Origin of the sequence: Empedobacter sp. UBA7620, from assembly GCF_002484185.1 — a bacterium.
Lineage (GTDB): Bacteria > Bacteroidota > Bacteroidia > Flavobacteriales > Weeksellaceae > Empedobacter > Empedobacter falsenii_C.
This window is the reverse complement of the sequence record NZ_DLJI01000064.1, coordinates 9,079-63,899: the sequence shown is the minus strand read 5'-3', so window position 1 is coordinate 63,899 and position 54,821 is coordinate 9,079. Positions and strand designations below refer to the sequence as shown.

Annotated in this window: 58 protein-coding genes; 26 read left to right on the top strand and 32 right to left on the bottom strand. The window is 31.4% G+C overall.

What is annotated here, in order from left to right; all coding sequences use genetic code 11:
- Positions 1–291 (bottom strand): rRNA adenine N-6-methyltransferase family protein (locus tag B2217_RS16455; RefSeq protein WP_291123260.1); only part of this gene is annotated, 291 nt, incomplete at its 3' end.
- Positions 292–397: 106 nt separating this feature from the next.
- On the opposite strand from B2217_RS16455, the gene B2217_RS16450 reads away from it, so the two are divergent.
- Genes B2217_RS16450 through truB form a run of 4 tightly spaced genes read left to right on the top strand, consistent with a single transcriptional unit; the run spans position 398 to position 3,189 of the window.
- Positions 398–1,291 carry a cell division protein FtsX gene (locus B2217_RS16450; RefSeq protein ID WP_291123257.1) on the top strand — a complete coding sequence of 298 codons (894 nt, stop codon included), beginning with the start codon at positions 398–400 and terminating at the stop codon, positions 1,289–1,291.
- Positions 1,291–1,593, top strand: a complete 303-nt coding sequence (locus B2217_RS16445) for a DUF3098 domain-containing protein (protein WP_052217597.1) — start codon at positions 1,291–1,293, stop codon at positions 1,591–1,593. Before B2217_RS16450 ends, B2217_RS16445 begins: the two co-directional genes overlap by 1 nt.
- Positions 1,593–2,477, top strand: a complete 885-nt coding sequence (locus B2217_RS16440; protein WP_291067808.1) for an undecaprenyl-diphosphate phosphatase — start codon at positions 1,593–1,595, stop codon at positions 2,475–2,477. Before B2217_RS16445 ends, B2217_RS16440 begins: the two co-directional genes overlap by 1 nt.
- A gap of 1 nt (position 2,478) precedes the next feature.
- On the top strand, positions 2,479–3,189 hold the full coding sequence (truB, locus tag B2217_RS16435; RefSeq protein ID WP_180906176.1) for a tRNA pseudouridine(55) synthase TruB: 711 nt from the start codon (positions 2,479–2,481) through the stop codon (positions 3,187–3,189).
- 39 nt (positions 3,190–3,228) lie between these two features.
- Here the strand turns inward: truB and B2217_RS16430 are convergent, their stop codons facing one another.
- Both B2217_RS16430 and B2217_RS16425 read right to left on the bottom strand, forming a co-directional pair.
- On the bottom strand, positions 3,229–3,891 hold the full coding sequence (locus B2217_RS16430; RefSeq protein ID WP_114999497.1) for an alpha/beta fold hydrolase: 663 nt from the start codon (positions 3,889–3,891) through the stop codon (positions 3,229–3,231).
- 8 nt (positions 3,892–3,899) lie between these two features.
- Entirely contained in the window at positions 3,900–4,721 is an 822-nt protein-coding gene (locus B2217_RS16425) for an AraC family transcriptional regulator (protein ID WP_180906175.1), read from the bottom strand.
- A 195-nt stretch (positions 4,722–4,916) separates the two neighbouring features.
- Between B2217_RS16425 and B2217_RS16420 the strand changes: the two genes are divergently transcribed.
- The 6 genes from B2217_RS16420 (at position 4,917) to B2217_RS16395 (ending at position 9,679) form a co-directional block, all read left to right on the top strand.
- Positions 4,917–6,428 carry a succinate CoA transferase gene (locus B2217_RS16420; RefSeq protein WP_180906174.1) on the top strand — a complete coding sequence of 504 codons (1,512 nt, stop codon included), beginning with the start codon at positions 4,917–4,919 and terminating at the stop codon, positions 6,426–6,428.
- A gap of 103 nt (positions 6,429–6,531) precedes the next feature.
- Complete coding sequence (locus B2217_RS16415) at positions 6,532–6,810, top strand: hypothetical protein (protein WP_038337307.1); 279 nt, start codon at positions 6,532–6,534, stop codon at positions 6,808–6,810.
- Between the two features lie 6 nt (positions 6,811–6,816).
- Positions 6,817–7,206: a hypothetical protein gene (locus B2217_RS16410; protein WP_180906173.1), complete on the top strand. Its 390-nt coding sequence runs from the start codon at positions 6,817–6,819 to the stop codon at positions 7,204–7,206.
- A gap of 9 nt (positions 7,207–7,215) precedes the next feature.
- Positions 7,216–8,352 (top strand): glutathionylspermidine synthase family protein, encoded by a 1,137-nt coding sequence (locus B2217_RS16405; protein WP_180906172.1) that lies wholly within the window; start codon positions 7,216–7,218, stop codon positions 8,350–8,352.
- A complete protein-coding gene (locus tag B2217_RS16400; RefSeq protein WP_180906171.1) occupies positions 8,352–8,786 on the top strand; it encodes a T6SS immunity protein Tdi1 domain-containing protein in 435 nt (144 codons plus the stop codon). Before B2217_RS16405 ends, B2217_RS16400 begins: the two co-directional genes overlap by 1 nt.
- 233 nt (positions 8,787–9,019) lie before the next feature.
- A complete protein-coding gene (locus B2217_RS16395) occupies positions 9,020–9,679 on the top strand; it encodes a DUF4240 domain-containing protein (protein ID WP_180906170.1) in 660 nt (219 codons plus the stop codon).
- Positions 9,680–9,802: 123 nt separating this feature from the next.
- Here the strand turns inward: B2217_RS16395 and B2217_RS16390 are convergent, their stop codons facing one another.
- The 8 genes from B2217_RS16390 to B2217_RS16355 all read right to left on the bottom strand — a co-directional run bounded on the left by B2217_RS16390 (position 9,803) and on the right by B2217_RS16355 (position 17,062).
- Positions 9,803–10,675, bottom strand: a complete 873-nt coding sequence (locus tag B2217_RS16390) for a tetratricopeptide repeat protein (protein WP_280046031.1) — start codon at positions 10,673–10,675, stop codon at positions 9,803–9,805.
- 60 nt (positions 10,676–10,735) lie between these two features.
- Positions 10,736–11,434, bottom strand: coding sequence for a LytR/AlgR family response regulator transcription factor (locus B2217_RS16385; protein WP_280046032.1), 699 nt, complete (start codon positions 11,432–11,434; stop codon positions 10,736–10,738).
- A gap of 2 nt (positions 11,435–11,436) precedes the next feature.
- On the bottom strand, positions 11,437–12,600 hold the full coding sequence (locus tag B2217_RS16380) for a sensor histidine kinase (protein ID WP_280046033.1): 1,164 nt from the start codon (positions 12,598–12,600) through the stop codon (positions 11,437–11,439).
- Positions 12,601–12,613: 13 nt separating this feature from the next.
- Positions 12,614–13,747, bottom strand: coding sequence for a DUF4932 domain-containing protein (locus B2217_RS16375; protein ID WP_280046034.1), 1,134 nt, complete (start codon positions 13,745–13,747; stop codon positions 12,614–12,616).
- Positions 13,748–13,888: 141 nt separating this feature from the next.
- Positions 13,889–14,911 carry an AMP-binding protein gene (locus B2217_RS16370; RefSeq protein ID WP_280046036.1) on the bottom strand — a complete coding sequence of 341 codons (1,023 nt, stop codon included), beginning with the start codon at positions 14,909–14,911 and terminating at the stop codon, positions 13,889–13,891.
- Between the two features lies 1 nt (position 14,912).
- On the bottom strand, positions 14,913–15,524 hold the full coding sequence (locus B2217_RS16365; RefSeq protein ID WP_280046037.1) for a DUF1684 domain-containing protein: 612 nt from the start codon (positions 15,522–15,524) through the stop codon (positions 14,913–14,915).
- Positions 15,521–16,561 carry an o-succinylbenzoate synthase gene (locus B2217_RS16360; RefSeq protein ID WP_180906167.1) on the bottom strand — a complete coding sequence of 347 codons (1,041 nt, stop codon included), beginning with the start codon at positions 16,559–16,561 and terminating at the stop codon, positions 15,521–15,523. Before B2217_RS16360 ends, B2217_RS16365 begins: the two co-directional genes overlap by 4 nt.
- A gap of 75 nt (positions 16,562–16,636) precedes the next feature.
- A complete protein-coding gene (locus tag B2217_RS16355) occupies positions 16,637–17,062 on the bottom strand; it encodes a VOC family protein (protein ID WP_180906166.1) in 426 nt (141 codons plus the stop codon).
- A 101-nt stretch (positions 17,063–17,163) separates the two neighbouring features.
- Here B2217_RS16355 and B2217_RS16350 point away from each other — a divergent pair, with 101 nt between their 5' ends.
- The 3 genes from B2217_RS16350 (at position 17,164) to B2217_RS16340 (ending at position 21,359) form a co-directional block, all read left to right on the top strand.
- The gene (locus B2217_RS16350) at positions 17,164–18,405 is read left to right on the top strand and encodes a MutS-related protein (RefSeq protein WP_291123252.1); all 1,242 of its coding nucleotides are present in this window, start codon (positions 17,164–17,166) and stop codon (positions 18,403–18,405) included.
- 54 nt (positions 18,406–18,459) lie between these two features.
- Entirely contained in the window at positions 18,460–18,822 is a 363-nt protein-coding gene (locus B2217_RS16345; RefSeq protein WP_180906164.1) for a hypothetical protein, read from the top strand.
- A 134-nt stretch (positions 18,823–18,956) separates the two neighbouring features.
- The gene (locus B2217_RS16340) at positions 18,957–21,359 is read left to right on the top strand and encodes an outer membrane beta-barrel family protein (RefSeq protein WP_180906163.1); all 2,403 of its coding nucleotides are present in this window, start codon (positions 18,957–18,959) and stop codon (positions 21,357–21,359) included.
- A 58-nt stretch (positions 21,360–21,417) separates the two neighbouring features.
- Here the strand turns inward: B2217_RS16340 and B2217_RS16335 are convergent, their stop codons facing one another.
- Positions 21,418–21,915, bottom strand: a complete 498-nt coding sequence (locus B2217_RS16335; RefSeq protein ID WP_180906162.1) for a MarR family winged helix-turn-helix transcriptional regulator — start codon at positions 21,913–21,915, stop codon at positions 21,418–21,420.
- Positions 21,916–22,020: 105 nt separating this feature from the next.
- Here B2217_RS16335 and B2217_RS16330 point away from each other — a divergent pair, with 105 nt between their 5' ends.
- Positions 22,021–22,398 carry a RidA family protein gene (locus B2217_RS16330; RefSeq protein WP_180906161.1) on the top strand — a complete coding sequence of 126 codons (378 nt, stop codon included), beginning with the start codon at positions 22,021–22,023 and terminating at the stop codon, positions 22,396–22,398.
- A gap of 2 nt (positions 22,399–22,400) precedes the next feature.
- Positions 22,401–23,336 (top strand): pyridoxal-phosphate dependent enzyme, encoded by a 936-nt coding sequence (locus B2217_RS16325; RefSeq protein ID WP_291123250.1) that lies wholly within the window; start codon positions 22,401–22,403, stop codon positions 23,334–23,336.
- Between the two features lie 77 nt (positions 23,337–23,413).
- Here B2217_RS16325 and B2217_RS16320 read toward each other — a convergent pair whose 3' ends face one another.
- From B2217_RS16320 to B2217_RS16290, 7 genes are all read right to left on the bottom strand, one after another.
- Positions 23,414–24,073 carry a YggS family pyridoxal phosphate-dependent enzyme gene (locus B2217_RS16320; protein ID WP_291123247.1) on the bottom strand — a complete coding sequence of 220 codons (660 nt, stop codon included), beginning with the start codon at positions 24,071–24,073 and terminating at the stop codon, positions 23,414–23,416.
- Positions 24,074–24,076: 3 nt separating this feature from the next.
- Positions 24,077–25,324, bottom strand: coding sequence for a DUF1015 domain-containing protein (locus B2217_RS16315; RefSeq protein ID WP_114999388.1), 1,248 nt, complete (start codon positions 25,322–25,324; stop codon positions 24,077–24,079).
- A gap of 33 nt (positions 25,325–25,357) precedes the next feature.
- Entirely contained in the window at positions 25,358–26,308 is a 951-nt protein-coding gene (locus B2217_RS16310; protein WP_291123244.1) for a D-2-hydroxyacid dehydrogenase, read from the bottom strand.
- Between the two features lie 87 nt (positions 26,309–26,395).
- A complete protein-coding gene (gene serC, locus B2217_RS16305; RefSeq protein ID WP_180906156.1) occupies positions 26,396–27,466 on the bottom strand; it encodes a 3-phosphoserine/phosphohydroxythreonine transaminase in 1,071 nt (356 codons plus the stop codon).
- Positions 27,467–27,628: 162 nt separating this feature from the next.
- Entirely contained in the window at positions 27,629–28,888 is a 1,260-nt protein-coding gene (locus B2217_RS16300) for an aminotransferase class I/II-fold pyridoxal phosphate-dependent enzyme (RefSeq protein ID WP_221855281.1), read from the bottom strand.
- A 93-nt stretch (positions 28,889–28,981) separates the two neighbouring features.
- Positions 28,982–30,019 carry a PLP-dependent cysteine synthase family protein gene (locus B2217_RS16295; RefSeq protein WP_038336998.1) on the bottom strand — a complete coding sequence of 346 codons (1,038 nt, stop codon included), beginning with the start codon at positions 30,017–30,019 and terminating at the stop codon, positions 28,982–28,984.
- Positions 30,020–30,148: 129 nt separating this feature from the next.
- Entirely contained in the window at positions 30,149–31,303 is a 1,155-nt protein-coding gene (locus B2217_RS16290; RefSeq protein ID WP_291123241.1) for a GlmU family protein, read from the bottom strand.
- 161 nt (positions 31,304–31,464) lie between these two features.
- On the opposite strand from B2217_RS16290, the gene aroB reads away from it, so the two are divergent.
- From aroB to B2217_RS16270, 4 genes are read left to right on the top strand one after another with little or no spacing between them, the layout of a single operon-like run.
- Entirely contained in the window at positions 31,465–32,517 is a 1,053-nt protein-coding gene (gene aroB / locus B2217_RS16285; RefSeq protein ID WP_084106957.1) for a 3-dehydroquinate synthase, read from the top strand.
- Entirely contained in the window at positions 32,505–33,041 is a 537-nt protein-coding gene (gene msrB / locus B2217_RS16280) for a peptide-methionine (R)-S-oxide reductase MsrB (protein ID WP_180906153.1), read from the top strand. The genes aroB and msrB overlap by 13 nt, the downstream gene beginning before the upstream one ends.
- A 46-nt stretch (positions 33,042–33,087) precedes the next feature.
- Positions 33,088–33,474 carry a hypothetical protein gene (locus tag B2217_RS16275; RefSeq protein WP_147279964.1) on the top strand — a complete coding sequence of 129 codons (387 nt, stop codon included), beginning with the start codon at positions 33,088–33,090 and terminating at the stop codon, positions 33,472–33,474.
- 9 nt (positions 33,475–33,483) lie between these two features.
- Entirely contained in the window at positions 33,484–34,815 is a 1,332-nt protein-coding gene (locus B2217_RS16270; RefSeq protein ID WP_291123238.1) for an MATE family efflux transporter, read from the top strand.
- A gap of 162 nt (positions 34,816–34,977) precedes the next feature.
- Here the strand turns inward: B2217_RS16270 and B2217_RS16265 are convergent, their stop codons facing one another.
- The 9 genes from B2217_RS16265 to B2217_RS16225 all read right to left on the bottom strand — a co-directional run bounded on the left by B2217_RS16265 (position 34,978) and on the right by B2217_RS16225 (position 46,099).
- Positions 34,978–36,252 carry a TolC family protein gene (locus tag B2217_RS16265; protein ID WP_291123235.1) on the bottom strand — a complete coding sequence of 425 codons (1,275 nt, stop codon included), beginning with the start codon at positions 36,250–36,252 and terminating at the stop codon, positions 34,978–34,980.
- A gap of 1 nt (position 36,253) precedes the next feature.
- Positions 36,254–39,361 (bottom strand): efflux RND transporter permease subunit, encoded by a 3,108-nt coding sequence (locus B2217_RS16260; protein ID WP_291123232.1) that lies wholly within the window; start codon positions 39,359–39,361, stop codon positions 36,254–36,256.
- 13 nt (positions 39,362–39,374) lie between these two features.
- Positions 39,375–40,166, bottom strand: a complete 792-nt coding sequence (locus B2217_RS16255; protein WP_291123274.1) for an efflux RND transporter periplasmic adaptor subunit — start codon at positions 40,164–40,166, stop codon at positions 39,375–39,377.
- A gap of 175 nt (positions 40,167–40,341) precedes the next feature.
- A complete protein-coding gene (locus tag B2217_RS16250) occupies positions 40,342–41,040 on the bottom strand; it encodes an MgtC/SapB family protein (protein ID WP_219034440.1) in 699 nt (232 codons plus the stop codon).
- 249 nt (positions 41,041–41,289) lie between these two features.
- Positions 41,290–42,657 (bottom strand): HAMP domain-containing sensor histidine kinase, encoded by a 1,368-nt coding sequence (locus B2217_RS16245; RefSeq protein ID WP_291123230.1) that lies wholly within the window; start codon positions 42,655–42,657, stop codon positions 41,290–41,292.
- Positions 42,641–43,330, bottom strand: coding sequence for a response regulator transcription factor (locus B2217_RS16240; protein WP_114999365.1), 690 nt, complete (start codon positions 43,328–43,330; stop codon positions 42,641–42,643). Before B2217_RS16240 ends, B2217_RS16245 begins: the two co-directional genes overlap by 17 nt.
- A 120-nt stretch (positions 43,331–43,450) precedes the next feature.
- Positions 43,451–44,140: an SDR family NAD(P)-dependent oxidoreductase gene (locus B2217_RS16235; protein ID WP_114999363.1), complete on the bottom strand. Its 690-nt coding sequence runs from the start codon at positions 44,138–44,140 to the stop codon at positions 43,451–43,453.
- Positions 44,109–45,098: an ABC transporter ATP-binding protein gene (locus tag B2217_RS16230; protein ID WP_291123227.1), complete on the bottom strand. Its 990-nt coding sequence runs from the start codon at positions 45,096–45,098 to the stop codon at positions 44,109–44,111. The genes B2217_RS16235 and B2217_RS16230 overlap by 32 nt, the downstream gene beginning before the upstream one ends.
- On the bottom strand, positions 45,095–46,099 hold the full coding sequence (locus B2217_RS16225) for a FecCD family ABC transporter permease (protein WP_291067968.1): 1,005 nt from the start codon (positions 46,097–46,099) through the stop codon (positions 45,095–45,097). The genes B2217_RS16230 and B2217_RS16225 overlap by 4 nt, the downstream gene beginning before the upstream one ends.
- A gap of 85 nt (positions 46,100–46,184) precedes the next feature.
- Here B2217_RS16225 and B2217_RS16220 point away from each other — a divergent pair, with 85 nt between their 5' ends.
- Genes B2217_RS16220 through B2217_RS16210 form a run of 3 tightly spaced genes read left to right on the top strand, consistent with a single transcriptional unit; the run spans position 46,185 to position 48,154 of the window.
- Positions 46,185–46,547, top strand: a complete 363-nt coding sequence (locus B2217_RS16220) for a hypothetical protein (protein ID WP_291067967.1) — start codon at positions 46,185–46,187, stop codon at positions 46,545–46,547.
- Between the two features lie 51 nt (positions 46,548–46,598).
- Positions 46,599–47,573 carry a TQO small subunit DoxD gene (locus B2217_RS16215; RefSeq protein WP_291123224.1) on the top strand — a complete coding sequence of 325 codons (975 nt, stop codon included), beginning with the start codon at positions 46,599–46,601 and terminating at the stop codon, positions 47,571–47,573.
- A 2-nt stretch (positions 47,574–47,575) separates the two neighbouring features.
- Complete coding sequence (locus tag B2217_RS16210; RefSeq protein WP_291123221.1) at positions 47,576–48,154, top strand: TlpA family protein disulfide reductase; 579 nt, start codon at positions 47,576–47,578, stop codon at positions 48,152–48,154.
- A gap of 76 nt (positions 48,155–48,230) precedes the next feature.
- On the opposite strand, the gene B2217_RS16205 is transcribed toward B2217_RS16210, so the two are convergent.
- From B2217_RS16205 to B2217_RS16190, 4 genes are read right to left on the bottom strand one after another with little or no spacing between them, the layout of a single operon-like run.
- Positions 48,231–50,495: a multicopper oxidase domain-containing protein gene (locus tag B2217_RS16205; protein WP_291123218.1), complete on the bottom strand. Its 2,265-nt coding sequence runs from the start codon at positions 50,493–50,495 to the stop codon at positions 48,231–48,233.
- Between the two features lie 12 nt (positions 50,496–50,507).
- A complete protein-coding gene (locus B2217_RS16200) occupies positions 50,508–50,936 on the bottom strand; it encodes a hypothetical protein (protein WP_291123215.1) in 429 nt (142 codons plus the stop codon).
- A 21-nt stretch (positions 50,937–50,957) separates the two neighbouring features.
- Positions 50,958–51,782, bottom strand: a complete 825-nt coding sequence (locus B2217_RS16195; protein ID WP_291123213.1) for a DUF3347 domain-containing protein — start codon at positions 51,780–51,782, stop codon at positions 50,958–50,960.
- Between the two features lie 10 nt (positions 51,783–51,792).
- Positions 51,793–52,365 carry a helix-turn-helix domain-containing protein gene (locus B2217_RS16190; RefSeq protein WP_280062728.1) on the bottom strand — a complete coding sequence of 191 codons (573 nt, stop codon included), beginning with the start codon at positions 52,363–52,365 and terminating at the stop codon, positions 51,793–51,795.
- Between the two features lie 227 nt (positions 52,366–52,592).
- Between B2217_RS16190 and B2217_RS16185 the strand changes: the two genes are divergently transcribed.
- From B2217_RS16185 to B2217_RS16170, 4 genes are all read left to right on the top strand, one after another.
- Complete coding sequence (locus B2217_RS16185) at positions 52,593–53,153, top strand: DUF4256 domain-containing protein (protein ID WP_291123210.1); 561 nt, start codon at positions 52,593–52,595, stop codon at positions 53,151–53,153.
- A 5-nt stretch (positions 53,154–53,158) separates the two neighbouring features.
- Positions 53,159–53,356 carry a hypothetical protein gene (locus B2217_RS16180; protein ID WP_180906137.1) on the top strand — a complete coding sequence of 66 codons (198 nt, stop codon included), beginning with the start codon at positions 53,159–53,161 and terminating at the stop codon, positions 53,354–53,356.
- Positions 53,357–53,522: 166 nt separating this feature from the next.
- Complete coding sequence (locus B2217_RS16175) at positions 53,523–54,392, top strand: heme/hemin ABC transporter substrate-binding protein (protein ID WP_180906136.1); 870 nt, start codon at positions 53,523–53,525, stop codon at positions 54,390–54,392.
- Between the two features lie 16 nt (positions 54,393–54,408).
- Positions 54,409–54,821: iron chelate uptake ABC transporter family permease subunit (locus B2217_RS16170; protein ID WP_291123206.1), on the top strand; the 413-nt coding region annotated here is incomplete at its 3' end.

Here is a 54,821-nt window from a genome sequence, read left to right as displayed (position 1 = left end):
ATCAAACTTTGATGAAAAGTCCATTTTTAAGAAATCTTCGGAATGAATTTTAAATCCTGGGTAAAATGGTTGATAATATTCTTTTAAATATTCGACTGATTCTGTATCAATCTCCACAACCTCTATATTTTTCTTTGCTTGTAAAATATATTTTGTCAACACGCCCATTCCTGGACCAATTTCTAAGACACGATCATAGCCTTCCCAAGTTAACCCTTCGGCGATGTCTCGTGCAATATTTTCGTCATTCAAAAAATGCTGACCTAAATGTTTTTTAGCTTTTACTTTCAAAAATTCTAAATTTTAAGTTTTCTTTAACCAACTTACCGTAGAATATATACGGAATATCTTTCTTGCGAAATAAGTTTTTTTTATCTTAGCCCCAAAATTAACCCAAATGTCAAAAACGAACGATAAATTTGAGAAAAAAAGACTGCGATCTTCAAACATCACTGTTGTGATTAGTATTTCGCTTGTTTTATTTCTATTAGGTATTTTCGGCTTAATTGTCATTAATGCACAAAGTTACGCAGAACATCTAAAAAGAGAGTTAAAAATCGAGGCATATTTTAAAGATGTCGAAGATCCAAAATTAAAAGATAAGGAGCTTGATTTACAGAAATCTTATATCGATTCGTTGAAGGTGAAGTATTCTTTTGTTGAGGCTACACAGTACATCAGCAAAGAAGAAGCTGCTAAAATTGCGAAAAAAGATTTGGGTACAGATGGTAGCGATTTCTTCGAAGAAAGTATTTTCCCTGCATCAGTTCAAATCACATTGAACCCTGCATTAATACAATCAGTTGAACAAATTGATTCTATTAATAAGGTATTGGCAAAAAATCCAATTGTAGACGAAGTAAAAAGTGACAAAGAAGCGATGGTAACGATTTACCACAGCATCAACAAAATTACTTTCTGGATTATGATTTTTGCTGTTATTTTCTTAGTGATTGTAGTCGTTTTAATTAACAACTCTATTCGTCTGAAAATTTATGCAAAACGTTTCAGCATCAAAACAATGCAATTAGTTGGTGCGCGTAGACGTTTTATTGTAAAACCTTTCTTGATAGAAGCCGCAGTTTTAGGTTTCTTAGCAGCATTTATTGCAGCGGTAGGATTAGGTTTCTTATGGTACATTTTAGCAACAAAAGTTGGTTTAGTACTTTGGAATCCAAGCTTTACTCCACTTATCCTTATTTTAATTGGAATTGGAGTTGTTATTGCCGTTTTCAGTACATTGTTTGCTGCATGGCGTTATTTAAGATTAAAAACTGATCAACTTTATTAATGAAATCAAATTCTATCGATACAACAAAAAAATCAGCATCTACAAATGATGCTGGTTTTACTTTTTTATTTGGAAAAAGAAATTACATTTTCATGGCAATTGGTGTTGCGCTAATTGGTCTTGGATTTTTATTAATGACAGGACACGACGCCAACACAAGGCCAGATGGAACGTGGGATGCAAATTATTGGAACGATGAAATCTATTCTTTTCGTAGAATTAGATTAGCGCCATTTTTAGTTGTCGTAGGTTTCATAGTCGAGATTTATGCCATTTTAATCAATCCGAATAAAGAAAAATAATGAATACTTTACAAGCAATTATCATTGCTATTATAGAAGGTCTTACCGAATATTTACCAATTTCTTCTACAGCACACATGGGATTCACAGCAGCTTTGATGGGAATGCCAGAAAGTGAATTCTTAAAAATGTTTCAAGTTTCTATACAATTTGGAGCAATTTTATCAATCGTCGTTTTATATTGGAAAAAATTCTTTGACTTCAAAAATTTCAATTTCAATTTTTACATCAAATTAGCTTGTGCTGTTATTCCTGCCCTTATATTAGGAAAATTATTTGATGATAAAATCGAAGCTGTTTTAGGAAATCAAGTTGCTATTTCTGGAATGTTAGTTTTCGGAGGTATCATTTTATTATTTGTAGACAAATGGTTCAAAAATCCTAAAATTAATGATGAAAAAGATATTACATTAAAACAAGCAATTATTATCGGTTTTTGGCAATGTTTAGCGATGATGCCTGGAACTTCTCGTTCTGCCGCTTCTATTATTGGTGGTATGACGCAAGGTTTATCGCGTAAAGCAGCTGCTGAATTTTCTTTCTTTTTAGCGGTTCCGACAATGTTAGCGGTTACAGTTTATTCTGTTTTTGTGAAAACATGGGGAGAAGATACTGCAACACCAATGAGAGGTTACGAAATGATTTTGCAAGATCAAAACCATATTATATTATTTGTAATTGGAAATGTTGTCGCATTTATTGTGGCGTTAATCGCAGTAAAAACATTTATCGCAGTTTTAACAAAATACGGTTTCAAATTTTGGGGTTGGTACAGAATTATCATCGGTATTATTTTACTGATTTATTTCTCTTACAATTCTCCAACACAAGCAGAAAAAGATAATGCCGCTTCAGTAGAAACTACAATGATTCAGCACAAATAAGATGAATGTAGAAAAAATACAAGAAGGTCACGTTTTTTTGATTGATAAACCACTTGATTGGACATCTTTTGATGTCGTAAATAAGATTCGTTGGAACATTAGAAAAGCATATAACTTAAAGAAAATAAAAGTTGGACATGCTGGGACTTTAGATCCAAAAGCTACTGGACTTTTATTGGTTTGTACAGGGAAATGGACAAAACGCATTGATGAATTTCAGGCGCAAGAAAAGACTTATACTGGTACAATTAAATTAGGTGTAACGACGCCTACATATGATTTGGAATCGGAAGAAGATCATACTTTTCCTACTGAACATATCACAGAAGAAATCATTCACGAAGCAACGAAGCAATTTATTGGAGAGATTGAACAATTTCCACCAATGCATTCAGCAGTAAAAGTAGATGGAAAACGTTTGTATGAATTAGCTCGCGAAGGTCAAGAAATAGAACGTAAAGCACGTAAAATAACGATTCACGATTTTAAAATTACAAAAATAGATTTACCTTTTGTCGATTTTGAAGTGAATTGTAGCAAAGGAACCTACATTCGTTCTTTGGCTTTTGATTTTGGAAAAGCAGTCAATTCTGGTGGATATTTAACAGCACTTCGTCGTACAAAAATTGGCGAATTTGATGTCATCAATGCTGAAAATTTCGCTTTAGAAAAAAGCTATTTTGAAGAAGAAAATACAACAGAAGAAGTATAAAATCAGAAAAGCTTGAACAAATGTTCAAGCTTTTTTTAGTTATAAAGTGATTAATACTTTATTTATTTCATCGCTCACTAATTTTGGCTTTTGCATCACCATAATATGTGTTCCGCCTTCTATTTGTATTGCATCTTTGATATATTCAATCGGAAAAACAATATCTTTTGTACCATGAATATGTGTGATATTTTCTTCGTGATAAGCTGTAGAATGTTCCCAGTTTACAATCTTATGAATCGACCAACTTAAATATTCTTTGTTTCGAAACTCAAAAATATCGTCAATATTATCTTTTTCTCGATCAGTATAATATAATTTTCGCATCATCATGTACGAAAATGTCCGATCCGAAGTTAAGAAACTCATCGGAATTATTTTGTGTGCATTAATAGAAGCCGAGAATCGAAATAACTTCGGAAGCTCTGCCCTATTCTTCACTGTCGAAATCAGAAATGTATGTTTTGGATTAATAAAACGATTCATTTCCTGCACAATTATTCCACCAAAAGATAATCCCATCAAAAGAAAATCTTCTGTGGGATTTATTTTATCTAATAATCTTTCGGTATAATGAGCCAAAGTTTCATCTTTCTCTGGATCTAACCAAGGAATATAAACTTGCTCAAAATCTTGTTCCAAGCGTAGATTTCGAAAAGCATTTGCGTTTGCGCCTAATCCACTTACTTGATAAATTTTCATACCTTAATTTATAATATATCTTTTTTCTTTGAGTAATCTGTTGGACGAACTCCAATTACTTTTTGGAATGTATTACTAAATGTTGGTAAACTATTGTAACCAACCATTGTCGAAATTTCACTGATTGAATACGTATTATCAATTAACAATTGTAAAGCGCGTAACATTCTTAAAATAGTGAAATATTGAACAAATGTCATATTCAAATCTTTTTGGAATAATCGTGATAATGATCGTTCAGAGAAACCGAATTCGGCTGTAATTTTCTTCATTGTAATCGAAGAATCCATATTATCATCTAAGAATTGAACGATTTTTTTCAGACGTTCGTCGTGTGGTAATGGAAGAGCTAATCGTAAACTACTTTTGCTTACTTTAGGTAATATTTCTTTAAAAGCTTGTGCAATTACATATTCGCTTCTGTTTTCTGGAACAATATCTCCTTTCCATTGGTTAGAAAATAATAAAAGCTCTAACAACAATCCATCAGCAGGATAGATTCCTACTTTTTTATAAAACGAATTATCACTTTCATTAATAGGGAAATATAAATTTCTCATAATCACCTCTGGTGTATTTGGGTGTATACTATGTTCCACATGAGGCGGTATCCACATATAGTGTCTTGCAGGTAAATAAAAAGTATCTTTTCCTATTTTTACATAAACTATTCCTCCCTCACAATAAAGAAATTGCGCTTTGTTATGTTTATGTTCTACCACGTATGCTTCCGAAATTTCCTTATGGTAACAGAAAATTGAGGTTGGTAATTTGTCAATTTCGGTTAGGTAATATCGTGTTTCGAACTTATTATCCAAATGTATATTCATAGTTTCTTTAATCTGCGAACTAATATAATAATTTATTTGATATGATGTATAATGTACACAAATAAAAATGTCCGAAATAGATAATTATTTGACTATTTTTAATATTAACTTTTTATTAATTAATCCAATATTTGTAATTCCCTTCGTTCAGAAGGGAACAATTATTGAATAGTATTAGAAAGAAAAAGTTGCATTATGTTGGAAAGAATAAAATTAACTAACTTACAGTCAAAAGTAATGACAGCAGAGGAGTCTGCCAAATTTTTTGAAGATGGAATGACTGTTGGTTCTAGTGGTTTTACAAGAGGAGGCGATACAAAAGTTGTATTAAAAGCTGTTGCGGAGCGTGCCAAATCTGAAAATTTAAAAATCACTTTAGTAACAGGAGCTTCATTAGGACATGGTACAGACGCAGCTTTAGTAGAAAGTGGAGCATTAAAAAAACGTTTACCATTCCAAGTAGACACTGTAATGCGTAAAAATATAAATGCAGGTAATGTTTTATTTATCGATCAGCATTTAGGAGAAACTGCTGAACATATTTTAGATGGACAATTTAAAATTAATTTAGGTGTTTTAGAAGTTGCTGAAATTTTAGAAGATGGTTCTTTAGTACCTACAACTTCTATCGGTAATAATGCTGAAATTGCTGCAAATGCAGACAAATTAATCATCGAGATTAACACGTCTATTCCTACAAATATCAAAGGTATTCACGATATTTATAGTGTAGAAGAATATGGAAAACGTACTCCAATTAACATCACTGCTTGTGATACAAAAATTGGAACAGAAACAATAAAAGTAGATCCTTCTAAAATTGTTGGAATTGTTTTTCACGACATTCAAGATGCTCCTGGAGACATTCAACCAGCTGATGAAGCGACTTCTGCAATCGCTCAAAACATTGTAAAATTCTTCGAAAATGAAGTCGAAGAAGGTCGTCTTACAAAATCATTAATGCCATTACAATGTGGTATTGGTAAAGTTGCAAACGCTGTTTTAGGTGGTTTAGAACATTCTGATTTTGAAGATTTAGTCATGTATTCAGAAGTTTTACAAGATTCTACATTTGACTTAATCGATTCTGGAAAAATGAAATTTGCTTCAGCATCTTCTATGACAGTTTCACAAGAATGTTACGATCGTGTAATTGGAAACATCGACAATTATAAAGATAAAATTGTTTTACGTCCACAATCTATTTCTAACTCTGCCGAAGTTATTCGTCGTTTAGGAATTATCGGAATCAATACATCTTTAGAGTGTGATATTTATGGTAACGTAAACTCAACTCACGTTTCTGGTACTCATATAATGAACGGTATTGGAGGTTCTGGAGATTTTGCTCGTAATGCATTTATCTCAATCTTCGTTACAGCTTCTATCGCAAAAGGTGGTAATATTTCGTCTATCGTTCCTATGGTTTCTCACACAGATCACACAGAACACGATGTAGATATTATTGTAACAGAGCAAGGTTTAGCTGATTTGAGAGGTTTAGCGCCACGCGAAAGAGCCATCGAAATCATCAATAACTGTGTTCACCCAGATTATAAAGCAGAATTATTATCTTACTTCGAAAGAGCTTGTGCAGAAAGAGGTGGTCAAACGCCACATATCTTAGAAGAAGCGTTCTCTTGGCACACAAGATTGAAACAAACAGGTTCTATGAAAAAAGAAGAATTATTAGTTTTAAATCATTAGAATAATAAATAATAAGACTATACTTTTTTTAAAGCATAATTCAGAATTTCTGGATTGTGCTTTTTTTGTGAAATAATGTAACTTTGTTAGAAGTCTAAGAAACATGAAAAAAATACTTTTAATAACACTACCATTGACAACTTTTTTCGCGTGTCAATCTAATCAAAACGAAAATCAGAATTTAGAACAAATTGATAAAAAATCGGCTCGTGAAGTTGTTTTAACAACCGAAACAAAAGGCGATTCTGTTTTACATATTACTAAACAAAAAATTTGGTCAAACGATTTGATGATTGCAGAAAAAGTAGATACGTTGATTACGCACAAACAATATACACCTACCGATTCTACTAAAATTCCTATTTACGTAACCATTCAATAATCTACCATGAATAAAAAAGAAAAAAGAGCAAGTAAAGTTGTAACTTTAGTGTTAATTTCTTCGGTTCTTAGTTCATGTATGAATCGTGAAGAAGCACCCGTTACGAACAATGCGCAAAAGGTATATATGCGTGCAGATTCTACTGCGCCTTACACAGATGTTACGTCAAATTATTCGTCGCATTCTGGTGGTTCACATCACGGCGGAATGGGAAGTTCGTTGCTTTGGTTTATGGCTTTTCGTAGCTTAACTGGTGGTGGAATGGGCTATGCAAGTCAAGGTTTGCATCAACAATCTAATGTCGGAACAAACGCGGCAAAAGCACAAGCGTACAAAAGTCAAACTGTTCGTGGTGGATTCGGAAAATCTGCTTCTTCTCGTTCAGTTTCATCTTAAACAAATTTTATGCAATTAAAAAGAATAAAAGCTGACGAAAACTGGCAAGAAAGGTTAGAAAATATCGGCTTTGGTTATCATACAGACGAAAATAAACAAACCTATTGGGTAGAAGATTATTATTATTCGATTTCAGAAAAAGAAGCGGATAAAATTTTTGAAGCGACAAACGAATTATGGGAAATGTGCTTGAATGCTGTCGAACATGTGATTCAAAATAATCGTTTGGACGAATTTAAAATTCCAAAATTTATTCAACCTTATTTGATTGATACATGGGAAAATGATGCGCCAAGTATTTATGGTCGTTTTGATTTTGCTTATGATAATGATCAATTAAAAATGTTAGAATTCAATGCTGATACACCAACTTCTTTGTTCGAATGTGGTGTTATACAATGGCTTTGGATGGAGAATTATTTTGGAGAAACGAAAGATCAATTCAATTCTGTTCATGATAAATTAATTGAAACGTGGAAAATGTTAAAACCTTATTTGAATGGTGAAACTTTACATTTTTCGTGCGTGAGAGAATCGTTAGAAGATTTGACGAATATCGAATATATCAGAGATTGTGCAATACAAGCCGGAATTAATACCAAATTAATTTACGTCGACGAAATCGGTTGGAATAATGTCAATTTTGTTGATTTAGAAGAAGAACCAATTACAGATATTTTCAAACTTTATCCGTGGGAATGGATGATGAACGAGTTGTTTGCGTACAACATCAAAAATGATGAAATCAACGCAAATTGGATAGAACCAGCTTGGAAAATGATTCTTTCAAACAAAGCTATTTTGCCTATTTTGTGGGAATTATATCCAAATCATCCGTTGTTGTTAGAAGCTTATGCAGATTCGCCGAATGAGATGAAAAATTATGTCAAAAAACCATTGTTATCGCGTGAAGGTGCAAATGTAGAAGTTGTAAAAAACGGCACTATTTCTGAACAAACTTCGGGCGAATATGGTGAAGAAGGTTTTATTTATCAAGCTTTAGCAAATTTACATCACGAAGATACGGGTTATACTATTATCGGAAGTTGGATTATTGGACAAGAATCGTGTGGAATTACTTTCCGCGAAAGTGACGAATTTATTACAACCGATAAAAGTCGTTTTGTTCCGCATATTATTGAGTAATGTTAACAACAATCAACGAAAATTGGAAATGGAAAGGCGTAAATGCTATCAAAATAATTGATCAAAATGATTTTGGAAATATTATTTTTCAAAACATTGATAATTCAATTTGGAGAATCTGCCCAGAAGAATTAGAATGTATAAAAATAGCAATCAATTTAGAAGATTTTAATAGTTTAAAATTAGATAATGATTTTATTATTGATTGGAATTTTGAACATTTAGTAAATAAATGCAAGGAAGAAATTGGTAATTTAGAACTAAATGAAAAATATTATTTAATAATTCCGGCTATTCTCGGAGGCAAATACGAAACTTCTAATATAAGTAAGATTAATTTCGAGGAATTAATAAGTATTTCAGCTGATTTAGCTTTTCAAGTAAATAATTTAGCAAATGGTCAAAGAATTATTTTCAAAACATTAAATAAATAAAAATTAAAAAGTCTAATTTCACTCCGAATTAGACTTTTTTAGTTGGAACAAAATCAAATAATTAGCTCAAAAATTGCAAATAGTTTAAAAATTCGTAGGTTTCATCGTATTTATTTCATAAATTATAAAAAGATTCTGTTAAAATGTTTTATCAATTAAAGGTTTAAGAAATAAAACGTTAGATAATTTTTCACGAATCAAAACCAACTAAATACAAACCAAAAAGTAGAAATATGGATTTTTTAGATGATTTGTTTAACTCTTCAACCCTTCCCACAGAGCGCATTTCGCGTATGCTCGAAGAAGATTTGTTTTGGCAAATTATAGAAAATTCTTTGCTCAATGCCAATAATTTGCAAGATCAAGAAAAGGCTTTGGAGCAAGAATTAGAAGATCTAACTGCCGAGGACATTATTGGGTTTCAACTTCGATTAGAGTTCTATTCGTATTCATTACATTCGCCTGAAATATGGTGTGCTGCTTGTATTATGAATGACGATACAGATCCTACGCATTTCTATTATTTCAAAAATTGGATTATTTCGCAAGGACAAGAATTGTTTGAAAAGGCAATTTTGAATCCTGATAATTTAGCCGATTATTTTAACGAAGGCTTTAACGAAGATGATTTATATGAATTTGAAGATTTTCATTTAATCGCTGATGATGTTTTCTACGAAAAATTTGAACACAAAATTATTGATTTTGTAGACAAAGAATGTTTTAAATTTTATACCGAAAAATCTCCAAAACCTGATTTTGATTGGGATGACGAAAATTTAACCAATTTACAAATCATTTGCCCAAGATTATTCAAAGTTTTTATAGAAGATTATTCTCCAGACGACGACGAAATGGAAGATGATTTTGATGATGAAGACGAGTTTTTGTAGTTTTTTTTCTAAATTTAACTTAATAAAGTTATCATTCTAAACTACTCAGTCATCTTTCACTCGTTTCAAGATCAGATCACAACAAAAATATTCCCTTGAGAGAAATGTAGTTGTGTTAAAAAACTAATCCTCTTTCAATAAAATCTCTACTTCTAAATATTCGTGGTAATTTTTGACAAAATCATGTTCAAAATCAATGTCTTCTAAGCGCATTTGCACGCCTTTTTTATCAACATCAATGTAATCTAAAATCGTTTGAACATTATAAAGTTCAAGATTATGAAACGTAGGATACAACGTAATTTGCTTTAAGGTAAGTGCCATAATAAAACAATTGATTCCATTAAAATTAACCCCGATATCAGCGAAATTTTTATAAAAAGCAATCAAATTTGTTTTGAGTTGAAGATTATAATTAAAACTTCTTAATTTGAAGTTTTTCAAGACCAATCGATTTGTGGTTTTCAAAACAATTTCTTCGGTAATCTGAAGATTTTTACTCAATAATTCTAAAACTTGTTTATCCTCAACCAATTGATATAAAATATTCAAATAACGCTTTGCTTCTTCAAACTCAAACAATTCCAAACTCACTAAAATCGATAAGAAAAGAAAACGTTGATTTGTAGGATACACAATTTCAATCTCTTTCAAATACTTTTGTGCTTCCTCAAATTTCAATTTATGAATATAATATTCGGCAATGTAGAAATTCGCTGCATACAAGTAATAATCTTCCTTTTTTGCTTCTAAAAGATACAAAATCGACTCTTCGTTGAAGTTTAAATTGCGCTGAACAACTCCTTTCAGAAAAAGTGCCTTTTTATCTTTTGGATATTCGTGAAGTAACTGATTTAATAAATCTTGTGCCTTAATTAATTGCTGAATTGGATTGTGAATAAACGAAAAACTTTTCCAAATTGGATATTGATTTTCATCCATTTCATCATCAAAAATCAAGAAAAAAATATCATTAAAAAGTCGATTGTAATCCACAGTATAAGTTTTAGTAGTGCTAAAATTAAGCTATTTTTAGTAGTTAACAAAGTTCGTTTTCTAAACACCCAGAATTTTAAATAATTCGTCTTTCTTTGAACCTGAAATAGTAATCAGTTTTCCATTTTCCAATTCTATTATATGACCAGAAAAAGATTGTATCATCAATACATTAACGATAAATGATCGTTGAACACGTAAAAATCTAGAAGAATCTAAATCCTTTTCGAATGATTTCATTGTCGACAAAGTAGTTAAAGTCTCTTTTTTTGTAACAATTTTCAAGTAATCACCTTGTGCTTCAATGTAAATGATATCATTAAAAATAATTTTCTCTAATTTTCCATTTACTTTAATGAATACAAAATCACGAACAGATGTTTTATAATCGTCAATATCTTTTTGTCGTTCCTTCACTCGATTAACAGCAGTTAAAAAACGTTCAAAACGAACAGGTTTCACCAAATAATCTATAGCACCGGAGTCAAAACCAGCTAATGCAAAATCACGATGAGCTGTCACAAAAATAATTGAAGGTGGATAACGAAGAGACTGCACCAATTCAATTCCATTTAGATGAGGCATATTGATATCGGTAATCAGTAAATCAATTGGATTATCTTGTAGAAACAACATAGCTTCTATCGGATCATCAAATGATTTTTTAACATCTAAAAAAGAGATTCTCGAAGAAAAACTCTCCATAATTTCTCTTCCAAGCGGTTCATCATCAAGAATGATACAAGCTAATTTTTTCATAATTAATTCAAATCGATCATTAATTTCACCTCAAATATAGTTTCTTTATCATGAATTGTTAGATGATGCATAGATGGATAAAGAAGTTGCAAACGTTTTTTAGCATTTTCAGTTCCAATACCTCCAGCTTTATGACTTATCTCTTCAATCATTTTATCATTCTGAAGATGAAAAAGAAATACGTTGTTTTTTAGTTCAATTTTTAAATGTAAAAAAGGATTCTTTTTGTTTTTTAATCCATATTTAAAAGCATTTTCGATAAAAGTAAATGTTAATAAAGGGGCTATCATAAAATTTGAACAATCATAATTTGGTAATTCTAAAGTGATATTCTCTTTATTTGGATAACGCATCTTTTCTAATTCAAAATAATTTTGCACAAAAGTTAACTCTTTCGATAATTGCACTTTATCAGTATCAGATTCATACAATGTATAGCTCATTATTTCGGAAAGATTTAGAATCATTTCGGGGGCAGTATCATCTTTTTTGATGGTTAATCCATATAAATTATTTAGCGTATTGAACAAAAAATGAGGATTCAATTGTGCTTTCAAAAAATCTCTTTCAATATTGATTTTTTCTATTTCTAAACTCGCTTTCTGTTTCTGAATTTTCAACACTTTATTATAAACTCTAAAAATTTCGAACAACAATTTAAAAAAGAAAAAAGGGGATAAATTTGCAAAAATAATCATTGCTTGAGAAAGCAGACGTTTGGGAGAAATAGCTTCTCTCAATGGTTGATGAGCACTCATAGAAATTACTCCTTTTAATTCTCCACTGCTAATATCTATTCCTAAAAGCACATATAATTTAGAAAAAAAATAAGTCACAAAAAGCCATAAAAATCCACAAAATATACAACTTAATAACAGGTATATAATCGAATTGAATCGATTTAAGTAAATAAATTTTGGAAAAATAAGGTAGAAAAAAATGTAAAACACACTCATATTAACAGACGTCATTCGAACCGTCATCATTAAAGCTTCAAAAAAAGTTAAATGATAGGCCAATTGATAGGTAATCATCAATAAAATGCCAAAAACACTCCACATCAAAAAATGCAAACTAAAACGCATCTTTTTAGTATAAAACTTTTCGAAATCGAAGTGTTCTATTTTGGTATAAAAATAACCTTTTGACGTTTCTTTTCGTGTCATAAAATTGCTCAAATTATAATTGTTTAGATGACCATTCTAACAATAGCGGATACAACGTTTCAATCTTTTTTCCTTTGTTTTTCTGATAAAGGTTTAATAAAAACTCATTGAACTCTTTAAACTTGATAAATCCTCTCTTATTTACCATCACATCATTTACATTTTGTATCGATTGTTCTAAAACTTCGCTATTATTTTCAAATGTATCATATGCATACAACACAAACAATCCCCACGTCAAATATTCATCAAAAATCTTAATAGGAGTTGGATAATGAGCTGTTCCTTTATTTGTCTCATCAACCCAAATATGACGTTTATCAAAAATTGAATTGATTTTATCACTATTTTTTTCACTTACTGGGCCAACATAATTATGGTCAATTTCAGTAAAAATAATGCGTGTATTCATAGCTTTTTGGAATAATGCTGACCAATCTTTGTCTGAACGAATAGTAGGTAAAAAAAGTAAAATCTCTTTAAAGCCATTATCTTGAAAAGTATGTGTTGCATTTATACTTCCAATTAATGGAGAAGTTAAAACACGATAACTATTAATAGATGTATCAAATTTCTGTTCTAACCAATTTTTCTGATTTTCAATGGCTGCAAAATTCTTATATGCTGTTTTCAAAGAATCATAATAAGCTTGATGAGTTTTATAAAAAGATCTAAATTTTGTTTTCTTCGAAAAATCTTCTAATTGATCAATATAACCTAAAACTGGATTTTCTTTCACTTCAAATTTACCAATTCCCTTAGCGGGGAAAATATACACATTTGTCGCAACTATTTTTTCTCCCTCAAACTTGAATCCATATGCATTTGCTGGTAATAAAATAAAATTAACAAGATTTGTTTTCAGTTCTTTGTCAAAAGCTTGTACAATTTCATGAGAAGAAAATGATTTAAAATCTGTCAAAATTTCTTGATAATAAGGAGTTGTTTGATTAATTATATTGGGATTATTAGCCGTTTCAGTTAAAGCAAGTATCAAATATACCAACTCTTGCATTTCATTAATTTCAATTGTCGTTTGTCCATTATTTGCTTGAATATAACTTTGATCAAAGTTCACTTCTTTGTCTTGAGATAAAGCAATCTGAAAACAACATAAAAACATAAAAATTACACTTACTTTTTTCATATTCTATATATTTTAACCAAATCTAAGTTGTTAAGAACGTAAATGAAATTATTATCGATAAAGTCTATTTCTTATCGGATAGAAACTTATTTTTTTCCGATAAACAAAAAAAATCACCAATTACTTGATGATTTTTTATGCTTAAAACTGTTGTCGTTTTATTTTACCACTTTCCGTTCGAGGAAATTTAGGTATGAAAACAATCTCTTTCGGAACTTGATATTTGGTTAAATCTGTCGAAGAAAAATCCAAGCTCCTCTCCTCTCCTTCTACCACTAAAATTAATTTCTGACCTAATAATTCATCCGCTTTAGATGTAATATAAAAATCAGAATGGATAAACGGTTTCAGCTTATTTTCTATTTGTTCGGGAAATAATTTTATTCCACCTGAATTAATCACATTATCTGCACGTCCAATCCAGTTAAATTTACGCGAATCAACGATTTCAACGATATCATTCGTTACAACTTGCAATCCATCATAAGGCGTATCAATCACCAAACAACCTCGCTCATCTTGTGAAATCGTTACTTCATCAAAAGCTTCAAAAACTTGTTCAGCATTAGGATTTTTTTGATTCGAAACTTGTTTAAACGCAATATGCGTAATCGTCTCCGTCATTGCATACGTTTCGTAGACTTCATTCTCAAAAGCAAACAATTCTTGTTTCACTTTCTCCGAAAGAGGAGCTCCACCAATGATTAACTTTTGACATTTCGAAACAAAATCTAACGAATTTTCGACTTGCATAGGCGTTAACGCAACAAAATCAATAGAAGTAAAACCTTGCGAAATTCCGCGATTAATTTCATCCAGAGAAATATGCGAAGTTGGTTGCATACAAATCAATTTCAAACCAATTTCTACTGCACGAACCAACATCAATTTTCCGGCAATATAAGTAACAGGCATCACCAATAAAGCCGAATTTCCTTTCTCTAAATGCAAATATTTTCCCGTCATATTCGCACTTTTACGCATATTTTCTTTAGTCAAAATAATCTCTTTCGGAGTTCCTGTTGAGCCAGAAGTATGCGCAATCATCACCTCAGAATCAGAAAACCATTCAACCAAAAAATCTTTAACCGACTGCTCAAATTCATTGGTAACTTGAATAGCGTTGACATCAAAATTAGGTCGAGAAAAATCTAAATACAACATGCTATTTATGATAACTTACACCTGCATTAATTTCGATATCCAACACATTATTTGCTGGCGGAATCGGACAATTGTAATGCTTACTATATGCACAATAAGGATTGTACACTTGGTTAAAATCCAACGTAATTTCATTGGCTTTTGCACCTAAATCTTTTGTAGTCAAATCCAAATAACGTCCACCTCCATAAGACGTCACGCCGTTTGTTTCGTCCATAAAAGGTAAAAACAAGCTGTCTGCATATTTCTCCATAATTGGTGAAGATTGATAAACCGTAAGCGTTTGCTCAACATTATCCAACATAAACGTCACCGTTCCGTATTCTTTGTAATTTTTGATTTTCTTCGCAGAAGTAGGAAACGGAATCACCTTTCCATCTTTGATTGGCGTAAATTTCGCTTTCACAATATATTTTTCACTGATCGGAAAAAATGTAATCCCTTTGAAATTCGTTTTTTCTTCGTCTACCAATGGCGTCGTTTTAGGATCAGTATAAAAAGTAGCCAATTCGGTTTGATATTTTTGAATTGCAGCTAAATCAATTGTTTTTTTTGTCGTGTGACAACTCATTAAAACGATTGTTGCAAAAAATGCGATAATTACTTTATTCATGCTAACTTGTTTCGAAATAAATATTCTCCTCTTAATTCTAATCGACTTGGGAAATTGTTTGTAAACAAACCGCCTGTTCCCAATCCTTGTGGCATTTCTGGGTATAAAATAGCTGTCCATTGTGCAATAGCGTTTAAGCCTATATTACTTTCCAAAGCTGATGTTATCCAAAACGGGATTTCGTATGTATCTGCTGCATTAATCCATTCCAACGAACCTCTAATTCCGCCAACCAAACTTGGTTTTAAAATAATATATTGCGGTTTGATTTGTTCTAATAATTTGAATTTATCTTCTTGATGAACAATTCCGATTAATTCTTCGTCCAAAGCGATTGGTGTTGGTGTAGCAGCGCATAACTCTGCCATCAACTCTACTTGTCCTGCTTTGATAGGTTGTTCAATCGAATGTATTTTTAAATCAGCCAATTGTTGCAACACCCCTTTTGCTTCCTCAAACGTAAAACCTCCGTTCGCGTCTACTCTTAATTCTAATTGATCTGCAGAAAAATCTTGTCTTAATTGTTGAATAATCTTATGCTCATTTTCCCAATCAACACCAATTTTCAGCTTGATACAGTTGAAACCAATCGCTAATTTTTCTTTGATTTGTTCGCGCATAAAATCAATCGAACCCATCCAAATTAAACCATTAGTTTGAATACCTTGATCACCTGTCGAAAAAGCTGATTCATACATATCAGGATTCAATTTATCTGTATAATTTTCATTGTAACGATTCGCAAACATACTCTGAAAAGCCTGCTCTATACCAAACTGAATCGAAGGCCATTCACGCAATTCACGCCACAATTCATCAACTCCTAAGTCAATATTGTCACAAACCCATTGCAATTTTTCTTCATAATCAGGACGATCATCAAAACTCAATCCTTTAAACAATCCACATTCACCAACATATTCTTTCCCATCTTCTTCTAATGTAAAAAGATAGGTCAATTTCTCTGTCAAAACGCCGCGCGAAGTACCGCTTGGATTTTTGAATTTCAAAATATAAGGTTTAAAACTTGCTTTCATACTTCAAATTTAGTCAAATATGATGAGCTCCGAAAGTAGTTTTAGGAGAAATAATCTGTAAAATTTTCCTACCAATTAAGCATTTTCCAATGCAGCGATATCAAACTTTTTCATTTTCATAAAAGCTTGCATCACGCTTTGAGCTTTATCTGGATTACTCAAAAGTTTTGGTAAAACAGTTGGTACAACTTGCCAAGAAAGACCAAATTTATCTTTTAACCAACCACAATTCCCTTCTTCTCCTCCATCCAAAGTAAGATTATTCCAATAAAAATCAATTTCTTCTTGCGTTTCACAATCGATAACAAATGAAGTCGCTTCATTAAACTTAAAATTTGGACCTCCATTCAATCCCATAAACTTTTTTCCGTTCAACTCAAAAATAACCACCATCTGATTATCGGTTATAATTTTTGAGTTAGGAAAAATCGAACAATAAAAATTTGCGGCTTCTTGCGCTTGTCCATCAAACCATAGACATGGATAAATTTCATTTTTCATATTGTGTAGTTTTTAAATTGGTGTTAAATACTATTTTGTTCAGTAATTTAATCAAATATGATTATCTTGAAAAATAGTTTCAATAGAAATAATTGCCAACCATGATGAACATTGATAATTTGAATGTAGAAAAAGATATTCTACCTCTTTTTAATGTAACATTGAATTATAATTCACGTTCAACGTTACTCCAATTATTGGATACAAAACCGAAAACGTTACAAGAAGTCATAGATAGACAAAATATTATCAAAAGTTTTGTACAACAAGTGGAAGGAAAGTCGCTATACAATTATTCTAAAACGGAATATAACGAGGTTTTGAATACAATAAATAACGTTGAATCAGTCGATTTTCTAAAGATAAAATTCTATTCATCTGTTAAATCTACTCTCGAAAGTTCGCTAACACAACTTTATATTTTCTTCAATAAAATTTATACGTTTTTGCAATCGTTAGAAGTACAATTGTTTCCAACTAAATTTCGAAATCTATTAGACAATATGATTGCTACATTGATGTCAATTGAAACGGAAAAAAATTATCAATTCATTCGAAATAGAAAATTTAAGAGCAAGGAAATTCTAAACGCAAACGATTTATTGATTGAAAACAAAGCACAAATCAATTCATTTTTCGAGCAACTTCATCTCTTCGAAGCATATTTATCTATTAGTTTAAAAGTAATTGAACATCGATTTATTTTTCCGACTATTTCACCACAAAACGAACTCGATTTAGTTGACTTTTATTATCCATTACTCAAAAATCCTGTCAAAAATAATTTCAAAACTTCTAAAAATGTTGTTGTATTAACAAGTGCAAATATGTCAGGAAAATCAACTTTTTTTCGTGCAATTGCTTTTTGTAGTTATTTGGGAAATCTTGGACTTCCAGTTTCATGCAAATCAGCAACAATTCCTTTTTATCAAACTATTAGTATCAATATCAATCATACAGACAATGTGTTGAAAGGATATAGTCATTTTATGAATGAAATTATGAACCTAAAAAATTATCTCATTTCGAGTAAAGAAGCAGGTTATAGTTTTGCTATTTTCGATGAATTGTTTAGCGGAACAAATTCGATAGATGCAACGAATTTATTAACAAAAACAATAAAAGGTCTAGATTCACATCAAAATACCTTGACATTTATTTCAACACATCTCAATGAAATTCTGGACGAATTACAACAACTTGATAACACAGAATTTCTGCATTTGGAATGTATTATTGAAGATAATTTGCCAATTTATACCTACAAAATAAAAAATGGTTCTTCCGACATTCTAGTTGGACAATTAATTTTTGAGAAAGAAGGATTAGAAAAATTATTATAAAATATATTTTAAAATTAATAAATAACTTCTTTCTTTGTTTTTCAAAGCACTTTTATGAAACAAAATCTTAAATTAATAATATTATTGTTTTTAATTACATCTTGTACGTATAAAAAAGGAATCAAGATTAAAATAATAAATGATTCTAGTTTTAAAATAGAAAACGTAAAATTTTCTGCTGAAAATTCATTTATATATGTAAAAAAACTTGAAAAAGGGAAAAATTTCAATAATGTACTTGATATGAACAATATTTCTCATGGTGATGGATCCTATCAATTAACATATAAAATTAACAATCTAACTAAATCTATTAATACTGGATATTTTACAAATGGTAAACCTTTAGATAAAAATATGCAAATAATTATTAAAAATGACACCGTTTTTGTTGATTATAAAATTAACAGTTTTTAAATTTTTATCAATCATACTTCACATTAAATATATTTAAGAATTGTTTAACATTTAGCCATGTAACTTTTCAAATGTTGTTGCGCCTTATTAATATTAATAACTTAATAACTTAATAACTTAATAACTTAATAACTATGAAAAAATACTTTTTTCCTATTGTTTGCATTGCAGCAATTCAAACGTATGCGCAACAAAATGTAAAAGGAATTATTCAATACACCAATCAAACACCTGTAGCTTTAGCAGATGTTGTGATTTCGCAGGGTGATAAAATTGTAGATGAAATCTCTACAGACGAAAATGGACATTTCTCAGTAGTTTTAGATGAAGGTTCGTATACTTTCAAAATAGAAGAAGCTGGTGTTACATTACATTCAGTTACGCTACAAGTTACTAAAAATGCTGATTTAGGTGTTATTTTAGTTCCAAAAAATGAAAATGTAACGTTAACGGAAGCCGTTGTAACAGGACAAAAAAAATTAGTTGAAAAGAAAGTAGACCGATTAATTTTCAATGTCGATCAAGCAGAAGGTGCAAAAGGAGGAAATGCCTTAGATGCGTTAAAACTTGCTCCTCGTATTAAGGTGGAAGAAGCGACAGACGCTATTTCTATTATTGGAAAAGGCTCGGTTAGCGTCATGATTAATGACCGATTAATGCAAATGAGTAGTGAACAATTGGCAAATTATCTGAAAACCATTCGAACAGAAGATATTGATAAAATTGAAGTCATTACAAATCCTCCAGCCAAATACGATGCGACAGGAAACAGTGGAATCATCAACATTGTATTGAAAAATGCAAAACAAGATAGCATGAATGGTTCTATTTCTACTTCGTACAATCAGCAAAAATACGGTGGATTTAATTTGAGTGGAAATATCAATTACCGCAAAGGAAAATGGACCTTAACTTCTAATATTTACAACGGTGCAGGAAATTGGTATGATAAAAGTAAAAATACAACTTTGTATCCCGACGAAAAATGGAGTTCGGATGACATCAATAAAAATGATAATAATTATTATGGCGGTCGAATTGGAGTCGATTATCAAATTAATGACAATTTAATCACAGGTTTCAATTTTAATATTTCGAAGAGTGAAGGAAAAAATAAAGGAGGTTCAATCTTTGATATTTTCGATTTAGAAAATAACACAACAGATCGTTATATGACAACGAATAGAGATGGTGGAAAGTGGAATTGGAATTATCTAGGATTGAATTACCATATCATCAAAAAATTCAAAACGGATGGACAAAAGTTAACCTTCGATTTTGATTATTCGAACAATGAAAATGATATGAATCTCAAAAATATCAGCAATGAGTTTAATCCTAATTGGACAGAAATTCCTGGTAAATACCAAAATAATTACAGCTTAAATAATGGTTCTTCAAACCGATTCAATGCAAGCATCGATATGGAGCATCCTATTAATTCGTGGAAGATGAATTATGGAACACGTTTACGTTGGGCAACAGATGAAGCAGAAAATCAACGATTTTTAAAACTTAATCCGAATAATGATTTCCATGAAGATACTGATTTTGCTAGCAAATACAAATACAAGGAAAATGTCTATGCGTTATACTATTCGATAGAAAAAAAATTGAGCGAAAAGTTAACAGGAAAAGTTGGTTTACGTTATGAGCATGCACAAGTGAAAAGTATTATGGAAGATCCGAAAGATAATTACGAAAAAACTTACGATGGCTTATATCCAACTGCTTATTTAATGTATCAATCTTCAGAAAATCATTCATTTACTTTAAACTATAGTCGTCGTGTGGATCGTCCATTTATTTGGTATTTAAATCCGAGAAGAACGAAACAAAATGAATATAGTTATTCGGAAGGTAATCCAAATTTAACACCTTCTAATTCAAATAATTTCGAGTTAGAACATGCGTACAAAGATTTATTGGTAACAAGTTTGTATTACCGCAATGCGAACGATCTTTTTGAACAAGTAAGCATAAAAGATCCTGATACAAAGATTACACTTTCTAAGCCTTATAATATTGGAAAAACATATAGTATTGGTCTAAGTGAAAACATTAATATAAAACCTTATAAATGGTGGAAAATAAATGCCTCGGCAGATGTTTTCTATCGTAAAACAACAAGTAAAATTCCGGAAATGAATTATACATTGGATGGAATGAATGGGGAATTTAGAATTACAAATAATTTAGATTTAAATAAAAAGAAAACACTTTTTGCGAATTATACGTATTCATATTACACTAAAAGTACAGATGGTTTGGAGAAATCTGGAGATTTTATGCGCCATAATATAGGATTAAGAGCAATGGTATTTAATAAGAAATTGCAACTTTCGGCAAATATCTCTAACCTTTTCGAAAATAGAAATGGAACTTACACAAATGTATCAAACGACGTAGTCAGCACAAGTATTAGTCAACCATTCAGAATGTATCGTATTGGAATTAGTTACAATTTCGGAAAACAATTTAATATAGAACGTTCAAAATCTAACCAAGAACAAAGCAGTAGTGGAGGAAATGGTTAAAATTTATTCCTGAATGAATAAAACCTGAACAAATCTGTTCAGGTTTTTTTTATAATAATTATTGATCCAATTCTATCAAAAGCTTTTTTAATAGAATAGATAAATTCTCTTGTTCTTTTTTATTCAAAATTTGAATTGAATTTTTAGCTTCATCAAATCTTTTTTTGATAGCTTCATCAATAATTTTCTTTCCTTTTTCTGTAAGTCCAGCCAAACTTATTCGTCCATCATTTTCATCTGCCGCACGATAAATTAATTCTAATTTTGTTAAGCGATTCAAAAGTGCTGTCATCGCTCCGGAAGTAATTACAACAGATTCCATCAATTGTTTTGGCGTTAATTGATAAGGTTCTCCTGAACGACGAAGCGTTGCTAACACATCTAAATCAGTATAATAGATTCCATTTTCCTTTAAAGCCAAACTTGCTCTATTCTCGAAAATCTTACCCAATTTCATCACTCTACCTACAATCTGCATTGCATCAACATCCAAATCTGGACGTTCTATATTCCAATCAGCAATTAATGCATCAATTAAATCTTTATCTTTTTTCATCACAATTAATTGAAAAACAAATGTACAAATTATCTTGATGTAAAGATAATTTGATATATTTTAAATATATCTTGATATAAAGATATATTTAAAATCAATAAGAAAATGAAAATTATTCAAACCGAAAATATGCCAATTGCAAATGGACATTACTCACAATGCATAGAACATAATGGAATTCTATATCTTTCTGGTCAATTACCAATTGACCGCAAAACCAAGAAAATTCCAACAACAATTTCAGAGCAAACTAACTTAGTTTTAAAAAATATCGAAACGATATTACATGAAGCTAATAGCGATAAAAACCATATATTACAGGTTCGAATTTACATTCCGAATATTCAATTGTGGGATGAAGTAAATACCGTTTACAGTAACTTTTTCGGAACTCATAAACCAACGAGATGTGTTATTCCTACAAATAAATTGCACTATGGCGCATTAATCGAAGTTGAAGTAACCGCAATCAAAAAATCCTAACGATGTACAAACAAGCTATTATAGAAACTCATCAACGAATTTCACCTTTTATTCACAATACACCAATCTTAACGTCAAGTTTATTGAACGAAATAGTTGGAGCGAAGTTGTTTTTTAAATGCGAAAACTTTCAAAAAATGGGTGCCTTCAAAATGCGTGGTGCAACAAATGCTATCATGCAACTTACAGACGAACAAAAGCAAAAAGGAGTTGTGACACATTCTTCTGGTAATTTTGCTCAAGCTTTAGCACTTGCAGCAAAAAGCTTGGGAATTGAAGCTTTTATTGTAATGCCCAAAACTGCTCCACAAGTTAAAAAAGACGCTGTAAAAGGATACAATGGGCAAATAATCGAGTGTGAACCAACTTTAGAAGCGAGAGAGAAAACAGCAAAACAAATCGAAATACAAAAAGGTGCAACGTTTATTCATCCTTCAAATGATCTCAATGTTATTCTTGGACAAGGAACTGCAGCGCAAGAATTATTAGAAATACATCCAGACCTGAATTATATATTTACTCCTGTTGGTGGTGGAGGTTTAATTGCGGGAACAGCTATTGCTGTGGAAAATTTTGGTGAAAATTGTAAAGTAATCGGTGGAGAACCTTTTGAAGCAGATGATGCCTATCGTTCGTTAGAAAGTGGAAAAATAGAATCTAACATTACAACAAATACAATTGCAGATGGTTTGAAAACAGAATTAGGTGATATTAATTTTCCCATCATCCAAAAAGGTGTAGAAAAAATAATACGTGTAACAGAACAAGAAATAATTGCAGCAATGAAATTAATTTGGGAACGTTTAAAAATTGTTTGCGAACCTTCTTCTGCTGTGGCTTTAGCTGCATTAATCAAAGAAAAAGAAAGTCATAAAAATATGAATATAGGGATAATCGTTTCTGGTGGAAATGTCAATTTAGACACTTTACCTTTTTAAAAATTTTTCTATAAATAATAAAAAAATAAACCCCTAAAACATAAATTTTAGGGGTTTTGTATTGTAAAAATATTCTATTAAATCGAATAATTACGATGTCCAAAAATTGAACTTCCAATGCGAACCATTGTACTACCTTCTTCTATCGCAATTTGGTAATCACCTGACATTCCCATGGATAAAATAGTTATATTTTCAAAATTATTTTTCAAGAAATCAAAGTTAGATTTTAAAGAACGGAATTCTTCATGAATCTGACTTTCATCTTCCGTAAACGTTGCCATTCCCATCAATCCAACTACGCGAACATTTGGTAAATGCTGAATTTCTTCTTGCATTATCTGTTGAATTTCTTCTTCATCCAAGCCAAATTTTGTTTCTTCATCTGCTATAAATTGTTGCAACAACACATCAATTACGCGATTATTTTTTTCGGCTTGTTTGTGAATTTCTTTCAACAATTTTAAACTATCAACACCATGTATCAAATGCACAAAAGGCGCCATATACTTCACTTTGTTGGTTTGCACATGACCAATCATATGCCAACGTATATCCTTTGGAAGAACTTCGTATTTATCGCACATTTCTTGAATCTTGTTTTCACCAAAATCTCGCATTCCAGCCGCATAAGCTTCTTGCAAATCCTCCACAGGTTTTGTCTTAGAAACCGCTACCAATATCACATGAGCAGGAATTGTAGCTTCGATTGTTTTTAAATTTTCTTGAATACTCATTTTTTATTCTTTCAAATCAAATACAGCAAAACCGCTTAATGGTTTTGGTTCGATATATGTACTTTTTGGTGGCATTTTAAGCCCTAAATCCGCAATCAATTGCAAATCCTTCACATCCACTGGATAAAAAGCAAAAGCTGCAATATAATCGTGATGATCAACTTTATTTTTAAGCGCTTCTACTCCTTCTCTATTGCGCGTACCACATTCGTAATGAATGCGTTTATCCTTTTTAGAATCTTGAATATTTAGAATTGGTTTCATCACATTTTCTTCGAAAATATAAGTATCCAATTCGCTTAAACCTTCTGTCATTAATACATTATTTTTGACATATAAACTATAATATTGACCATCTAAATACATCACAATATGATGTTTTTTGGTTGGCACAACTAATTCATCACCTTTCGGAATAATTTCAAAATCAGCTTCTAAAGCAGTTAAAAACACTTCTGGAGTTAAGCCGTTTAAATCTTTAATTAATCGATTATAATCATTGATAATCAAATCTTCATTCGAAACTAAAAGTGCTAACGTATAATTAAACGCTTCATCACCATAGACTTCATCTTTCGAATTTTCAATCGCAAATTTTGTGTATCGCTCCGAACTTTCCATACGATGATGTCCATCTGCAATATACAATTCGTCTAATTTTTCGATTGAATCTTTTAATTGTTTTAAATTTAAACGATTATCAACTCTCCACAACAAATGTTGCGTTCCGTTTTCTTCTTCTATTTTCAGAATCGGCTTGCGTTTCATTTCCGTATCAATCAACAAATCTACACGTTGAGCAGGTTTATAGGTCAACAAAACAGGTTCCGCATGGAAATGAGATTCTTTCAAATAATCAGCAAATAATTCCACACGACGCTCCAAAGTTTCTTCGTGCTTTTTTATTTTATTTTGACGATAATCATCAATATTCACCAAGCCTAAAAGTCCTTTTGTTTCGCGTCCATCAGGCTGTATAACTTGATAAATATAAAAAGAAGACTTGTCTTGCGTTAATATTTTTTTTGAAATAAAATCTTCAAAATTCTCACGAACTTTTCTGAATTTCTCTTTTGGATCTTGAATCGTTTCGTCCCAAGTTGGCAAAATAATATGCAAAAAAGAGTTTTCTCTGTTATTGATATAATAGTCCAATTCTTCTTTCGAATATTGATTAACAGCAAGTGTCACAAATTCTTGAGAAGTTTCTTCTGTAGGTCGAATTCCTTTGAATGGTTTAAATTGAGGCATTTTGAATAGTTTTAGATAGAATGAAACTCAAAATTATTTTCCGTAAATCTCAACGATTTGCGAAGCTAATTCAGTTCCAATTCTGTCCTGCGCTTCATTCGTAGAACCTGCAATATGAGGAGATAACGACAACGATTCGTTCATCAACAAGCCCATTTCTGGTGTTGGCTCATTCTCGAAAACATCTAAAGCCGCACCTGCAACTTTACCATCTTCGATTGCATCAACTAACGCTTTTTCATCAACAACTCCTCCACGAGCCGTGTTAATTACAATCACGCCATCTTTCATTTTTGCAAATTCTTTCTCGCCCAAAATATATCCATCTTGCGCTGGAACATGTAACGAAATGAAATCTGCTTTTGTAATGACTTCATCAAAATCAACAGAAGTGATTGTAAACGTTAATTTTTGACCATCAAAAAATTCTAATTCGATGTCATGTGTTGCTGGAAATTTATCATACACTAAAATATTCATTCCTAAACCAATCGCTTCACGAATTACTTCTACACCGATACGACCAAAACCGATCACACCCATTGTTTTCCCTCTCAATTCGATTGCTTTTGCGTAAGCTTTTTTCAATCCATTGAAGTTAGAATCTCCTTCTAAAGGCATATTACGATTGGCTTGGTGCAAATTACGAACGATAGAAAACAAATGCGCAATCACAAATTCTGCTACCGATTGAGAAGAAGATGCTGGCGTATTAATGACTTGAATTCCTTTTTCGCGTGCATAAGCAACATCGATATTGTCCATACCAACTCCACCACGACCAATAATTTTAAGATTTGTCGCATCAATCAAAGGTTGACGAACTTTAGTCGCAGAACGTACTAAAAGTACTTCTATTCCGTTTTCGTTGATATAATTTTCTAATTGTTCTTGTGCTACGTGAGCAGTTATTACTTCGAAACCTTTTGCTTCTAAAGCTTCTATTCCTGCCTTAGAAATTCCGTCGTTTGCTAATATTTTCATGTTTTTATTATAGAATTAAGATGCGAAATTTTAGATGTTAGATAATATATTTCTCAATACTAATATCTAGCGTCTAATATCTGCTGATTAACCAAATTTTTGTTCAAATTGTTTCATTACTTCTACCAAAACTTGAACAGATTCTAATGGTAAAGCGTTGTACATTGACGCACGGTATCCACCAACATCGCGGTGACCAGCCAAAGAAACAACTCCAGCTTCTTTTAACATTGCGTCAAAATCAGCTTTGAAATCTTCGTTATTTAAGACAAAAGTAGCATTCATTTGAGAACGATCTTCTGTTGTAGCAGTTCCTGTAAATAATCCGTTACGATCAATTTCAGCATACATTGCATCCGCTTTTGCAGTATTAATTTTTGCAATCGCTTCTACTCCACCTTGCTCTTTTAACCATTGTAAATTTAACATAACACCGTAAATTGCAATTACTGGCCAAGTGTTAAACGATGATTCTTTTTTGATATGTGTTTCGTAGTTTAAATAATCAGGAATATTACGTCCTGTTTTACCTAATAAATCTTTTTGAACGATTGCAACGGCAGAACCTGCAGGTCCCATATTTTTTTGAGCTCCAGCATAGATTACTCCGAATTTAGAAACATCAATTGTGCGAGATAAAATATCCGAAGACATATCACAAACCATTGGAACTGGAGAATTTGGAAACTCTTTCATTTGTGTTCCAAAAATAGTATTATTTGATGTGCAGTGAAAATAATCTACATCTGAAGGAACAGTATATCCTTTCGGAATATAATTATAATTTTGATCTTTTGAAGAAGCTATAACTTCAATTTCTCCGAAACGCTTCGCTTCTTTGATAGCATTTTCTGCCCATTTTCCTGTTTGTGTATAAGCTGCTTTTCCGCCTTCTTTCAATAAATTGTAAGCTACAGTAGGAAATTGCAATGAAGCTCCGCCTTGCATAAAAACTACGTCATGCGTTTCTGGAACATTCATCAATTCTTTTACCAACGCTCTTGCTGTATCAATCACTTCTACCGCATCTTTGCGACGGTGAGAAATTTCTAAAATTGATGTTCCTGAATTGTTGAAATCTAAACAAGCTTGAGCCATTTTGTCAAAAACAACTTGTGGTAAAATGCATGGTCCTGCACTAAAATTGTGAATTTTCATAATTAAAATTGTTGTGTGTTTGTGTGTTTAATTTGTAAACAAATATAGTAAATCAAATGTGGAAAGAAGGGAATAATTACTTAACTTTTGAACAGAATACAAACAAAAAACCCTAAACTTATTTAGTTTAGGGTTTTTCTATTATTTGATTGAATATTTATTTTAGTATTGAACAAAATCAACATTCAATTCTTCTGCTTTGCGTTTGTAATATCCGTCAGCTAATTTATCTTTAATCTCAGCAAATGAGTTTAACGTATATTCGATGTGTTCGTCTTCGTGAGCAGCAGTTGGAATAATACGGAAAATAATCATTCCTTTTGGAATAACTGGATAAACTACTACAGAAACGAAAATACCATATTCTTCGCGCATTTCTTTTGCCAATACAGTCGCTTCGATAGGAGAACCATTCAATACGATTGGCGTAACACATGTGTTAGAACCTCCAATATCAAATCCTCTTTCTTCTAATCCTTTCTGAATTTTTTCTACATTGTGCCATAACTTATCTTTAAGCTCTGGTTGAGAACGTAATAACTCAAGACGTTTTAAACCTCCGATTACCATTGGCATTGTCAATGATTTAGCAAAAATTTGAGAACGTAAGTTATATTTTAAAATACGAATAATATCTTTGTTACCTGCAATAAATGCTCCGAAACCTGCCATAGATTTTGCAAAAGTTGAGAAATAGATATCAATCTTATCTTGACAACCTTGCTCCTCTCCGGCTCCAGCTCCAGTTTTACCTAATGTACCAAAACCGTGTGCATCGTCTACTAATAAACGGAATTTGTATTCATCTTTGTAAGCAGCAATCTCTTTCAAAATACCTTGCTTACCAGTCATTCCAAAAACACCTTCTGTAATCACTAGAATTCCGCCTCCTTGTTTATCAGCTAATTTACGAGCACGAGCAATTGTTTTTTCAAAACTTTCGATGTTGTTGTGTTGGTAAATAAAACGTTTACCAAAGTGTAAACGAACTCCATCAACAATACAAGCATGACATTCAGCATCATAAACGATTACATCATTTTTAGATACTAAAGCATCAATTGTAGATACCATACCTTGGTACCCGAAATTCATTAAATAAGCAGATTCTTTTTGAACGAAATCAGCCAATTCTTGCTCTAATTGAGCGTGATAATCTGTTTGACCAGACATTGCACGAGCTCCCATTGGATAAGCCATACCATATTGTGCCGCAGCATCAGCATCTGCTTTACGAACTTCTGGGTGATTAGCTAAACCTAAGTAGTTATTGATTGACCAAGTAATTACTTTTTTACCTTGGAATTCCATTACGGGTCCAATTTCTCCTTTTAACTGTGGAAAAACATAATAACCTTCACCATAATCAGCGAATTGACCTAATGGTCCAGGGTTCTGTTTTAAACGTTCAAAAATGTCCATTTTATTATAGTTTAATTTTTTATTAATTGAAAAAAAGTAGAAAGTGAACGAACACTACCTACTTTAAATATTTAATTTTTACAAATATACGTATTATTTGATTCTTTCGACTGTTGCTCGAGCTTCTAAACCATTGAGTCTGCTATTTGTAAAACCTTGCTCTGCCATCCAATCATCACTAAAGACTTTTGTCATATAACGTGATCCATGGTCTGGGTACAAAATTACAACTAAAGAATTTTCGTCAAATTCTCCAGCTTCAGCCAATTGTTTATATGCTTGTGTAGCAGCACCAGAAGTATATCCTGCCATAATTCCTTCTTTCAAAGCAATTTCTCTTGTACGATAAGCAGCTTCTTCGTCTGTCACTTTGATAAAAGAATCAACCATTTCAAAATCTAAAGCTCCAGGAACCAAATTTTTTCCCATTCCTTCGATTCTGTAAGGATAGATATCATTTTGATCAATTTTACCAGTTTCGTGATAACCTTTCAAGATTGATCCATAAGCATCAACTCCGATGATTTTCACATCTGGGTTTTGCTCTTTTATATAACGTGCACTACCTGTCAAAGTTCCTCCTGTACCTGTACAACCGATTAGGTGAGTAATTTTACCCTCTGTTTGATTCCAGATTTCAGGACCTGTTGTTAAATAGTGAGCTTCTGTATTCCCTTGATTAAAATATTGATTAATATAAAGAGAATTTGGCGTTTCCGCAGCAATACGTTTTGCTACTTCGTAATATGATCTTGGATCATCAGCAGGTACATTCGCAGGACACAAAAATACTTTTGCTCCCATCGCTTTCAAGAATGAAATCTTTTCTGCCTTTGTTTTATCCGATACCGCTAAGATACATTTGTACCCTTTTACGATAGCCACCATAGCTACAGCAAATCCAGTGTTACCTGAAGTTGTTTCTACAATCGTAGCACCAGGTTTTAATAGACCATTTTTTTCAGCCTCTTCTATAATATGTAAAGCTATTCTGTCTTTTGTTGAATGTCCAGGATTGTAACATTCTAACTTTGCATAAACTTCGCCTGGAATGTCTTGGTTAATTCTGTTTAATTGAACTAATGGAGTATCTCCAATTAACTCTAAAACGTTTTTATATTTACCAGTCATTTCACAAATATTCTTTTCTAACAAAAAGCAAAATTAAGGATTTTTTAATTAATTGTTAAAAGATTAACACGTAAAATTAATCATATTACAATTTTAAACTTAAATTCTTATGATTTACTCGTTATTAAATTAGTTATTATTTAAATTAAAAATATGTTCTAAAATTCTTTTATCAGCAAGTGTAAAAGCAATTTTTCTTCTTTCCATCATTTTTTCTGCAGCTTCACAAGCTTTATCAAAATTAAAAACAGGAGCGTCTGATTGTCCACCCCAACTATAATGTTTAATCATATTTGGTGGAAAACCTGATTGAAAAACGTTCGCACAAACTCCAACAACTGTACCAGTATTAAATTGTGTATTGATTGCAGATTTAGCATAATCGCCCATTATTAAACCACAAAATTGCAAACCTGTTTTTACAAATCTTTTTTGGTTGTAACTCCATAACTTTACTTCTGCATAATTATTTTTCAAGTTTGAGTTATTTGTATCCGCGCCTAAATTGCACCATTCTCCAATTACAGAATTCCCTAAAAACCCATCATGTCCTTTATTTGAATATGCTGTTAAGATTGAATTATTTAATTCACCACCAACTTTACAAAAAGGACCAATCGTACAACCAGCGTATATTTTTGCACCCATATTTATTTTTGCATGCTCGCATAAAGCTAATCCCCCACGAATCATAGAACCTTCCATAATTTCGGCATCTTTTCCAATATAAATTGGACCTTCTGATGCATTCAAAATAGAAAATTCAACTTTCGCACCTTCTTCAATAAATATTTTTTCGGGAGCTAAAACTTGGTTGGTTGCTGATATTGGTTGAGAAGTTCTTCCTTTTGTAACCAAATCAAAATCAAATTCAATTGCTTGAAAATTGTACGTAAACAAATCCCAAGAATGTTGTAGATGAATGACTTCATCTTCAAATTGAATAACGTCTGATGTGATTTTTGGAGTTTCTTCAGTTGATTTAACTGCTACAAGTTGATTGTCAAAAAGTAGGGTTTGGTTTGGTTTTAAATTCTTTATCGCTTCAATTAATTTTGCATTCGGAAAAAAAGTTGGGTTGATAAATGTATTTTCTGTTTGAAGTTTAGCAGGAAATTTTTCTTGCAAATAAGGTTTCGTTTGATAAGAAACCTCTGTATTTAGTATTTTTTCCCAACGTTCTGCAAAACTCAATATTCCCATTCTTAGGGCTGCTACAGGTCTTGTAAATGTTAGGGGCAAAAAATCTTCCCATTCTTCGCCATCAAAAAGAACTATGTTCATTGATCTATGAATTTGTGCAAATTTAAAAATAATTATTTTATAAGTCGATAATATCAATATAGATTCTATCGACAGCCCTCCTAAAATAAATCATTCAAAATATTTGGTCGATGTAAAAAGGTCGTCGTAATTTTAGGCACATTTTAAAAACATTTTTCATTTTGAAATCAGCTCCGATTCATTTTGGTTCAATCGCATATATATTAGACGATTACCTTGCAAATAACACTTTTTCTTCTATCTTCTTTTTGGTAGATGAGAACACTCATGTGCATTGTTTACCGCTATTATTAGCCGATTTGGACAATATTTCTGCTTACGAAATCCTTGAAATTGACTCTGGAGAAGAAAATAAAAACATTGATACTGTAACCAATCTTTGGTTAGCATTAAGCGAATTGGGTGCAGATCGTCATTCATTAGTTATCAATGTTGGTGGTGGAGTTTTAACGGATATGGGAGGTTTTATGGCCTCTACTTTCAAGCGTGGAATCAAATTTATTAACATTCCAACTACCTTATTATCGCAAGTCGATGCTTCTGCTGGCGGAAAAAATGGAATTGATTTAGAAGGAATGAAAAACATGATCGGGACATTTACACAGCCAGAAATGGTGTTAGTTGATCCTAAATTTTTGTTGACATTAGAACAACGTCAAGTAAAATCTGGTTTGGCAGAAATGTTGAAACATGGTTTAATCAAAAATCGTGATCATTGGGATAATTTGGTGCAATTACCTTCGCACGATGCTGAAGCTTTGGCGCCTTTTATCATGGATTCTATTCATATCAAAGAAAATGTGGTTGACAATGATCCGTATGAAAAAGGTGAACGCAAAATTTTAAATTTTGGTCATACAATTGGTCATGCCATCGAAAGTGAATCCTTAGAAACTGATTTTCCACTTTTACATGGTGAAGCAATTGTAATCGGAATGATTATTGAAACGTTCCTTAGTTATGATCAAGAATTAATTTCTAAAGCTGATGTAGAAGAAGTTTGTGAAAGTTTTTCGTCAATGTATGCTTTAAATACAATTGATATGAAAATTTTTCCGAACTTAATGGAATGGATGAAACACGACAAAAAAAATCAAAACAATTCAATCAACTTTAGTTTGATCAACAAGATTGGAAATTGTCGTTATGATGTAGTTTGTACTGAAGAAGAAATCAGACAAGCTTTTGAAAAATATAATCAATGGATTGCCTAAAAAAAAATATTTCTTTTTTTGTTGTTGGATTAATATTAAGCCTTATGGTTGCTTGTACATCTCAACACAAGAAAGAAGATGCTAAAGTAGAACAACCTTCAAACACTGTTACGATGAACGAAAAACCTCAATTCAATATCAATAAGTCAAACGAAGAATGGAAAAAAGAACTTTCTTCTGAAGAGTATTATGTTTTAAGAGAAGCTGGTACAGAACGTCCTTTTACAGGAAAATTCAACATGCATTTCGAGAACGGAATTTATACGTGTAATGCGTGTGGAGAAGAATTGTTTTCTTCTTCTTCTAAATTTGACGGACATTGTGGTTGGCCAAGTTTCGACAAAGAAATAAAAGAAGGTAAAATCGTAGAACGCGTAGACACTTCACACGGAATGAAGAGAACAGAAATTCTTTGTGGAAATTGCGGAAGCCACTTGGGACACGTTTTTGATGACGGACCTACAGAAACTGGTTTACGTTATTGTGTAAATTCGCTTTCGTTAGATTTCAAACCTGTAAAATAAAATCAAAAAGCTGTTTCGACAGCTTTTTTTAATGCAAAAATACTTTATGAAAATACTTCGTATCATTATCGTTCTTATCTTATTGTTATTAATTTATAACGGTGTTTACAATTACAATTTAATGGTGAATATAAGAACAACCGATCGTCCGATTAATCCATTACGCTATATCTTTTTCGGTTTTTATTTCTTCTTAATTCTGTTGAATTTGATTGAATATATTCGTGGAAAATTTACATACGGATCATTCAAAAAAGTAATTTATTATTTGATTTTCGCTGGATATTTAGCATGTATTTTTATGTTCAAATACAACGATTATCACATTCCTGGCTTACCACTTTTGGGTTATTTCACATTGGTCGGAACTACCTTATTTATGTTGAGTCAAATCATCAAAAACAAACCGCCATATAAACGCGTAAAAAAATAATTTTTCGAAATGAGTTTGGTTTCGGATAGAATTACGTTCAAACAAATTAATCAATTAGCGATTCCTGCTATTTTTTCGGGAATTGCAGAATCTCTTATTACCTTAACCGATATTGCGATGGTGGGTAATGTAAAAGAATATTCGGTTGAAGCACTTGCTGCTACTGGTTTAGTTGGTTCTTTTCTTTCAGGAATTATCTGGATTGTTGCCCAAACCAAAACCTCTATTTCGTCTTTGGTTTCGCAAAGTTTTGGTGCAAATAAATTGGAAAGTCTCAAAACTTTAGTTCCGCAAGCGTTGTATTTCAATCTATTTTTGAGTTTACTTATTTTTGTTCCAACGTATTTTTTTGCACAAAATCTATTCGAATTGTACAATGCAAAAGATTTGGTTCTTCAATTTTCAGTAGATTATTACAAAATCAGAGCATTTGGTTTTCCATTAACACTTATTTCGCTCACTCTTTTTGGAGCATTTAGAGGAATGCAAAACACCGTTTGGGCAATGAAATGTAGTTTAACAGCTGCATTTGTTCATGTCTTTTTAGACTATCTTCTAATCTTTGGAGTAAATGGGATAATTCCCGCTTATCATATTAAAGGCGCTGCTTATGCAAGTTTGATTGCACAATTGATTATGGTAATTATGGCGTTTTACTACTATTTCACGAAAACTTCATTTGGATTAAATCCAGGAAAAACCATTCATCCACTTTTTAAGAAATATATCAACTTAAGTTTCAATTTTATTTTACGAACAGCTTCGTTGAATGTTGCATTTTTTCTTGCGAATTCTTACGCCACCGATTACGGAAAAAATTATATCGCCGCGCAAAGTATTTTGATGAATATTTGGTTGTTCTTTTCATTCTTTATTGACGGATATGCAGGTGCTGGAAACGCGATGGCAGGTCGTTTACAAGGCGAACGAAACTATCCTAAACTTTGGATTTTAAGCAAAGATATTTCCAAATATTCAGTTTTAATTGCGTGTATTTTAATTGCGATTTGTTTCATTTTTTATAATCAAATTGGGCAAATTTTCAATCAAGATCCAAATGTTTTGATCATTTTCAATTCTGTATTTTGGATGGTTTTACTGATGCAACCAATCAACACATTGGCTTATATTTTTGATGGATTTTTCAAGGGAATGGGCGATGCAAAACTCTTGCGAAACAACTTAATTATCGCAACATTTCTTGGATTTCTACCAACCATTTATCTTGCAGATTACTTTGGTTTAAATATTTATGGAATTTGGATTGCATTCGGAATTTGGATGTTTTTACGCAGTTTTCCGTTAATGTACATTTTTAGAAAACGAGTTTTAAATCAATAATAAAAGTCGCACTAAAACGACTTTTACTATTTCATCTAAATTCTATTTTCCTAAAGTGTTGAAATAAAAGATTTTTGAATTTTTCCGTTGAAATATGTCCTAGACATTTAATTGAAAAATCATCACGAATATAATTCATAAATCTTTAGAATTAGTAAAGATTTAAAAATCAATATCCCAAATTCCTACTACTCTTTCTAAATCAATAAGACCTGAAGCACAATTATAAAGAGTTTCCAAATATTGATTTTGAGTTTCATTATAAGTACGTTGAGCATCTAGAACCTCTAACAAAGACGAATTTCCTCTTTTGTAACTGTATTTTTTAGCCTCTAATATTAAATTCGCGTTTTTTAATATATCTATTTCAAATTGTTTCAACTGTTTTTTATAACCTTCATACAACTCATATGCTTCTTTTACTTGAGATTTAATTTCTAATTCTATTTGTTTATAATTTAGCTCCTCTTGTTTAAATTGCATTTTAGCAACCTTCAATTCATTATTATATTTATTCGAAAATTTCAATGGAATATTTACTCCTCCTTTAATTTGTGTGAACTGAGGAGTTTCTGCTATCAAATTTCTAACAGCTGTTGAATGCTCTAATCCTAAAATCAGTCCCAAATCTATTGCACGATTTGCTTTGGCTAACTCAATCATTCTTTGACTAACATCTTTACTTTGCAAGGCAACTAATAAATCAGTTCGATTACTTAAAGCCATTTCAGTCAAATTGATTAAATCAAAATCACGTTGAAACGTTTTCAAATCTCCTACTGTAGAAAATAAATCTGCATATTGATCAATTCCCATAAAAGTTGATAATCGAATTTTTGATGTAGCAAAATCTGTTTCTGCTTGTATTATTTCATTTTTTAATGACTGAGTTTCTAATCGACTTTGTCTTGCATCAGTTTCAGAAATCTCTCCTAATTTGAATCTTATTTCATCCGAATTTGCTAACTGATTCATCATGTTATAAGAATTCTCTTTTACATTCAACATTTCTTTCTGATAGATTGTTTGAAGAAATCCTAATGTTGCGTCTGCTTTTAAATTTTTGAAATAATCTAAAAGAATTAATTTCGTTAATTCAAATTCACTTTTAGCTAAATTAATTCGAGCTTTTCTTTTTCCTCCTAATTCTAAAACCCATCCAACTTCCGCTGAATATCCAAGTCCCATTTTTCTTTTGGCTTCTCCATTATCAAAATATTCAAATTGAAGTTCGGGATCCGCAAATGCTTTTGCACTTAAAATTTCTGTTTCGGCAATATCTACATTAAAGCGTTCTGCTGTATAAGAAATATTGTTTTCCTGAACTGTTTCTATAAATTTTTTATAATCTAACTCGTTTTCACTTGTTGTTTGAGCAATTAATTTAGTATTTACTATAAATAAACTACACACAACTAATAACCAATATTTTTTCATTTTAATCTTGTTTTTGATTAACTGATTTTTCTACTGAATCTTTTCCCCATTTCTTTTCGATCATATAATACAAAGCTGGAAGGGCAAAAAGTGTAATAATTGTTGAAAATAATAATCCGTATACGATAACCGTTGCTAATGGACGTTGAACATCTGATCCTATTCCTGTTGCTAATGAAGCTGGTAATAATCCTAGAATCGCAACTGTGGCTGTCATCAAAACAGGTCTGAAACGATTTTTTGTTCCTTCTATAACAGCTTGAGAAAGTTCCATTCCTTTATTTTTCAGTAAATTGATTTGAGAAATCATAATCACTCCATTCTGAATTGCAACTCCAAATAATGCAATAAAACCAACTGCTGAAGATACATTCAACGTCATTCCTCTTACATTTAAAGCTAACATTCCACCGAATATCGCCAAAGGAATAATTCCTATTAAAAGCAAAGCTTGTCTCAATTTACCGAATGCTGCATATAAAAGTATAAACATGACTAATATTGCAATTGGAATAATAACTGAAAGTCTTTTATAAGCTCTGTCTTGATTTTCAAACTGTCCACTCCATTTAATATGATATTGACTATGATCATAATCAATGTTTTGTTCTATTTTATTTTGAGCTTCTTTTAGGAAAGAACTTAAATCACGGTCTCTCAAATTCAGTTTTATTGTCAAATGACGTTTATTCATTTCACGCGTAATTGTACTTTCTCCTGTATTTAGCTTTACATCGGCAACTTGCGCTAATGGTATTTTTATACCATCTACATTTGTCAAAGTTAATTGTCGTATTTTTTCTGGTGTATTTCTACTATCTTCTTTATATCTACAAGTAAAATCATATACTCTATCATCTGAAAATATTTGAGAAATAGCTTTTCCTCCAATTGCGACTTCTATTAATTCTGAAACATCAGAAACATTCAATCCATATTGTGCAATTTTATCTCGATTAGCATGAATTTGAAGTTGAGGTAAAGGCGGTTCTTGATCTATTGATACATCAGCAGCACCTTTTACCATTTTTAATTCTTTCATGATATTCTCAGTTATTTTGCGTGTTTCAGTAAAATCTTTCCCATATATTTTTACAGCCAACTCACTATGTGCTCCTGAAATTTTATCCATAACCCCATCAATCATTGGTTGAGAAAAACCAACTGTATATCCTGGCATACTAGCATACTCTGATTCTAATTCTCGAATCAAATCATTCTTAGTTTTTCCTCTAGGCCATTCTTTATATGGTTTCAGTCCTATTGAAACTTCAAAATGAGATGCTGTCCATGGATCTGTTCCGTCATCATTTCTACCAGCTTGAACCATTACATAAGTAACTTCATCATATTTCATTGTATGTTCTCTCAATACATCGCTCATTTCTTTTGACTTCTCTACCGATAATCCTGGAGGTAATTCTACTTGTAACCAAATAGAACCTTCGTCTAATGTTGGTAAAAAATCTTTTCCAACAGAAATAGATAATACTATCGCGCTAGCAAGAATTAGAAGTAATGGTAGAATAACTTTTTTGGGTTTAGCAACTATTTTTTTGATAACCTTTGAATAAGATTTCGTCAGCTTTTCCAACCATTTATTATGATAAATTTTTCTTGGTTTTTTATACATTACAAATGCTAATCCTGGGATTAATAAAAGTGCAACTGATAAAGCTCCAAATAATGCATAACCAACAGTAAAAGCCATCGGAGTAAAAAGTTTACGTTCTACTCTTTCAAAAGCGAACAATGGTAAATAAGCTGTTATAATAATTAGTGTTGCAAAAAATATTGGTTTTGCTACTTGCTTTGCAACCGTTGAAATAGTTTTCTCCTTTAATTCTTCTTTAGGATTTTCCTCTCTTTTTTTCAAAACGGTTTCCATCATCACAATAGCTCCATCTACAATAATTCCGAAATCTATAGCTCCTAACGAAAGTAAATTAGCTGGAATGGATGTAAAATGCATTAATATAAATGCTATAAGCAATGAAATAGGAATTGTTATAGCTACTAGAAGAGCTCCTCTCCAACTTCCAAGAAATACAATAAGTACAATAACGACTAAACAAATACCTTCCATTAATGTGTACGAAACAGTATTAAGTGTTGTATCGACTAAATCTGTACGATCTAAAAATGCATGTATTTTTACATCTTTTGGCAACAAATCATTATTCAATTCATCTACAGCTTCATGAATACCTTCTAAAACTACAGAAGTATCTTCTCCTTTTAACAATAGAACTATCCCTTCAATTCCGTCACTATGATTTCGGCTTTTATCGCTATAACCTAAAATTCCTTTTCGCTCTAAGTTTCCATATTTTAATTCGCCTATATCTGATAATAAAACAGGTACACCTTTTTCTGATTTAATAACAATCTTACCAAAATCTTCTAAATCTTTTACAAGACCTATTCCTCTAATCACATATCCTATATCTCCTTGAGGTAATGTACTTCCTCCTGCATTAATGTTATTTTTTTCTATTGTTTCTACAATATCATTTAACGAAACATCATACTGAGTTAATTTATTTGGATCTATTTCTATTTGATATTGCGTTGTAATTCCTCCAAAATTTGTTACTTCTGCAACTCCTGAAACTTGATTAATTCTTGGTACAATAACAAAGCGTTGTAAATCTGTTAATTCTCTTAAACTCTTTGTATCACTTTCAATAATATAACGAAATACTTCTCCAATAGGAGATGTTAAAGGATCTAATCTTGGTTCAGCTCCATACGGCAACTCAATATCATTCAATCGTTCTTGAATTCTCATACGAGCCCAATAATCATCTACTCCATCTTTAAATACAATCGTAATTATAGATAATCCAAATGTACTTTTGCTACGCATAACATGCATACCTGGTAAACCATTTAGCTCTCTTTCTATTGGAATTGTTATTTGTTGTTCTACTTCTTCCGCAGCCAACCCAGGAACTTGAGTTACTACTTGCGAAGTTACATCAGCGATATCAGGATAAGCTTCGATAGATAATTGTTTCCAAGAATAATATCCAAATAATGCAGCCAAAGAAAACAAAGCTACCATTAACCATTTTTTGGCAATCGCCATTTCTATTAGTTTATTCATCACAATAGCTTATTTATTTTGCTCCCATTAAAAAAATACCTCCTTCAATCACTACTCTTTCTCCTACTTTTAAACCATCTGTAACACGAACAAAATCGTTATTTTCTGAAGTTCCAATTGCTTTTACTTTTGCTTTTCGATATTTTCTATCACCTATTTTCACAAAAACATATTGATTTTCTTTTTCTTGAAAAACAGCTTTTGCAGGAAGGATTATCTCTTCTTTATCTAGACTATTCAATGTTACGTTAACATACATTCCTGGTTTTAAAACAAATTGATTATTATTCGTTTCTATAAGCACATCAACACTCCTCGTTTCTTCATTTAGCAATTGTCCTATATTAATTACTTTTCCTTCGAATATTTTTGATGGAAAAGCATCAACTGTAAATGTTATATGTTTTAACTCTTCTAAGAAGCCTAAATTATGTTCTTTTACTTGTGCCGAAATCCATACCTTTGATAATTCTGCTACTGTAACTAAAGCTTCATGATCTTCTTTTATGAATTGACCAACAACTAAATCGCTGCTTACAACTCGTCCAGAAATAGGAGACCGAACAATTAAAGATTGCCCCATTCCTACTCTAGAAGATGAATTAAAAACTTTCAATGATGCAGCAGTTTGATCTGTTGCTATTTTCTTTAACTTGTAATCTGTCTCAGCCTCCTCTAATTCTCTTTTTACACCTACAGCATGATTGTATAAATCTTTTTGACGTTTCAAATTCATTTCTGCTTGTTTTAACTCTTGCTGAGCTGAAAAATATTCTTGCTGAGCTGAAAAATATTCTNNTCTGATAATTCTATTTCATTATTTACCCAATAAAAATCTGGATTATCAGTTTGATCTGTTTTATTTTTACAACTATTCGTCAAAAACATTGCACTTCCTACTAAAAGCAGTATAAAATGAGTTAATCTTGTTATTTTCATGAGATATTTTTTCTGTATATTCTTATTACTGTTTATTATTTTTACACTTCGTTACTTATAATTTCCCAACGAATTTTCTGGACATCTTTTTCAATTGTTAATCGACTTGCTATTTTTTCTAAAAGACTATCTTGTTGATTTAAAGCTGATATTTCTGCTGAAATCATTACAGAATCATTTATTAAATCATCATCACTTGAAAGAGACTTCATCATAAGATTTTCATTATTCTCTATTGATCGCATTAGTAATACTCTCAAATGATTTTCTACATCATTTCTACATTTTATTACCAATAAATATTCAGTATCCTTGTGGTTTTTATTTTTGAAAGAATAACGATAAATGTGATTGCTAATTGGTCTTAATAGTAGATGCGCTAACATTATAATTGAAGTAAGTATAACTGCTTCTATTGAAAGTCCTGAACCGACAAATAACCCAATTGCTGCTGAACACCAAATGGTAGCGGCAGTATTCAATCCTCTTACACTTAATCCATCTTTCATGATTACTCCAGCGCCTAAAAAACCTATTCCGCTGATAACATATGAAGCTATTCGTCCTACTGCATCACCTCCGATAGAATAAGACATTAATATAAACGCTGCTGAACCCACACATACTAAAGTATTTGTTCTTAATCCAGCACTTTTTTGACGATATTCTCGCTCTAAACCTATTGCAGCTCCTAATAGAAAAGCTAATCCTAACTGCATTGTAAAATTCATTAAATTCATTTTATTTCCTTTTTTAAGACAAACCAAAATTTCAATTATCTCAAAAGCAGTTATAAATGAATCTTAGGTTTATTGTTTGACAAATTGGGAATCTGTTTCCATTATATTTTTTTCTGGTGCAAATTTACAATACATCAAAAGCTACTGCTGTTAGAAACCCTTTAGAAGAATATTAGAATTTTATTAGAACAAAAAAAGCCTGCTAAATAGCAGGCTTCCATTATTTTTTTTTTAATGATTTAAGTTTTATTATGACTTCTTCAATACGATCTGAAAAATAGTTTCTTTTCCTTCTTCGGAATATAATTCTAAACGAGCATCATGTAAATCGACAATTTTCTTTGTCAGAGGTAATCCTATTCCTTGTCCTTGAATATTTTTATGTTTATCACTTCTAAAAAAAGGTTTAAAAATCAATGCTAAATCTTCTTGATCAATTTTATCTCCTTTATTAATAAAATTAATTTTCACTTCTTTATCATCAAAATCAACTTGAACAATACAACTATTATTAATTGAATATTTGCAAGCATTTTCTATTAAATTAGTAAAAGCAACCTTTAATAAATACTCATTTCCTATAACTGCAACTTCGTTTTCTTCTTCTGGTATTCTAATAAAATTTAAATCTACTTTATACTCTTTATTGCTTTTTTGAATTTGCGCAACAGAATCTAAAAGTATTTCATCAATCCGAATCGTTTTAAAATTTATTTCCGAAGGATCATAACTTGCTTTTGCCATATCAAGTAAACTATTTGAAAGACGAACAATTCTTTTCGTATCATTCAATGCAAATTGGATTAACTGTTGATATTCTTCGTTAGTATGCTCTTTATCTAAAGCCATTTCTAACTCTGTTATAATTGCCGCCAAAGGTGTACGAAGTTCATGCGCAATATTAGAAACAAAGTTTTTTTGTGCATCAAAAGAGTTTTCTAATCGTTGCAACATTTGATTAATTGTTGTTGTTAATTCTGCTAATTCATCTCCTTTTGATTTCAATTCAATTCTCAAATCTAAATTCGAAGCAGAAATTTGTTTGGCTTTATTTGTTATTTCTTTTACTGGATTGATTGCTTTATTTGTAAAAAAGAAAGCAGACAAAATAATTAATAGCAAAGAAAGAATATAAATCAGTATGATGTTTTTCAATAAATTGTTCATTTTACTGTATCCATATTCGTCTAAAGCAGCCGCTGTTACAATGTAATGATTGCCATCTACAACATAATCCATTCCAACCACTTGCCATTTATCTTGATAAAAAATTACAAATCCTTTTTGTTGTATTTCATCAAATAATTCGTCAGTTTCTTTTACAAAATCTATTTCAACAGCATCATGATAAAGTAGTTTTTTGTTTTGATTATAAACCGCAACTTCTACTTCATTGATTGTTTGTCTATTATTATGATAAATATTATGTAAAACTTCTGAAGGAACTTTAGCTTTAAGAAAAAGATTTGATTTTGTAATTGCTTCTTTTTTCAATAATTCAAAAAACTCTTTTTCTCTATCTTTTTTAGCTGAATAATAAATAATAAAAGCAAAAAAGAAAAGTATTGCAGCTGTAAGCAAAGTGAATAAAATCGTCAGTTTAACTTTTATTTTCATCTTTTTTAAATATAAATCCCTGACCTGTTTTTGTGTGAATTAGTTTTGTAGAAAAATGTTTATCAATTTTATTTCTTAAATAATTTATATAAACATCAATAAAATTAGTTCCTGTATCAAAATGTGTGTCCCAAACATTTTCTGCAATTTCATTTCTAGACAAAACTCGTTCTTTATTTTCTAGCATATACTGTAATAATCGAAATTCTTTAGGTGTTAAATCAATTTCTTTTTCTTCTCTTTTTATAATTTTAGTATGAAGATTCATCTCTAAAGTATCATATTTTAATAAAAAGGATTGTGAATTATGATTAAAATTTCTTTTTGATAAAACCCCTATTCTAGCAACAAGTTCTCGCATTTCAAAAGGTTTCACCATATAATCATCTGCACCAGCATCAAATCCTTCTACTTTATCATCTGTTGTTCCAAGAGCTGTTAACATAATAATAGGAAGAAAAGGTTTCTGTTTTTTGATTTCTTGACAAAAATCTAATCCACTTAATTTAGGTAAAATTATGTCAGATACAATTAAATCATACTCTTCGCGAAGAGCTAATTTAAGTGCCATTTCACCATCATAAACTACAGTAACTTCGAATCCATTTTCTATTAATCCTCTTCGAATTAATTCAGACATTCTTTGATCATCTTCTACTACTAAAATATGCATACTACAAAAATAAGGTTTTAGTTTTAAGGACATTCCATTAATTTCAAATAAAAAAATCTGCATAAAAACTTATTTTTTTATGCAGATTACATCTTCTATATAGATTCTTATTACGTTTTTTTATGGCGTAGAAATAGAAGCTTGTTGAATTTTTCCGTTAAAATATTTCCAACCATTCAATCCAAAATCGACCAAATATTCGGCCATTTCATCTGGTTGTAAAGGCGCAATATATCCCGGAAACGCTTCTTCTAACATTTCTGTTTGCACCGCTCCTAACGCTACTGCGTTTATTCTTGGACCAAGTTCATTTAATTCTTCTGCTAACAATTCAGTCAAATTAACCGTTGCAGATTTTGAAGACGAATAAACAGACAAACCAGGAAATTTCACCGAACCTTGTACAGCTCCCATTGTCGAAATATTAACTACATGAGAAGATGTATCAAATTTTGGCATCAAAACTTGTATCAAGCGATAAGGTGCCATAAAATTAATCTGCCAAGAAGTTAACAAATCCTCTTGTTGCATTTCTATAAATGGTTTGTTGATACAAACTCCCGCATTATTGTACAAAACATCTACTTTATTCCAAGATTCCACAGCTTTCAAAACATCTGAAATCTCATCAAAATTAGCCAAATCAACACCGATAAACTGATATTGATTTTCTTTTGCAAAAGCTGTTAATTCCTTCAATTTATCTACATTTCGAGAGACTGTCAACACTCGATTTCCTAATTCCAAATGTTGTTTTGCCAATTCAAAACCAATTCCTCTACTCGCTCCCGTTACAATTATATTTTTCATAGTGTTGTACAAAATTTACAATTTCTTCTATCTTTTCAAACTTTATTCCTTCAAAGATGATGTTATTTTCTGTGATTTCAATATGATTTTCCGCATTATTTTCTACAGAAATTCCATTTCGAATTAAGGCATTTTTCACCCAAAAAGCTAATTCCGAATTTCCTTTTACACCAATCGTTTTTGAAAATGATTTTTGTGTTGAAAAGCGATTATTTTTTTCATCATACGTTAAATTTTGATTGGATAATTTTTGAATAATTTGATGCTCAAAAGCCATTTGTTCTGGAATATTTTCAAAAAGGTTTCCATTTTCAATCCACCAAATTTTATCCGCTTTTTCCAATGCAAAATCAGCTTCGTGTGTGATCATCAAAAACGATTTATCTGTTTTCAATTTTAATTCATTCAACAAATTGAAAATTCGATATTGATTCGCTAAATCTAAATTAGAAGTTGGTTCATCTAAAATCACCAATTTCGCATCTTGACACAACGCACGCGCAATCATCACCAATTGCAATTGACCTTCGCTAATTTCATTCACAAATTGATTTGCCAAATTCGAAATTCCAACCAATTCCAAAACCTCATCAATTAAGTTTTGTTCTTCAATAGAAATCTTTTTCAGAACCTTGTGATAAGGCAAACGTCCCATCGCAACCAATTCCGAAACTTTAATTTTTGGAACAATCGACAAACGTGGTAAAACAACTGCAATTTGCTGCGCAATTTCTTGAGAAGATAATTTTTTGATCGAATTATTTTCTAAATAAATTTCTCCATTCAATGTTTTCTGAAAACCTAAAATCGAATTAATCAATGTTGATTTTCCTGCACCATTTTTACCTAAAACAGCAACCAATTCATTCGAATTTATAGTTGCATTTATAGCCGAAACGATTTCTTTTGAACCATATCCAACTGACACATCTTCTAATTTCAAAATGGTATTTTTCATCGCACTTCGTTTTTATTGTTCAACAAAATACTAATGACAATTGGTGCTCCAAATAACGCTGTAATGATATTAATCGGTAACGTTCCGAACGGAAAAACTTCGGTCAAAATCGAAAATAATAACATAAAAAATATTCCTGAAACGAAAATCCATCGGTATAAAATTTTCATATCGCCTGTTCGTAACAATGTTCTGCAAATATGTGGAACTGCCAATCCTATAAAGCTAATTGGACCTGCAAAAGCCGTAGCTGAAGCAGTTAATAAAGCTGTTGAAACTAAAATCGTAAAACGTAATTTTTTGATATTAATTCCTAAAGATTGTGCATATTTTTCTCCCAATAAAAGAGCTGTAATTCCTCGCAAAGTAAATAAGGAAACGATAATTCCACACAAAACAAATAAACCAAAAACGCCTAATTGTTCCCACGACAAACCGCTCAACGAACCAAATCCCCAAACTAAATACGCTTTTATTTTATCGGAAGGAGCAAAATATTGCATCATACCAATTAATGCACCTGCTAAACCTGCAATCATAAATCCGATAATCACCAAAGATGCGGATGATTTGACACGAAATGATAACGAAATCACTAATAATAAGGCGACAGTTGCACCTAAAAATGAGGCAATAATTGTAATCCAAGGATTATTGAGAAATTCTTCTAAACCAATCATCGAAAAAAGAAAAATAACAATAGCAACACCTAAACTTGCCATCGAAGTTATTCCCAAAACAGAAGGTTCTGCCAACGGATTTTTGAATAATTCTTGCATCAAAAAACCTGAAATTGGCAATGAAATCCCGACTAATAAAGCAGTTAATGATTTTGGTAAACGAAAATTGAGCACAAGATTGTGTAATATTTCGTCTGAGTGACCAGAAAATACATTAAAAATTTCGGTGAAAGAAATCGAGACTTTTCCAACACTTAAACTCAAAACAAAGAATAAAAGTGTCAGAATTATTAAAACAAAAAATAGTGGTTTTTCTTTCATCAAGACAAAGATAGAAATTCTAATAATTTCTTAAAGTTTAATTGTGAATTGGTTTTTATTGAAAATTAATGATTAGTTTCGTTTCATGAATTTTAGAAGTTTCATTTTAATTATCTCTTCGATTCTTGTGCTACTTACGCCATGTAGCATCAAAGCTTCTATTCATACGATTTTGCAAGTAGAAAATGTTCATCAAACAAAAACTTCTCAAGTCAAAATCAATCAAAATCATTCGAATTCGTGTACGATTGTTAAGTTTGAAACGATTAAAAAATCGACAAAAAATCTTGATGTTCCGAATTTTGATTTACCAAATTCACCGATTCATTTCATTGTATTAGCACGTTCTTCATTAATTGAAGAAGATATTGATTCGAATGAAATTCAATCACCAAAAATACCTTTTTATCTGTTGTATAAGCAATTGAAATATTCGTTGATATCTTAATTTTTCACAATTAATTTAGACAACAATATTCAATCACTTATATAAAAATTCATGCAAAATAAATCTGTTTTATCAATGGGTAATGCTGTATTGGCGTTACGTTTAGTCATTGGTTGGACGTACTTTTCTGCCTTTTGGAGGCGTTTAATTTTAGAAAATAAACTCGATCCAGAAGCTGCGGGTTATATTGGCGAAAAATTCAATCATTTTTTACCAAATGCCCTTTTCATCAAACCACTTATTCAATATTTAGTCGAAAATCCTGAAGCCTTACTTTGGAACATGTGGATTTTCACCATTGTAGAAGGCGTTGTAGGCTTACTCTTAATGCTTGGTTACAAAACACGAATCATGAGTATTGCCGTTTTCTTTTTGGCAATGGGAATTTTACTTGGTTCGGGCTGGATTGGTACAACTTGTCTGGATGAATGGCAAATTGGTGTTTTAGGATTAGCTGGAGGTTTTACGCTATTTCAGGCTGGTTCTGGAAAAATTTCGTTGGATTATTTTTTCAATAAAAATCAATTTATTCAACAAGAAAATAATTGGAATTCAATTTCAATCAAAAAGTATAGACCTTATTTTGTAGGTCTTAGTTTTTTTATTTTATTCGTTACTTTGTTTACAAATCAGGTTTTTCATGGTGGAGTTTACGGGACTTTGCACAATAAATCTGTCAAACCAAAAGTAGAAATCTCAAATTTAAAACAACATCAAAACAAGGTTTCATTTGATGTAATGCGAATAGAAGGCGCGGATGTTTATGGCTCTTTTTTGATTCAAATTGATTTTCATAATCATCAAAATGAAATAATTGAAAGTTTGGATATGAAAGAGTTATCAAATCTGGACAAACAACAAATTTCGAATTATTATGTAGCAAAAGTTACACCGCACAAACACAGTTTGGTGTTACCTTTGGGTGCGAAAGCAAATCTGAATTTTGATATTTCAGACAAAATTCACAAAGTAGTTTTAACCGATATAAGCGGATTACAATGGGAACAAACAATAACAAATTTATAGCAATGTTAAAAAGAAATTATTCAACAATTATCATAGGTGCGCTGGCTTTGGTCTTACTTTTTGTGCCAGAAGCAAAAGCAATGATGCAACAAGGTTTAATGAAATTAGGCTTATTTGAACCGAAATTAGAAAAAGTTGAACCAACAATTCAACCAAAATCTGAAGCAAATTATACGTTCGAAATGGTGTATGCTGACGGAAAAGCAATTAATATGGAGGATTTGAAAGGTAAAGTTGTTTTCATGAATTTTTGGGCAACTTGGTGCCCTCCTTGTATTGCGGAAATGCCATCTATTCAAAAACTTTATGATAAAGTAAAAGATGACAAAGACATCATTATTTTGACGGTTGAAGTGGAAGGAAAACGTGATAAAGTAGCGAAATTTATGGAACGTAAAAATTTATCGTTGCCTGTCGTTTATCCAAATTCAACTATTCCGACTGAGTTTTTTAACGGTTCTTTACCAACAACTGTTATTTTGGACAAGAAAGGAAATATTGCACATACAACAATGGGAATGGCAGATTATTCTGGACAAGATATTGTTGATTTCTTGAATGAATTGAAAGCGATGAATTAATCTTTTAAGAATTATAAAAACATAAAAAAGCTTCGAGAAAATTCTCGAAGCTTTTTGTTTTGTACTATTTATATTTCTAATAAACCAATTTCAATCCTAAACCAAAGCCCATATCGCTATCGTAATGAGTTCTAATGTGCATATTTCTGTTTAAGATATAGCTCAATTCACCCATATATTCTTTGTCTGTATTCCACATAAAACCTGCTCGTACACGTTTTGAGATTGGAATATCTTCGCGCATCAATTGCAAACGAACTTTTCCTGTATGATAAATTTCGGTTTGAAAATCAATCAACATTGGTAACTTATACACAAAACCTGTACTGAATAAACCTTTGTTACGATCGGTTTTTTGACCAAAAATATTCTTCTCTACATTTCCGTGTTCTGCTAACATTTTGTGTTGATTCCAATCAAATCCTACAAAAACCTGAAACCATTGATTTCGATCTATAAAACGTCCCAAATGTGTTTCAACCTCGTAACCATGTTCTGGTTTGTAACCTATACTCCATTCCGAAGTCAATGCCCAACGCGCATCTTGTACCATAAAAGATCCGTCTAAACCATTCGATGCAAAATCATTTTCGGCCATTACATGCTTCATATTACTTTCCATTTGTAACATTTTATACGCATGTTTTTTGTTTGGTAAATTTGGATTTTGATAATCTCCAACCTCAAAAACACGATTCATTCCTGCCATCATGTGATACAAAATATGACAATGAAAAAACCAATCTCCTTCAGTATTCGCTTCAAATTCGATGACATTTGTTTCCATTGGCATAATATCCAACACATTTTTCAACGGAGAGTATTCACCATTTTTGTTGATGACACGGAAATCGAAACCATGTAAATGCATCGGATGGCGCATCATCGAATTGTTGTATAAGGTAATACGCAGAATTTCGCCTTTTTTGACTGGAATTTTATCCGATTCCGAAAAAACTTTGTTATCCATACTCCACACATAACGACTCATATTTCCCGTTAATTCAAAACGCATTTCTTTTACAGGAGCATCTTTGGGAAGTGTTGTATTTTCAGGTGATTTTAGCATCCCATAATTCAAAGTTGTAATATTTGATGATGAATTTCCATGCGAAGAATGATCCATTTCACCCATTTCTGAATGATTCATTTCTTGATGCTTTTCTGCCGAATCTTTCTTTGATTTTTTAGATTTCTTTTTCGATTCACCAGAAATTTCAGGATACATCACCGTATTCATGTCCATTTGCTGCAAGCTCATTTTCATGCCCATATCGTTCATTGTTCCGTCCATATTCATCATGTCGTTCATCATCTTCATTCCTTCGAAATATTTTAATTTCGGAAGTGGTTCCATCAATTGTTTCTTTCCTTCACCAATGAACAATGAAGCCGAACCTGTTCTATCTTCAGAAGTTGCTTGAAATTCATACGACAAACCACCTTCGGGAACTGTAACTACAATATCATAAGTTTCGGAAACACCAATAATCAAACGATCCACCTCTAAAGGTTCTACGTCGTTTCCATCATTTGCTACAACCGTAATTTTTCCACCCGCATAACGCAACCAAAAATAAGTTGATGCACCACCATTCGAAATGCGTAAACGTACTTTATCTCCTGCTTTGAATTGTTTCAATTGACTTTCATTCTGCGCATTTATCAAGAATTTTTCGTAGTAAACATCACTCACATCCATCGCCAACATACGCTTCCATTCATTGGTCAATTTTGTTTTGAAATGACCTTCACGAATTGCTTCAGCATAACTTTGCGTTGAACCTTTTTTGATTCCCGCCCAATCGTTTGCATTATGCAACATTCGCTGAATATTTTTTGGATTAAGATCTGTCCATTCGCTCAACATCACAGGAATTGTAGGTAAATCATCAATTCCTTTTCGGAACGTAGGATCATTTTCGCGTTTCTTCAAAATCATCGAACCGTACATCCCAATTTGTTCTTGATACCCCGAATGACTGTGGTACCAATGTGTTCCGTTCTGAATAATCGGAAATGAATACGTGTACGTTTCACCTGGTTTGATTCCCATTTGCGTCAACATCGGAACTCCATCTTCTTTATTCGGTAACCACACACCATGCCAATGCAAAGAAGTATCTTCATTCAATTTATTATGTACACGAATGACAGCCGTATCACCTTCCGTAAACTCCAAAGTTGGCATAGGAATTTGACCATTTACCGAAATCGCTCTTTTCTCTTTTCCTGAAAAATTAACAATGGTATCACGTACATATAAATCGTATTCAACACGTTTTTGTGCCTGTAAAGCAATCACCAACGGAATAAAAAGTAAACAAAGTAATTTCCTCATGAGAATGATTTATTATAACTGACTATACTTCTTATAATTCTCCTCATTTTCGAAATAATCAACATTTCCTTGTTGATCTTTCAAAACAATATACGCATTCGCTTTATCAATTTCCTTTCCTGTAAAAGGATCTTTTGCTTTACGCGAAGTTTCATCATTCGGAATTCTTTCTACACACATATTACAACATCCATAATACGTTTTTCCGTCATAAGGAACTTCAAACTGATCTTTGCCCATATACGCATTATTCACCATACAGACTTGCTTATTTGGAACTTTATCTCCCACATTGTAAGCCATTGTTTGTGAAGGCTGCATCATATCTGACATATGTTCTTCGTGAGCAGTAACTGTTGGTTCTTCTGTTTTATTTTGACAAGATGTTAATGTAAAAGCACTTAATATTGAAACCACTAAAACTATCTTTAAATTCTTCATTTTCATTCTATTTTTTAATTATTATTTCAATACTTCAATTGTGCTTCCGCATGTCAACATCATATTTCCGTAGAAAGGATTTTTAATATCCGAATCTTTACTCAACCAATTCGAACCACCATTAAACATAGGACAATTTTGATAATAAACCGTGTAACCAAGATTTGCTTTTTGAGCTAATCTGTACATTGATTGTGACAACTTTGCAAAAGTTGTACGTTGTTTTTCAATATTTTTTTCTTGCGATAATTGTTTCGAAGTTGTTTCTAAATCATTCAAAACTTCCATCCAAACCATATGCGATTCATGCGAAAGTTTACCCATTTCTACAGCAGAAAGTGATTGAGAAAATGCTGTAATTTGTTTCGAAATTTCACTTTCATTTGCTTTTACAAAGGCATCTTTCAATGAAAAATAAGTATCAAAAACTTGTGATAATTGATTTTTTTGTTGAGAATTTTCAGTTTGATTATGAGTAGAATGACCCATTTCTTGATGGTTCATCAACATTTTTTTATCCCGAGAATATTGACAATCTTTTCCCAATTTCGCATAAGCTTCATCAGGCGCCATATACTCTGAGTTATCAAAACCTGCTAGCGCAATATTTTTCAAGATTTCGTTCGCATTTGTTTTTGCTTTATTGTATGAAATTGAAGCTATCTGATTCGATGCATCAAAATCTACTTTTGAAACTCGAGGTTGATTTCCTGCTTTTTCGATTAATTCTTTTGCATTTTTACAATTTCCTTTCACTTGAAATTGTTTGGTTTCTTGATTTTTAAATTGCGCATTTGCAGCAAAAGCAAGAAAACTTCCGATGATTAAAAAACTATATTTTTTCATAATTTTTAATTTAGATTTTATCAATTGGTCGACGCGTATGTTTGCTCAATTGTTTGAAAACAGAAGGTGTCAAACCAGTTACTTTTTTGAATTGCGCACTAAGATGTGCCACACTCGAATAATTCAATTGAAATGCTATTTCACTCAACGATAATTCATCATAAATCATTAATTCTTTGACTTTTTCGATCTTTTGTTGAATAAAATATTTCTCAATTGTTTGCCCTTCCATTTCCGAAAAAAGATTCGAAATATATTTATAATCTAACTTCGTTTGTTCACTCAAATAATCAGATAGATTGACTTTCAGTTCGTTATTTTCTTGATGAACCAATTGAATAATCAATGTTTTGATTTGTTCAATTAATTTACTTCGTTTATCATCAATCAACTCAAAACCAACTTCTTCCAATTCATTTCGAACCAATTCTAATTGATTAGAATTTATCGGATTTTTCAATTCAACTTCTCCCAATTCGATATGATTTGTTTCGATGTTATTCATCTTCAAAATTCGTCCAACCACTACTTTACAGCGATGACAAACCATATTTTTTATAAATAATTTACTTGTATTTTCCATAATATATTCTTCGAAATTGAGCGATTTAATTCACTTAAATTTACAAAATCTTATGTTACAAATTTCGTACAACTTCATTTCAAAAGATTATACAATTTGGAAGATGATGTATATAATTTTCAGATTAATCATTTTTCATTAACCTATTCTTGATAAATGAATTACCAAAATCATCTGTTTTTTGAATATATTTGGTTAGAAAATAATTTCTCAAAACAATAAATTCTATGATAAAAAACGAACTAACTCCATCAGAACAACAAAACTGCATTCAGATTTTGAAAGAACGTTTTGAGAAAAATATGCACAGACATCAAGATTTAGATTGGCAAAAAGTGGAAGAAAAATTCATCAATCAACCTGAAAAAATTTGGTCTTTGTATCAAATGGAAATTACTGGTGGTGAACCTGATATTATTTTTAATGAGGATAAAACAGATGAGTATTATTTTGTAGATTGTTCGGCAGAAAGTCCGAAAGAGCGTAGAAGTTTAGCGTATGATTACGAAGGGCAAACGTCTCGCAAAGAACATCAACCAAAAAATAATGCGATTGATGTCGCAAAAAGTATGAAAATTGAATTATTGACCGAAGAAGAATATCGTTTGTTGCAAGCTGTAGAAATTGTCGATCAAAAAACCTCAAGTTGGTTAAAAACACCAAAAAAAATTAGAGAATTAGGCGGTGCTATATTTGGCGATTATCGTTATGGAACTGTTTTTATTTATCACAACGGCGCGCAATCTTATTATGCAGCTCGTGGTTTTAGAGGAATTCTAAAAGTTTAAAATCTATGAAATTTGCATTTCCATTAATTGTTTTCCTTTGTGGTACAATTCTATTTATTATTGGCGCTTTGTGTAAAATCACACATTTTCACTTTATCATTTCTGCGAATTTGATGTTATTTTTAGCTTCCATTATTCAAATCATTGGAGTTATCATCTTCATTTTCAAATTAATTATTCACAATAAAAAGACACTTCTTTAAATCCATAACTATCTGATAATCTGAATTTAATTCAACTCGAATATTTCGTTTTATCATTTAAAAAATCTTTCAATAATATTTATTTTAAATTATTCTAAATAAATATTGTCTAACTAAATCTTTTTCTTAATATTTGTATTTTAATTTAGACTTAATACAAATAATAATGAAAAAACTATTTATTTCTACTGCAATCTTAGCGCTATTAGCAAGCTGCACGAATAAAGAAGCAAAAAATGAATCGACTGAAGAAGTAAAAACAGAGAATACGATTTCGAACGAAAAAATTGTTTCTTTAAATGGAGCAATTACTGAAATTTTAGCTGATTTAGGAGAAGAAAATAACCTTGTTGGTGTTGACGTTACAAGTACTTACCCTGTATCTGTAAAGGAAAAAGCGACAGATTTGGGACATACTCGTTCTCTGTCAATCGAGGCTTTATTGGCTTTGAAACCAACAAAAGTATATGCAACGGATAAAGACTTGAATCCAGAACAAATTTCACAACTAAAAAATGCTGGAATTCAAACTGAAATTGTAAAACAAGATTATTCAGTTGAAGGAACGAAAGAGTTAGTAAAAACGGTTGCAACTTCTCTAAATAAACAAGATTTTGATGCTATTACTACTAAAATTGATACAGATTTAAAAGCTGTAAAACCTTTGGCTACAAAACCAAAAGTATTGTTCATTTACGCTCGTGGAGCAGGAAACTTAATGGTTGCTGGAACAAACACACCAATGGAAAAAATTATTGGAATTGCTGGTGGACAAAATGCTATTACAGAATTTGAAGATTTCAAACCATTAACACCAGAAGCAGTTGTAAAATCAAATCCTGATTACATTTTGATGTTTGATAAAGGCTTAGAAAGTATTGGTGGCGTTGACGGCGTATTAAAATTAGAAGGTATTTCTTCTACAAATGCAGGAAAAAACAAAAAAATCATCGCGATGGATGGTCAATTGGTTTCTGGATTTGGACCACGTGTCGGACAAGCAGCAGCGCAATTAAATCAATTACTTCAAAAATAAAAAAGTCTAAAACAATATGTATCCGCAAATCAGAATACATCTTTCTTTATTAAGTTTAGGCATCTTTGGTCTTGCAATTCTTGCATTATTCTTGGGTGTTTATCAATTTAACGAATCCATCCTATCTATTATCAATAAAGCTATTACCAATAGAACTGCCATCAACGACAGCGATTATTATGTGCTTTTCGATTTACGATTACCACGTATTATTATGTCTATTTTGGTTGGTGCTGGTTTGGCTGTTGCAGGAACTTGTCTACAAGGTATTTTCAAAAATCCGTTGGCATCTCCAGATTTGATTGGGATTACATCAGGAAGTATTTTATTTGCTGCAATTACAATTGTTTTGGGAGGATATATCAAAGATTTTGTTCCAGAAATTATCCATTACTCATTGCTTAGTTTGATGGCATTTGTCGGCGCTAT

Coding starts and splice junctions, on each gene's coding strand:
- B2217_RS16450 (WP_291123257.1), top strand. CDS start 398: ATGTCAAAAACGAACGATAAATTTGAGAAAAAAAGACTGCGATCTTCA.
- B2217_RS16445 (WP_052217597.1), top strand. CDS start 1,291: ATGAAATCAAATTCTATCGATACAACAAAAAAATCAGCATCTACAAAT.
- B2217_RS16440 (WP_291067808.1), top strand. CDS start 1,593: ATGAATACTTTACAAGCAATTATCATTGCTATTATAGAAGGTCTTACC.
- truB (WP_180906176.1), top strand. CDS start 2,479: ATGAATGTAGAAAAAATACAAGAAGGTCACGTTTTTTTGATTGATAAA.
- B2217_RS16430 (WP_114999497.1), bottom strand. CDS start 3,891: ATGAAAATTTATCAAGTAAGTGGATTAGGCGCAAACGCAAATGCTTTT.
- B2217_RS16425 (WP_180906175.1), bottom strand. CDS start 4,721: ATGAATATACATTTGGATAATAAGTTCGAAACACGATATTACCTAACC.
- B2217_RS16420 (WP_180906174.1), top strand. CDS start 4,917: ATGTTGGAAAGAATAAAATTAACTAACTTACAGTCAAAAGTAATGACA.
- B2217_RS16415 (WP_038337307.1), top strand. CDS start 6,532: ATGAAAAAAATACTTTTAATAACACTACCATTGACAACTTTTTTCGCG.
- B2217_RS16410 (WP_180906173.1), top strand. CDS start 6,817: ATGAATAAAAAAGAAAAAAGAGCAAGTAAAGTTGTAACTTTAGTGTTA.
- B2217_RS16405 (WP_180906172.1), top strand. CDS start 7,216: ATGCAATTAAAAAGAATAAAAGCTGACGAAAACTGGCAAGAAAGGTTA.
- B2217_RS16400 (WP_180906171.1), top strand. CDS start 8,352: ATGTTAACAACAATCAACGAAAATTGGAAATGGAAAGGCGTAAATGCT.
- B2217_RS16395 (WP_180906170.1), top strand. CDS start 9,020: ATGGATTTTTTAGATGATTTGTTTAACTCTTCAACCCTTCCCACAGAG.
- B2217_RS16385 (WP_280046032.1), bottom strand. CDS start 11,434: ATGAAAAAATTAGCTTGTATCATTCTTGATGATGAACCGCTTGGAAGA.
- B2217_RS16380 (WP_280046033.1), bottom strand. CDS start 12,600: ATGACACGAAAAGAAACGTCAAAAGGTTATTTTTATACCAAAATAGAA.
- B2217_RS16375 (WP_280046034.1), bottom strand. CDS start 13,747: ATGAAAAAAGTAAGTGTAATTTTTATGTTTTTATGTTGTTTTCAGATT.
- B2217_RS16370 (WP_280046036.1), bottom strand. CDS start 14,911: ATGTTGTATTTAGATTTTTCTCGACCTAATTTTGATGTCAACGCTATT.
- B2217_RS16365 (WP_280046037.1), bottom strand. CDS start 15,524: ATGAATAAAGTAATTATCGCATTTTTTGCAACAATCGTTTTAATGAGT.
- B2217_RS16360 (WP_180906167.1), bottom strand. CDS start 16,561: ATGAAAGCAAGTTTTAAACCTTATATTTTGAAATTCAAAAATCCAAGC.
- B2217_RS16355 (WP_180906166.1), bottom strand. CDS start 17,062: ATGAAAAATGAAATTTATCCATGTCTATGGTTTGATGGACAAGCGCAA.
- B2217_RS16350 (WP_291123252.1), top strand. CDS start 17,164: ATGATGAACATTGATAATTTGAATGTAGAAAAAGATATTCTACCTCTT.
- B2217_RS16345 (WP_180906164.1), top strand. CDS start 18,460: ATGAAACAAAATCTTAAATTAATAATATTATTGTTTTTAATTACATCT.
- B2217_RS16340 (WP_180906163.1), top strand. CDS start 18,957: ATGAAAAAATACTTTTTTCCTATTGTTTGCATTGCAGCAATTCAAACG.
- B2217_RS16335 (WP_180906162.1), bottom strand. CDS start 21,915: ATGAAAAAAGATAAAGATTTAATTGATGCATTAATTGCTGATTGGAAT.
- B2217_RS16330 (WP_180906161.1), top strand. CDS start 22,021: ATGAAAATTATTCAAACCGAAAATATGCCAATTGCAAATGGACATTAC.
- B2217_RS16325 (WP_291123250.1), top strand. CDS start 22,401: ATGTACAAACAAGCTATTATAGAAACTCATCAACGAATTTCACCTTTT.
- B2217_RS16320 (WP_291123247.1), bottom strand. CDS start 24,073: ATGAGTATTCAAGAAAATTTAAAAACAATCGAAGCTACAATTCCTGCT.
- B2217_RS16315 (WP_114999388.1), bottom strand. CDS start 25,324: ATGCCTCAATTTAAACCATTCAAAGGAATTCGACCTACAGAAGAAACT.
- B2217_RS16310 (WP_291123244.1), bottom strand. CDS start 26,308: ATGAAAATATTAGCAAACGACGGAATTTCTAAGGCAGGAATAGAAGCT.
- serC (WP_180906156.1), bottom strand. CDS start 27,466: ATGAAAATTCACAATTTTAGTGCAGGACCATGCATTTTACCACAAGTT.
- B2217_RS16300 (WP_221855281.1), bottom strand. CDS start 28,888: ATGGACATTTTTGAACGTTTAAAACAGAACCCTGGACCATTAGGTCAA.
- B2217_RS16295 (WP_038336998.1), bottom strand. CDS start 30,019: ATGACTGGTAAATATAAAAACGTTTTAGAGTTAATTGGAGATACTCCA.
- B2217_RS16290 (WP_291123241.1), bottom strand. CDS start 31,303: ATGAACATAGTTCTTTTTGATGGCGAAGAATGGGAAGATTTTTTGCCC.
- msrB (WP_180906153.1), top strand. CDS start 32,505: ATGGATTGCCTAAAAAAAAATATTTCTTTTTTTGTTGTTGGATTAATA.
- B2217_RS16275 (WP_147279964.1), top strand. CDS start 33,088: ATGAAAATACTTCGTATCATTATCGTTCTTATCTTATTGTTATTAATT.
- B2217_RS16270 (WP_291123238.1), top strand. CDS start 33,484: ATGAGTTTGGTTTCGGATAGAATTACGTTCAAACAAATTAATCAATTA.
- B2217_RS16265 (WP_291123235.1), bottom strand. CDS start 36,252: ATGAAAAAATATTGGTTATTAGTTGTGTGTAGTTTATTTATAGTAAAT.
- B2217_RS16260 (WP_291123232.1), bottom strand. CDS start 39,361: ATGAATAAACTAATAGAAATGGCGATTGCCAAAAAATGGTTAATGGTA.
- B2217_RS16250 (WP_219034440.1), bottom strand. CDS start 41,040: ATGAATTTAATGAATTTTACAATGCAGTTAGGATTAGCTTTTCTATTA.
- B2217_RS16245 (WP_291123230.1), bottom strand. CDS start 42,657: ATGAAAATAAAAGTTAAACTGACGATTTTATTCACTTTGCTTACAGCT.
- B2217_RS16240 (WP_114999365.1), bottom strand. CDS start 43,330: ATGCATATTTTAGTAGTAGAAGATGATCAAAGAATGTCTGAATTAATT.
- B2217_RS16235 (WP_114999363.1), bottom strand. CDS start 44,140: ATGAAAAATATAATTGTAACGGGAGCGAGTAGAGGAATTGGTTTTGAA.
- B2217_RS16230 (WP_291123227.1), bottom strand. CDS start 45,098: ATGAAAAATACCATTTTGAAATTAGAAGATGTGTCAGTTGGATATGGT.
- B2217_RS16225 (WP_291067968.1), bottom strand. CDS start 46,099: ATGAAAGAAAAACCACTATTTTTTGTTTTAATAATTCTGACACTTTTA.
- B2217_RS16220 (WP_291067967.1), top strand. CDS start 46,185: ATGAATTTTAGAAGTTTCATTTTAATTATCTCTTCGATTCTTGTGCTA.
- B2217_RS16215 (WP_291123224.1), top strand. CDS start 46,599: ATGCAAAATAAATCTGTTTTATCAATGGGTAATGCTGTATTGGCGTTA.
- B2217_RS16210 (WP_291123221.1), top strand. CDS start 47,576: ATGTTAAAAAGAAATTATTCAACAATTATCATAGGTGCGCTGGCTTTG.
- B2217_RS16205 (WP_291123218.1), bottom strand. CDS start 50,495: ATGAGGAAATTACTTTGTTTACTTTTTATTCCGTTGGTGATTGCTTTA.
- B2217_RS16200 (WP_291123215.1), bottom strand. CDS start 50,936: ATGAAGAATTTAAAGATAGTTTTAGTGGTTTCAATATTAAGTGCTTTT.
- B2217_RS16195 (WP_291123213.1), bottom strand. CDS start 51,782: ATGAAAAAATATAGTTTTTTAATCATCGGAAGTTTTCTTGCTTTTGCT.
- B2217_RS16190 (WP_280062728.1), bottom strand. CDS start 52,365: ATGGAAAATACAAGTAAATTATTTATAAAAAATATGGTTTGTCATCGC.
- B2217_RS16185 (WP_291123210.1), top strand. CDS start 52,593: ATGATAAAAAACGAACTAACTCCATCAGAACAACAAAACTGCATTCAG.
- B2217_RS16180 (WP_180906137.1), top strand. CDS start 53,159: ATGAAATTTGCATTTCCATTAATTGTTTTCCTTTGTGGTACAATTCTA.
- B2217_RS16175 (WP_180906136.1), top strand. CDS start 53,523: ATGAAAAAACTATTTATTTCTACTGCAATCTTAGCGCTATTAGCAAGC.